The 54,984-nt window shown below is 70.0% G+C and carries 59 protein-coding genes, 2 tRNA genes and 1 riboswitch (1 of these 62 only partly in view); of the genes, 32 read left to right on the forward strand and 29 right to left on the reverse strand.

Annotated elements, in window-relative coordinates; all coding sequences use genetic code 11:
• Nucleotides 1-89 precede the first annotated feature (89 nt).
• The 3 genes from AB0I38_RS36135 to AB0I38_RS36145 form a co-directional block, all read right to left on the reverse strand.
• Entirely contained in the window at nt 90-407 is a 318-nt protein-coding gene (locus AB0I38_RS36135) for a hypothetical protein (RefSeq protein WP_358492273.1), read from the reverse strand.
• A gap of 188 nt (nt 408-595) precedes the next feature.
• Nucleotides 596-1,189 (reverse strand): hypothetical protein, encoded by a 594-nt coding sequence (locus tag AB0I38_RS36140; protein WP_358492277.1) that lies wholly within the window; start codon nt 1,187-1,189, stop codon nt 596-598.
• 54 nt (nt 1,190-1,243) lie between these two features.
• Nucleotides 1,244-1,786, reverse strand: coding sequence for a dihydrofolate reductase family protein (locus AB0I38_RS36145; protein ID WP_358492281.1), 543 nt, complete (start codon nt 1,784-1,786; stop codon nt 1,244-1,246).
• Between the two features lie 484 nt (nt 1,787-2,270).
• On the opposite strand from AB0I38_RS36145, the gene AB0I38_RS36150 reads away from it, so the two are divergent.
• From AB0I38_RS36150 to AB0I38_RS36170, 5 genes are all read left to right on the forward strand, one after another.
• Nucleotides 2,271-3,041, forward strand: a complete 771-nt coding sequence (locus AB0I38_RS36150) for a TNT domain-containing protein (protein ID WP_358492284.1) — start codon at nt 2,271-2,273, stop codon at nt 3,039-3,041.
• A gap of 148 nt (nt 3,042-3,189) precedes the next feature.
• Nucleotides 3,190-3,774, forward strand: coding sequence for a helix-turn-helix domain-containing protein (locus AB0I38_RS36155; protein ID WP_358492288.1), 585 nt, complete (start codon nt 3,190-3,192; stop codon nt 3,772-3,774).
• The gene (locus AB0I38_RS36160; RefSeq protein ID WP_358492292.1) at nt 3,761-4,111 is read left to right on the forward strand and encodes a hypothetical protein; all 351 of its coding nucleotides are present in this window, start codon (nt 3,761-3,763) and stop codon (nt 4,109-4,111) included. Before AB0I38_RS36155 ends, AB0I38_RS36160 begins: the two co-directional genes overlap by 14 nt.
• Complete coding sequence (locus AB0I38_RS36165; RefSeq protein ID WP_358492298.1) at nt 4,108-5,001, forward strand: ABC transporter ATP-binding protein; 894 nt, start codon at nt 4,108-4,110, stop codon at nt 4,999-5,001. The genes AB0I38_RS36160 and AB0I38_RS36165 overlap by 4 nt, the downstream gene beginning before the upstream one ends.
• Nucleotides 4,998-5,795: an ABC transporter permease gene (locus AB0I38_RS36170; RefSeq protein ID WP_358492302.1), complete on the forward strand. Its 798-nt coding sequence runs from the start codon at nt 4,998-5,000 to the stop codon at nt 5,793-5,795. Before AB0I38_RS36165 ends, AB0I38_RS36170 begins: the two co-directional genes overlap by 4 nt.
• A gap of 42 nt (nt 5,796-5,837) precedes the next feature.
• Here the strand turns inward: AB0I38_RS36170 and AB0I38_RS36175 are convergent, their stop codons facing one another.
• Nucleotides 5,838-6,335, reverse strand: coding sequence for a hypothetical protein (locus AB0I38_RS36175; protein WP_358492305.1), 498 nt, complete (start codon nt 6,333-6,335; stop codon nt 5,838-5,840).
• Nucleotides 6,336-6,527: 192 nt separating this feature from the next.
• Between AB0I38_RS36175 and AB0I38_RS36180 the strand changes: the two genes are divergently transcribed.
• From AB0I38_RS36180 to AB0I38_RS36210, 7 genes are all read left to right on the forward strand, one after another.
• A complete protein-coding gene (locus AB0I38_RS36180) occupies nt 6,528-7,421 on the forward strand; it encodes a hypothetical protein (protein WP_358492308.1) in 894 nt (297 codons plus the stop codon).
• A 136-nt stretch (nt 7,422-7,557) separates the two neighbouring features.
• On the forward strand, nt 7,558-8,154 hold the full coding sequence (locus AB0I38_RS36185) for an RNA polymerase sigma factor (RefSeq protein ID WP_358492312.1): 597 nt from the start codon (nt 7,558-7,560) through the stop codon (nt 8,152-8,154).
• Entirely contained in the window at nt 8,147-9,484 is a 1,338-nt protein-coding gene (locus AB0I38_RS36190; RefSeq protein WP_358492314.1) for a CU044_5270 family protein, read from the forward strand. Before AB0I38_RS36185 ends, AB0I38_RS36190 begins: the two co-directional genes overlap by 8 nt.
• 117 nt (nt 9,485-9,601) lie before the next feature.
• Complete coding sequence (locus tag AB0I38_RS36195; protein ID WP_358492316.1) at nt 9,602-9,736, forward strand: hypothetical protein; 135 nt, start codon at nt 9,602-9,604, stop codon at nt 9,734-9,736.
• Between the two features lie 7 nt (nt 9,737-9,743).
• Nucleotides 9,744-10,640, forward strand: a complete 897-nt coding sequence (locus AB0I38_RS36200; protein WP_358492318.1) for a CDP-alcohol phosphatidyltransferase family protein — start codon at nt 9,744-9,746, stop codon at nt 10,638-10,640.
• A 165-nt stretch (nt 10,641-10,805) separates the two neighbouring features.
• Nucleotides 10,806-11,651 (forward strand): NUDIX domain-containing protein, encoded by an 846-nt coding sequence (locus AB0I38_RS36205; protein WP_358492320.1) that lies wholly within the window; start codon nt 10,806-10,808, stop codon nt 11,649-11,651.
• A 98-nt stretch (nt 11,652-11,749) separates the two neighbouring features.
• Nucleotides 11,750-11,836, forward strand: a tRNA-Ser gene (locus tag AB0I38_RS36210).
• Nucleotide 11,837: 1 nt separating this feature from the next.
• Here AB0I38_RS36210 and AB0I38_RS36215 read toward each other — a convergent pair.
• Nucleotides 11,838-14,120, reverse strand: coding sequence for an AAA family ATPase (locus AB0I38_RS36215; protein ID WP_358492323.1), 2,283 nt, complete (start codon nt 14,118-14,120; stop codon nt 11,838-11,840).
• 113 nt (nt 14,121-14,233) lie between these two features.
• On the opposite strand from AB0I38_RS36215, the gene AB0I38_RS36220 reads away from it, so the two are divergent.
• Together AB0I38_RS36220 and AB0I38_RS36225 are read left to right on the forward strand one after the other, a co-directional pair.
• Complete coding sequence (locus AB0I38_RS36220; protein WP_358492326.1) at nt 14,234-15,190, forward strand: NAD(P)H-quinone oxidoreductase; 957 nt, start codon at nt 14,234-14,236, stop codon at nt 15,188-15,190.
• Between the two features lie 5 nt (nt 15,191-15,195).
• Entirely contained in the window at nt 15,196-15,702 is a 507-nt protein-coding gene (locus AB0I38_RS36225) for a bacterial proteasome activator family protein (RefSeq protein ID WP_358492328.1), read from the forward strand.
• Here AB0I38_RS36225 and AB0I38_RS36230 read toward each other — a convergent pair.
• The gene (locus tag AB0I38_RS36230) at nt 15,693-16,487 is read right to left on the reverse strand and encodes an HAD family hydrolase (RefSeq protein ID WP_358492331.1); all 795 of its coding nucleotides are present in this window, start codon (nt 16,485-16,487) and stop codon (nt 15,693-15,695) included. The genes AB0I38_RS36225 and AB0I38_RS36230 overlap by 10 nt on opposite strands.
• Before the next feature lie 248 nt (nt 16,488-16,735).
• Here AB0I38_RS36230 and AB0I38_RS36235 point away from each other — a divergent pair, with 248 nt between their 5' ends.
• Both AB0I38_RS36235 and AB0I38_RS36240 read left to right on the forward strand, forming a co-directional pair.
• Nucleotides 16,736-16,939, forward strand: a complete 204-nt coding sequence (locus AB0I38_RS36235; protein ID WP_043619750.1) for a cold-shock protein — start codon at nt 16,736-16,738, stop codon at nt 16,937-16,939.
• A gap of 163 nt (nt 16,940-17,102) precedes the next feature.
• Nucleotides 17,103-18,377 carry a hypothetical protein gene (locus tag AB0I38_RS36240; RefSeq protein ID WP_358492335.1) on the forward strand — a complete coding sequence of 425 codons (1,275 nt, stop codon included), beginning with the start codon at nt 17,103-17,105 and terminating at the stop codon, nt 18,375-18,377.
• Here the strand turns inward: AB0I38_RS36240 and serS are convergent.
• From serS to AB0I38_RS36255, 3 genes are all read right to left on the reverse strand, one after another.
• Nucleotides 18,341-19,603, reverse strand: a complete 1,263-nt coding sequence (gene serS, locus AB0I38_RS36245) for a serine--tRNA ligase (RefSeq protein WP_358492340.1) — start codon at nt 19,601-19,603, stop codon at nt 18,341-18,343. The genes AB0I38_RS36240 and serS overlap by 37 nt on opposite strands.
• A gap of 53 nt (nt 19,604-19,656) precedes the next feature.
• A complete protein-coding gene (gene pheA, locus AB0I38_RS36250) occupies nt 19,657-20,577 on the reverse strand; it encodes a prephenate dehydratase (protein ID WP_358492345.1) in 921 nt (306 codons plus the stop codon).
• Between the two features lie 78 nt (nt 20,578-20,655).
• Nucleotides 20,656-21,855, reverse strand: a complete 1,200-nt coding sequence (locus AB0I38_RS36255; protein WP_358492351.1) for a glycosyltransferase 87 family protein — start codon at nt 21,853-21,855, stop codon at nt 20,656-20,658.
• Nucleotides 21,856-21,932: 77 nt separating this feature from the next.
• On the opposite strand from AB0I38_RS36255, the gene AB0I38_RS36260 reads away from it, so the two are divergent.
• Nucleotides 21,933-24,302: a hypothetical protein gene (locus AB0I38_RS36260; protein WP_358492356.1), complete on the forward strand. Its 2,370-nt coding sequence runs from the start codon at nt 21,933-21,935 to the stop codon at nt 24,300-24,302.
• Here the strand turns inward: AB0I38_RS36260 and mptB are convergent.
• The 3 genes from mptB to AB0I38_RS36275 form a co-directional block, all read right to left on the reverse strand.
• Nucleotides 24,184-25,935 (reverse strand): polyprenol phosphomannose-dependent alpha 1,6 mannosyltransferase MptB, encoded by a 1,752-nt coding sequence (gene mptB / locus AB0I38_RS36265; RefSeq protein WP_358492360.1) that lies wholly within the window; start codon nt 25,933-25,935, stop codon nt 24,184-24,186. The genes AB0I38_RS36260 and mptB overlap by 119 nt on opposite strands.
• Nucleotides 25,936-26,058: 123 nt before the next feature.
• Nucleotides 26,059-26,784, reverse strand: coding sequence for a glycosyltransferase family 2 protein (locus AB0I38_RS36270; RefSeq protein WP_436838814.1), 726 nt, complete (start codon nt 26,782-26,784; stop codon nt 26,059-26,061).
• Nucleotides 26,785-26,842: 58 nt separating this feature from the next.
• Nucleotides 26,843-27,190, reverse strand: coding sequence for an STAS domain-containing protein (locus tag AB0I38_RS36275; protein WP_189127379.1), 348 nt, complete (start codon nt 27,188-27,190; stop codon nt 26,843-26,845).
• A 222-nt stretch (nt 27,191-27,412) separates the two neighbouring features.
• Here AB0I38_RS36275 and AB0I38_RS36280 point away from each other — a divergent pair, with 222 nt between their 5' ends.
• Complete coding sequence (locus tag AB0I38_RS36280) at nt 27,413-27,817, forward strand: hypothetical protein (RefSeq protein ID WP_358492371.1); 405 nt, start codon at nt 27,413-27,415, stop codon at nt 27,815-27,817.
• A 34-nt stretch (nt 27,818-27,851) separates the two neighbouring features.
• On the opposite strand, the gene AB0I38_RS36285 is transcribed toward AB0I38_RS36280, so the two are convergent.
• Complete coding sequence (locus tag AB0I38_RS36285) at nt 27,852-29,009, reverse strand: sensor histidine kinase (protein ID WP_358492376.1); 1,158 nt, start codon at nt 29,007-29,009, stop codon at nt 27,852-27,854.
• Entirely contained in the window at nt 28,990-29,703 is a 714-nt protein-coding gene (locus tag AB0I38_RS36290) for a response regulator transcription factor (RefSeq protein ID WP_358492381.1), read from the reverse strand. The genes AB0I38_RS36285 and AB0I38_RS36290 overlap by 20 nt, the downstream gene beginning before the upstream one ends.
• 94 nt (nt 29,704-29,797) lie before the next feature.
• On the opposite strand from AB0I38_RS36290, the gene AB0I38_RS36295 reads away from it, so the two are divergent.
• From AB0I38_RS36295 to AB0I38_RS36305, 3 genes are read left to right on the forward strand one after another with little or no spacing between them, the layout of a single operon-like run.
• Nucleotides 29,798-29,968, forward strand: coding sequence for a hypothetical protein (locus AB0I38_RS36295; protein WP_189127457.1), 171 nt, complete (start codon nt 29,798-29,800; stop codon nt 29,966-29,968).
• 1 nt (nt 29,969) lies between these two features.
• Nucleotides 29,970-30,191: a DUF6412 domain-containing protein gene (locus AB0I38_RS36300; RefSeq protein ID WP_358492387.1), complete on the forward strand. Its 222-nt coding sequence runs from the start codon at nt 29,970-29,972 to the stop codon at nt 30,189-30,191.
• A gap of 48 nt (nt 30,192-30,239) precedes the next feature.
• A complete protein-coding gene (locus AB0I38_RS36305; RefSeq protein ID WP_358492392.1) occupies nt 30,240-30,887 on the forward strand; it encodes a YidC/Oxa1 family membrane protein insertase in 648 nt (215 codons plus the stop codon).
• On the opposite strand, the gene AB0I38_RS36310 is transcribed toward AB0I38_RS36305, so the two are convergent.
• Nucleotides 30,871-31,302 (reverse strand): ATP-binding protein, encoded by a 432-nt coding sequence (locus AB0I38_RS36310; protein WP_358492396.1) that lies wholly within the window; start codon nt 31,300-31,302, stop codon nt 30,871-30,873. The genes AB0I38_RS36305 and AB0I38_RS36310 overlap by 17 nt on opposite strands.
• Before the next feature lie 143 nt (nt 31,303-31,445).
• Nucleotides 31,446-33,314, reverse strand: coding sequence for an ATP-binding protein (locus tag AB0I38_RS36315; protein WP_358492399.1), 1,869 nt, complete (start codon nt 33,312-33,314; stop codon nt 31,446-31,448).
• Nucleotides 33,315-33,407: 93 nt separating this feature from the next.
• Here AB0I38_RS36315 and AB0I38_RS36320 point away from each other — a divergent pair, with 93 nt between their 5' ends.
• Complete coding sequence (locus AB0I38_RS36320) at nt 33,408-33,968, forward strand: methylated-DNA--[protein]-cysteine S-methyltransferase (RefSeq protein WP_358492402.1); 561 nt, start codon at nt 33,408-33,410, stop codon at nt 33,966-33,968.
• Between the two features lie 23 nt (nt 33,969-33,991).
• Here the strand turns inward: AB0I38_RS36320 and AB0I38_RS36325 are convergent, their stop codons facing one another.
• From AB0I38_RS36325 to AB0I38_RS36335, 3 genes are all read right to left on the reverse strand, one after another.
• The gene (locus AB0I38_RS36325) at nt 33,992-35,326 is read right to left on the reverse strand and encodes a purine-cytosine permease family protein (protein ID WP_358492407.1); all 1,335 of its coding nucleotides are present in this window, start codon (nt 35,324-35,326) and stop codon (nt 33,992-33,994) included.
• Nucleotides 35,316-35,430: riboswitch (TPP riboswitch) on the reverse strand. It overlaps the preceding gene by 11 nt.
• A gap of 26 nt (nt 35,431-35,456) precedes the next feature.
• Nucleotides 35,457-35,780 carry a rhodanese-like domain-containing protein gene (locus AB0I38_RS36330; protein WP_358492412.1) on the reverse strand — a complete coding sequence of 108 codons (324 nt, stop codon included), beginning with the start codon at nt 35,778-35,780 and terminating at the stop codon, nt 35,457-35,459.
• Complete coding sequence (locus AB0I38_RS36335; RefSeq protein ID WP_358492416.1) at nt 35,777-36,208, reverse strand: winged helix-turn-helix transcriptional regulator; 432 nt, start codon at nt 36,206-36,208, stop codon at nt 35,777-35,779. The genes AB0I38_RS36330 and AB0I38_RS36335 overlap by 4 nt, the downstream gene beginning before the upstream one ends.
• A gap of 77 nt (nt 36,209-36,285) precedes the next feature.
• Here AB0I38_RS36335 and AB0I38_RS36340 point away from each other — a divergent pair, with 77 nt between their 5' ends.
• Complete coding sequence (locus AB0I38_RS36340; protein ID WP_358492420.1) at nt 36,286-37,707, forward strand: MFS transporter; 1,422 nt, start codon at nt 36,286-36,288, stop codon at nt 37,705-37,707.
• Here AB0I38_RS36340 and AB0I38_RS36345 read toward each other — a convergent pair whose 3' ends face one another.
• Together AB0I38_RS36345 and AB0I38_RS36350 are read right to left on the reverse strand one after the other, a co-directional pair.
• On the reverse strand, nt 37,708-38,586 hold the full coding sequence (locus tag AB0I38_RS36345; protein WP_358492425.1) for an Fpg/Nei family DNA glycosylase: 879 nt from the start codon (nt 38,584-38,586) through the stop codon (nt 37,708-37,710).
• A 51-nt stretch (nt 38,587-38,637) separates the two neighbouring features.
• Entirely contained in the window at nt 38,638-39,243 is a 606-nt protein-coding gene (locus tag AB0I38_RS36350; RefSeq protein ID WP_358492428.1) for a TenA family protein, read from the reverse strand.
• A gap of 23 nt (nt 39,244-39,266) precedes the next feature.
• Between AB0I38_RS36350 and AB0I38_RS36355 the strand changes: the two genes are divergently transcribed.
• Complete coding sequence (locus tag AB0I38_RS36355) at nt 39,267-39,914, forward strand: GOLPH3/VPS74 family protein (protein WP_358492431.1); 648 nt, start codon at nt 39,267-39,269, stop codon at nt 39,912-39,914.
• A 39-nt stretch (nt 39,915-39,953) separates the two neighbouring features.
• Here the strand turns inward: AB0I38_RS36355 and AB0I38_RS36360 are convergent, their stop codons facing one another.
• The gene (locus AB0I38_RS36360; RefSeq protein WP_358492436.1) at nt 39,954-41,183 is read right to left on the reverse strand and encodes an LCP family protein; all 1,230 of its coding nucleotides are present in this window, start codon (nt 41,181-41,183) and stop codon (nt 39,954-39,956) included.
• A gap of 244 nt (nt 41,184-41,427) precedes the next feature.
• Here AB0I38_RS36360 and AB0I38_RS36365 point away from each other — a divergent pair, with 244 nt between their 5' ends.
• Together AB0I38_RS36365 and AB0I38_RS36370 are read left to right on the forward strand one after the other, a co-directional pair.
• On the forward strand, nt 41,428-42,774 hold the full coding sequence (locus AB0I38_RS36365) for a hemolysin family protein (RefSeq protein ID WP_358492440.1): 1,347 nt from the start codon (nt 41,428-41,430) through the stop codon (nt 42,772-42,774).
• Nucleotides 42,771-43,787 carry a hemolysin family protein gene (locus AB0I38_RS36370; protein ID WP_358492444.1) on the forward strand — a complete coding sequence of 339 codons (1,017 nt, stop codon included), beginning with the start codon at nt 42,771-42,773 and terminating at the stop codon, nt 43,785-43,787. Before AB0I38_RS36365 ends, AB0I38_RS36370 begins: the two co-directional genes overlap by 4 nt.
• Before the next feature lie 170 nt (nt 43,788-43,957).
• On the opposite strand, the gene AB0I38_RS36375 is transcribed toward AB0I38_RS36370, so the two are convergent.
• The 7 genes from AB0I38_RS36375 to AB0I38_RS36405 form a co-directional block, all read right to left on the reverse strand.
• The gene (locus tag AB0I38_RS36375) at nt 43,958-44,587 is read right to left on the reverse strand and encodes a hypothetical protein (protein ID WP_358492448.1); all 630 of its coding nucleotides are present in this window, start codon (nt 44,585-44,587) and stop codon (nt 43,958-43,960) included.
• Between the two features lie 3 nt (nt 44,588-44,590).
• Nucleotides 44,591-45,031: an RNA polymerase sigma factor gene (locus tag AB0I38_RS36380; protein ID WP_358492453.1), complete on the reverse strand. Its 441-nt coding sequence runs from the start codon at nt 45,029-45,031 to the stop codon at nt 44,591-44,593.
• A gap of 58 nt (nt 45,032-45,089) precedes the next feature.
• Nucleotides 45,090-46,286: an ABC transporter permease gene (locus AB0I38_RS36385; RefSeq protein WP_358492458.1), complete on the reverse strand. Its 1,197-nt coding sequence runs from the start codon at nt 46,284-46,286 to the stop codon at nt 45,090-45,092.
• Complete coding sequence (locus AB0I38_RS36390; RefSeq protein WP_358492464.1) at nt 46,286-47,014, reverse strand: ABC transporter ATP-binding protein; 729 nt, start codon at nt 47,012-47,014, stop codon at nt 46,286-46,288. Before AB0I38_RS36390 ends, AB0I38_RS36385 begins: the two co-directional genes overlap by 1 nt.
• On the reverse strand, nt 47,011-48,075 hold the full coding sequence (locus tag AB0I38_RS36395; protein WP_358492469.1) for a peptidoglycan-binding protein: 1,065 nt from the start codon (nt 48,073-48,075) through the stop codon (nt 47,011-47,013). Before AB0I38_RS36395 ends, AB0I38_RS36390 begins: the two co-directional genes overlap by 4 nt.
• On the reverse strand, nt 48,072-48,527 hold the full coding sequence (locus AB0I38_RS36400) for a hypothetical protein (RefSeq protein WP_358492472.1): 456 nt from the start codon (nt 48,525-48,527) through the stop codon (nt 48,072-48,074). Before AB0I38_RS36400 ends, AB0I38_RS36395 begins: the two co-directional genes overlap by 4 nt.
• A gap of 453 nt (nt 48,528-48,980) precedes the next feature.
• Nucleotides 48,981-49,063: transfer RNA gene (locus AB0I38_RS36405), tRNA-Leu, on the reverse strand.
• 199 nt (nt 49,064-49,262) lie between these two features.
• On the opposite strand from AB0I38_RS36405, the gene AB0I38_RS36410 reads away from it, so the two are divergent.
• The 6 genes in view from AB0I38_RS36410 to AB0I38_RS36435 are tightly spaced (at most 21 nt apart) and all read left to right on the forward strand, a layout consistent with a single transcriptional unit that may run on beyond the window.
• Complete coding sequence (locus AB0I38_RS36410) at nt 49,263-50,003, forward strand: DUF3662 and FHA domain-containing protein (protein WP_358492477.1); 741 nt, start codon at nt 49,263-49,265, stop codon at nt 50,001-50,003.
• A 17-nt stretch (nt 50,004-50,020) separates the two neighbouring features.
• Entirely contained in the window at nt 50,021-50,491 is a 471-nt protein-coding gene (locus AB0I38_RS36415) for an FHA domain-containing protein FhaB/FipA (RefSeq protein ID WP_189127354.1), read from the forward strand.
• A complete protein-coding gene (locus tag AB0I38_RS36420) occupies nt 50,488-51,765 on the forward strand; it encodes a Stp1/IreP family PP2C-type Ser/Thr phosphatase (protein ID WP_358492486.1) in 1,278 nt (425 codons plus the stop codon). Before AB0I38_RS36415 ends, AB0I38_RS36420 begins: the two co-directional genes overlap by 4 nt.
• Nucleotides 51,766-53,160: an FtsW/RodA/SpoVE family cell cycle protein gene (locus AB0I38_RS36425; protein WP_358492489.1), complete on the forward strand. Its 1,395-nt coding sequence runs from the start codon at nt 51,766-51,768 to the stop codon at nt 53,158-53,160.
• A complete protein-coding gene (locus tag AB0I38_RS36430; protein WP_358492495.1) occupies nt 53,157-54,617 on the forward strand; it encodes a peptidoglycan D,D-transpeptidase FtsI family protein in 1,461 nt (486 codons plus the stop codon). The genes AB0I38_RS36425 and AB0I38_RS36430 overlap by 4 nt, the downstream gene beginning before the upstream one ends.
• A 21-nt stretch (nt 54,618-54,638) precedes the next feature.
• Nucleotides 54,639-54,984: the 5' portion of a serine/threonine-protein kinase gene (locus AB0I38_RS36435; protein ID WP_358492501.1), read on the forward strand. 1,028 nt of this gene lie beyond the right edge of the window; only the first 346 of its 1,374 coding nucleotides appear in the window; it begins with the start codon at nt 54,639-54,641; the stop codon falls past the right edge of the window.

Below are 54,984 nucleotides of genomic sequence, written 5' to 3' on the forward strand. Positions count from 1 at the left end.
CGCCGACGTCACCAAGCCCGCGCCCGCTGGTTCCACCAACGAACCCGCCTCACTCGCCAATGACCAGATCACGATCTACGACTGCCGTACTAGGAAGGCGATCCTTCCACAATCTTGTCCGGTAGCGAATCACCTTGCCGAAGCGCCTCTATTATGTCGAGTGCGGAATCAAGCGGAAGATTCGTCGCCCGGCGGATTTCTCTTATCGCTTCGACCCGCTTGCCCGCCATCACGAGCTCACGAGCCCGCTCCTGTGCTTCTACGGGGACAGAGAAGGTGCCGGCACGAGAGGGATCGGGACGCGAAAGACCTCCCTTCACATAGGTCAGGCGACCGGTAAGTATCAACCACAGGCTGATGGCGACAACGATGTAGGGCATCACCGTATTGACGAGGCTCAAGGTCATCGTTCGCTCCACACGCTGCCAGGAATAAAACACCAGAACTCATCAATGATCGCCCATAAGCATCATCCCCACAAGATTTCCGCATTGCCGACGCCTGCAACACGGTGAGTGCGGGCCGTTTCCTGAGTCAGCTTGGCCAGATCCGGGCGTTGCACCTGTAGTGGACTCTTCGCGACCGGCTCCAGACATCATCCGGACGGCGGATCGCCGGATGGCCCGCGCTCCGCCCGGCGAACCGCGGGTCGGACTCTGCCCGCGTGATCTCCTGCTTCCGCAAGGGCCTGCGACGGGTCCTGTCGAGGGCTCCCCTCCCAACCACAGTCACAGACCGCCACGTATCCCGCACCGCCTCCGGTTCCGGTCCGTTCCTCCGCCCAGCCGACGTGTTCCGTACCTGCCTCGCGCAGGAGAAGGACAGCCGTCGCCACCAGCACCATCCCTCCCCCCGCCATCAGTCCTCCGAGCGTTCCGAGGAAGGCCGCGTCCGAAGGCTCCTCCATGAGAGACGAACCCGAACCGAGCAGGTGCGCCAGGAGTGTGAAGGTCATCAGCACCCCGCCGCCGCCCACGGCCGCCAAGCCGAACGTCATCCGGAAGCTCCGTGAAACGCGCCCCAGGACGGCGGGGATGATGACAATGTCCGCTCCGATGACGCCGCCCCCGAGAACATGGGGTGTGTGCGTCGCGTGCCAGAGGGGCCGGGCGACGAGAGCCACCGCGACGCCGGCGAGGATCACACCGCCTCCAGCGAGGGCGAGTGCGGGGCGCCTGTCGAGGATCACCGTTCCTCCCTGCCCGGGACAACGGATCTCGCGAGAGATTGGTGCCCGTTCGCGTCAACCGGTGACGCGGTACCAAAGGCTGGTGGTGTGGGGCATCTCGTCGAGCCTGACGCGTTCGAGCTTGACGTTGGTCCCGCCCGGGTGGTCGAAGAGGCGGACGCCGTCGCCGAGCAGGACGGGCGTCACGAACGTCAGGATCTCGTCCAGTACGCCCGCCTCAAGGCACTGCCGGGCCACGTCGGCGCCGAGCACGTTGACGTACTTGCCGCCCGCGGCGGTCTTGGCCGCGGCGACGGCCTCGTCCAGGGCGTTGACGAAGGTGACGCCTGGCACCTGCGCATCGGGGGCGTGGTGGGTCAGCACGAACTGCGGGCCCTCCCACCCGCCGCCGAATGCCTTGCCCTCACTCTCCGTGTCCTTGTGCGGGTCGTCGCCACGAAAGGTGCGGTTGCCGACGAGCAGCGCGCCGATCTGGCCGATGAGCTCGTCGACCAGCGGGTTGGGGCCGAGGTGCTCGGACAGCCAGGACATGTCGCCTCCCGGTCCGGCGATGAAGCCGTCCGCCGACATGGTGACCGAGTACAGCAGTTTGCTCATGATCCGCCTCCAAAGAGATCAGCGCGTTGACGCATGTTAGAACAACGAAAGGCGGACGAACTCATCGGTACGACTCCGCGTACGGCGGAGACAGGGTCTTTCCCGGACACAGCAGAGGAGACCGGTTGACGTCCGGCGTCTCGCCGCGAGGTTCGCGGCCATCCCTGCTGAAATGACGCTTATCTCCTGGCCACCCCCATATTCCGGATAAAGTACGCGCTTTCTTCGCCATTCGTGAGTCGAATTCTAAATGTCGCGACATACTGCCCTTCACGCGTCTTTCGACCGGCTGCTGGGAGCACCTTTTTGACGCTCTGGCGAATTCCTTGCGATGCGCCTGAAGAATGGCCGGGTACGCACGGATCCAGCGCATCCAGAGCATTCATACGAAGGGTCAGCAGTTATTGTTCGACATCTTCTATGAATTGCGAATTGATGCGGATATGTCCGATCGCACTCCGTGTGAGTTCTTTCAGGAGAGTCCGTGCATCCCTTTTCTCGACGAGCGCCACTGGTCGCCGCCTTCGCCATCGCCGCCACGTCCTTCGCGGGCGGCTCGGCCCAGGCCACCACGTACGCCCCCACCCCCGAGCCGCCCGCGCTCACCACGCACGACGCGAAAGCGCGCCCCAGCAAGGCCCACCCCGCGAACGTCCGCCACACGAGGACGACGCGGGATCCCGCCATCGCGGTCTGCGGCCCGCCGTACGTGTTCGGCGACCCGAACCTCGGCCCGAAGTATCTCCCGCGCACCAGCTGGCTCGGCTCGATCCTGCGTGGCTATGTCCGGTACGGAGGCCTCCCTCCGGCGACCTTCCTCGACCGCTACCGGACCATCGACGGGTGGCGTTACCCGCAGGACTTCGGCTTCGCCCACGCCGGGGGATATTCCAACGCCAAGCCGCTCATCACCACCGTGACGCTTCCGCAGGGGCTGAAGCTCGACCGGTTCGGCGGTGAGAGCGGCGCGTTCCTCGCCCCGTACGGGACACCGTTCGTGAAGCGGGCTCTGCCGCCGAGCAGTCTCAACACGTTCGGCGGCGATCCCCAGCACCTCTGCAACTACCACGCCTACCAGGTGGAGAAGCCGTTCCAGGCCGACGCCGGCCCGGCGGCCTCGGCATTCCAGCAGCAGGGCGTGGGGCGGCAGTACCACACCCTCGTCAAGTACATCCCTGGGTCGGTGGGGAATGACAAGGGCGAGCTGCCGATCAGCTGGCTCATCGACCACGGCTACCTCAAGCGCCTGAACTGAGCGGGCCCGACCCGGATCAGTCCTGATCGCCCTCCTGGCCGCCTCAGCGGCCGGGAGGGCGTTCGGTCGACTCCGACGAGGCCCGCGAGGGCGATCCCGACCGCTCCCGCATGGCGTTCTCATTATCGATAATGATAACGTTGGGTCTGTGAGAGCTTCGACAGAGCGCTGGGCCGAACTGGCGCTGCACCCCGTGCGCATCCGGATCCTGGGCGCCGTCGCCGGCGCTCGGCGCACGCCATCCGACCTGGCCGGCCTGCTGCCCGACGTGCCGCAGGCCACGCTCTACCGGCAGATCGCCACTCTCGCCAAGGCCGGCCTGCTGGTCGTGGTGGAGGAGCGCAAGGTCGGAGGCGCGACGGAGCGGGTGTACGCGCTGCCGGAGGGCGGGGTGACACCGACCGCCGAATCGCTGGCCTCCGCGTCCCCAGAGGAACACACGCGGTATTTCACCGCGTTCGTGTCCAGCCTGCTGTCGGAGTTCTCGCGCTACCTGGCCAGAGAGCACATCGACCTGGTAGCCGACGGCGTCGGCTACCAGCAGTTGGTGCTTCACCTGGATGACGAGGAGTTCGTCCGCTTCGCGCAGGGTTTCGCCGAACTCGTACGACCCCTGCTCGCGAACGAGCCGGGAGAAAACCGGTCACCCCGTCTGCTGGCCACGATTCTCCTCCCCCTGTCTCCGCCCCCTGACGAAAGGCTGACCCATGGCAACGGTCATGATCACCGGTGATTCGGTCACTGTCGAGTTCGGCTCCTGGGAGCGGATCTTCACCGGGCGAGCCCGGCACACGATCCCCCTGCCGGCGGTACGGCAGGCCGTCATCACGGATCAGCCGCTGCGCGTTCCGCGCGGCGCGCGAAAGGGACTGACGGTGTCCGGTCACACCAAGATCGGCGTTTGGGGCATCTACGGCGGCCCGCGCCAACTGGTGTCGGCCAACCGCAACCTGCCCGGGGTGCACCTGCTGCTGGACCGCGCGAGGTCCGGCGACGAGTTCGACGAGGTCGTCCTCTCGGTCCCCGACGCCGACCGGCTCGTCGAGGCCATCCGGGAGGCCGCCAGGTGACCGGCATCGAGGTACGAAACCTGACCAAGAGGTACGGCCCGATCACCGCCGTCGACACCCTCAGCTTCACCGTCAGGCCGGGAGCCGTGACCGCGTTCCTCGGTCCCAACGGAGCCGGCAAGACCACCACGATGCGCATGATGATCGACCACGTCGCACCCACCTCCGGCAGCGTGACCATCGGCGGACTGCGCTACCGGGACATCCCGCGTCCGACCACCGTGGTGGGCGCCGTCTTCGACGCCTCCGCCTTCCACCCCCACCACTCGGCCAGCGACCACCTGAGGATCTACGCCGCGATGGGCGGCTATCCCGACGGCCGGGTCCAGGAACTCCTCAACCTGCTTGACCTGGCCGACGCCGCCGAACGCAGGACGGGCGGCTTCTCCACCGGCATGCGACAACGGCTCAACCTGGCCACCGCCCTGCTCGGCGATCCCCGCGTCCTGCTGCTCGACGAGCCGAGCAACGGCCTGGACCCCGAGGGCACGGCCTGGCTGCGCTCGTTCCTGCGCGACCTGGCCGACGACGGCCGGACCATTCTGATCTCCAGTCACGTGCTCAGCGAGGTGCAGCAGATCGCCGACGACGTGGTGGTCATCCGGCAGGGGCGGCTGCTGACCGCCGGCCCGCTGCACGAGCTCACCGGCACGGCGCAGGCCGTACTCGTGCGAAGTCCCGACAGCGCCGAGCTGAGCCGGATCCTGACGCGGCACGCCCAGGCGGTGCGGGCCGACGGCCCGGACGAGCTACGGGTGCGCGGGCTCGACGCCGCCCGCATCGCCGACCTGGCAGCCGGGCAGGGGCTGCGCATCCATGGTCTGACCAGCGAACATCCCAGCCTCGAACAGATCTTCCTCGACCTGGCCGGCGAACGGACGAAGGCATGAGACCCCTGATCCACGCGGAGCTCCGCAGGCTGCTGGCGACCCGGATGTGGCTGGGCACCCTGCTCGTGGCCGCCCTTCTCGGCGGCGGCCTGATCGGCCTGCTGGCCGTCATCGGCCCCGAGAACTTCGATCCCCCGATGCCGGGGCTGCACACCGAAGCCGGAGTGCGAGCGGTCCTCGGCTTCCTCGGCTTCACCGCCTTCATCCCCGCGGCGATCGGCACCCTGGCCGTGACCTCGGAGTACCGGCACCGGACCGTCAACTTCACGTTCCTGTTCGCGCCGGACCGCTGGCGGGTGCTGGCCGCCAAACTGAGCACGTACGGCTTCGCGGGCCTGATCTACGGGCTCGTTCTGTCGAGCACGGCGGCCCTGGCGTTGTTCGGCGCGGCCGCGCTCCGTGGCGTGAGCCTGGGCCTGCCCACCGCGACCGTCATCGAGCTGCTGGCTCGTCTGGCGGTCGCGATGGGCGCCTACACGGTGCTCGGCGTGGGCATGGGCGCGCTGATCCGCCATCAGGTCGCCGCCCTGTGCGTGGTGATCGGCTACCTGTACGGAGCGGAGCTGCTGCTCATGATGATCCCGGGCGTCCGGCACCTGTACCCGTGGCTGCCCGGCGGCGCGACCTCGGCCCTGACCGACTTCACCGCCGTGGCCGACGCCCTGTCCCAGCAACTGTCCACCGAACCCGTACGACTGCTGTCTCCCCTGGCCGGCGGGCTGCTCCTGGTCGGATACACGGTGCTGGCGAGCACGGCGGCGCTGCTCAAGCCGATGCGCCGCGACGTGATCTGACCCGAGCGCTCCGGGACGTCCCCCGCCTGCGGATCAGGGCGGTCACGCCCCGGCCGTGTTGCCGACGCACACCGTGGACCGGGTGGAGGTCAGGCCGTAGTTCTTGCCCCACCAGATCCGGGCCGTCGCCATCAGGCAGCCACGGCCGACCCTCAGCCGCGCCGTGTCGCTGCGCCCGGGGTACCAGCCGCGGACGGTCGTCGACTGGAGCTGTCCGATGCACTGCCCATAACGGTCGCTACGCCGAGCGCAGTGCTTCAAGGTGATCGTCATGTGCTTGTTCGTGCCCCAGGTGGCGTTCGTGGAGTTGAGGTAGGCGCAGGCCGTCGAGGTGCGAGAGTCGTAGAAGACGTGGATGTAGGCCGCCTTGAGCATCTCCCGCGTGTAGAAGGGGAAGCGCAAAACCCGCGTGCCCGAACAGTTCGGCAACTGGGCGGCGGCCGAGACCGCCGAGACCGCCTGTCCCGCCGAGACCGTGGCGGCGGCCGAGGTTGCGGGCAGCCCGGCCAGCGCGGCGACGGCGGCGAGTCCGATGATCATCGATCGCATGGTGCCTCCCTATCTGTCTCGCATCGTGCGAGCATTGATCGTTTGCTTGTCGCCAGGCTCGCCGAGCCACGGCGGTGGGCACCAGATATGAGCATCCGTGCGATCTCGCACCGCCTGTTTCACCGGGCTTGACGTGCGGTTTCACCGTGTGCCGAACAATTGCGCAGAAGGGGCGGCACAGCGATGGGGACCTTCGAGGAGCTCGCGGACCGGCTCATCGCGGCTTTGGACGAAGCCGCCGAAGGCATCCGCGAGGCGTTGCGGTCGCAGGGGCGGCCGCAGAAGTACCTCATCAACCGGGTCCGCGACGCCAGCGCCACGCTCGTGTCCCGGTGGCTGTCCGGAGCCCGGCAGCTGGCGGAGCGCAACCGGCTGCCGGGTGCCGAGGTGATGCGCGAGATCGCCACCGGGCTGGAGCTGCCCGCCGATCAGGCGCGGAAGCTGGTCGCCCTCGGGGCCACCATCGACGACCTGCGCAGGCAGTTGGAGGGAGAGGAGCGCGGCTGGCGGGCCAGGGCGGCCGAGCGTCTCTCGCGTGAGGAGACCGGTGAGAGGGCCGGTGAGGGCGAAGCGGCGGAGCGGCCTTCGCGGAGGTCGGTGCCGCTCCTGACCGCCGTGCTGGCCGCCGCGGGTCTGGTGCTGGTCTCGTTCCTGGCCGGTACGTTCGTCGGAAGGTCCTCGTCCACGGCCGCCCAGCCGTCCAGCGAGCCGGAGGAGCACCCTCCGGCCGACGGCGAGCAGTGCAGCCCGTGGACCAACGCGGGCCAGGGCGTGCTCCTGCAGGCGTGCATCCGGGTCCGCGAGGGCCGCATGCTCATCAGGAACCAGTTACGCGGCCCGGTCGGCATCAGGAGCGACCTGGTGATCCGGGCCTACGACTCGTTCCAGGAGCGGGCGGTCACGCGCGAGCTGAAGTGCCACAAGATGTTCGTCACGGTCGAGGACCAGACGCAGACGTGCGGCTGGTACGAGGTCCGCCCTCCGTACGGGTCGAAGTACGCGGCGCAGGCGGGCTGGCGGCTGCCGGGCACCAGCGTTTTCGCCGGTTTTGTGGTGAGCCCGTCCGTAACCTGGTGAGCCCGTCCATGACCTGGTGAGCCGCCGTCAATGCGGCCGGCGGCCGGGCCGCGGAGTCGGGGGACGGGGGCGGGCGTGAAGGCGGATCGGGGCTGCGGCGGAACAAGGGTGTAGCCCACAGAAGGGACCCGTACGGATGCCCGCTCCCCCGGAGGCGCCGGCGACGGTCGATGACGCCACGCTCATCGAGCAGTCGTGGCGACGCCCGGACGCGTTCGCGTCGCTGTACGACCGCTACTTCGGTGAGATCCACCGCTACGCGGCCGGGCGGCTCGGCACGCAAGTCGCCGACGACCTGGCCGCGGAGACCTTCCTGGTGGCGTTCCATAAGCGCCGCAGCTTCGACCCGGCCCGCGGCGCCGTACGCCCATGGCTCTACGGGATCGCCACCAACCTCGTCGCGCAACATCGCCGGAGCGAGATCCGCAGGCTGCGCGCGTTCCAGCGAAGGCCGCTGGACGACGGCGCGGACGAGGGGCACGAGGACAGGGTGGCGGCGCGGGTCACCGCGGCGAGCGCGCAGGAGCGGCTCACGACGGCGCTCGAGAACCTCCCGGATGGTGATCGCGATGTGCTGCTCCTCGTCGCGCTGGCCGATCTCAGTTACGAGGAGGTCGCGCAGACCCTGAACATCCCCTTCGGCACCGTCGGCTCCCGGCTCAACCGGGTGCGCAGGAAGCTCCGCTCCGCCTTGGGAGGCGTCAACCCCGTGATCGGAGGAACCGATGGATGACCTGAACGGCCGGGCGGATTCCCCCCTTCCCGATGATCTCAGCGACCTGACCAGGGTGCGCGACCTCCTCGCCGTCCCCCCGCCCTCGCCCGACGCGGTCATGGCGGGCCGCGCGCGGCTCCTGGCGGCACTCTCCCAGGAGCCGGACCAGACCAGCGAGCACGACCGCACCGGCGAACACGAACGAGCACGTGAGCACCAACGAGCAGGTGAGCACGAACGAGCAGGTGAGCACGAACGGACAGGTGAGCGGCGCCGGGGCGGTGCGCGCGGGCGGGCGGCGCCACGGCGGGCGGCCCGACGGCGGGCGGCCCGGCGGTGGGCGGCCCGGCGGTGGGCGGCGGTCGGGACCGTTCTGGCCGGAGCGGCCGCCGCCGCGCTCCTGGTCGTGGTCGCGGTCGTCCCGTCGGACGCCCCGATCTCCATCTCCCACAACCCGGTCGAATCCGCCGACCGGCCGCAGGACACCCGGCCGACCGCCCGGCAGATCCTGCTCGCCGCGGCGAGCGCCGTGACCGAGTCTCCGGCGGAGGGCGCCTACTGGCGGGTCCGGACCGCCGACGGGCAGTTGACGCTCTCGCCGGATCGTCGCTACGTCATCCGCCGTCTCTCCTCCACCGAAGTGTGGCTGGCGCACCGGCCGGGTGGGCAGAGCTGGAAGATCAACCGATACCTCGGCGCGAAACCCGCGACTCCGGAGGACGAGACGGCCTGGCGCGCGGCGGGCTCACCGGCCGCCTGGACGTACCCGAAGAACGTCACGAGCATGGACGGCGACGCGGACCCGGGGCCGACCGTGACGGACTCCCCTCGCGAGCCGGAGGCGTTCCGGCTGCGCGGTGGATGGAACGGGGCAGGAGGGCACCTGACGAAACAGCGGATGACCTGGGCCGAGTTGCGGGCGATCCCGGACACCCCGGAAGAGCTCCGGACCTATCTCGAGGCCCGCATCACGAGCCAGGCCCAGCGCCATGGGGTCGATCCGGAAAGACAGATCTCATGGCTCCAGGGAAGCTGCATGGACATCCTCCAGGGCCTGGCGGTCTCGCCCAAGGTACGGGCCTCCGCCTACCAGATCTTGGCCGGGCTGCCCGGGATGACCGCCGAGGGCGAGGTGACCGACCCGCTCGGGCGCACCGGGCAGGCGATCGGCTACGAGTCGGACCTGGCCGACGAAGTGCGTCTCGTGGTCGATCCAGGTAGCGGGCAGCTCCTTTCCGTGGAGTCGATGAGGTCCGGCACGCTCGCGGGCGGCCGAAAGGTCCAGATCGGCTCCTTCACCGCGTACGAAGAGATCGGCTGGACGGACGAGAGGCCCGACGTGAAATAGGCCGTGCCCCGCACGGCCCGCCACGAAGGCCCGCCACGAAGGACGCGACAGCGCGGACGCCCCCGGAGACGACCGGACGGCAAGTCCGGTGTATCCGCATGCCAGAAACCGGACCAGATGCTGAGAACAATCATCGAACAGCTCGCGACGCTGTTCGGCGCCTATGACGAACCACACCTCGGAGATGACACGCATGCGCTCGACCCGGACGAGGACGTTGACGAGCTCGAAGACCTGGACGACGACCTCTGACAGGCCCGTGACGTTCACGCTGGAAGAGGTACGGACCAGGACCTACAAGGCGCGGGACGCCTGGTGGACGGTGTTCCTGGTGGATCCGCTGGCCGGACGGCTGGTGGTCGGCACCGCGAACCGCACCTCGATCACGCCCAACCAGATCACCTGGGGCGCCTTCGTGCTGGGCCTGGGATCGGCCGGCTGCTTCCTGATGGCCGACTGGTCATGGCTGGTGGCCGGGGCGGTCCCCTATCACCTGAGCTTCGTGCTCGACTGCGTGGACGGCAAGATCGCGCGGCTCAAGGGCACTGGCACCGTGCTGGGTGGCTGGCTCGACTACGTCTTCGACCGGCTTCGCGTGTTCTCCTGCGCCCTCGCGCTGGCCTGGGGCCAGTACCAGGCGACCGGTCAGGAGCTCTACCCGGTCCTCGCCGCGGTGATCGTCTTTCTCGACATGCTCAGGTACGTCGACGCCCTCCAGGTGGCGAAGGTACGTCGTCAGATGCGCCGCACGCTGAGAAGGGCGATCGTGGAGTCGGGAACCGGCTCACCGGCCCTTTCCGTGGTCCCGGCGGACGGACTGCCGGCGGCCGAGGACACGTTTCCCGAGGACACCGGCTCCGACGAGATCCGGATCCGGACGGCCGAGGCATCGGACTTCCAGCGGGAGTTCCGGACCCGGTTCACCTGGTACATGCGGGTCCGCGACTGGCTGCGCGACCACCGGGTGCGCACCCACCTGGTCAGCGGGATCGAGTTCCAGATGGCGGTGTTCGTCGTCGGCCCGCTGACCGGCCAGATCGTCCCGGTCACCGTCGGCGCCGCCGCGCTGCTGCTCGTCTTCGAGGCCGCGATCATGTACAAGCTCTGGCTGTCGTCTCGCGACTTCGCCCGCGCCCTGGCCACCCTCGCTCCGTAGAACAGACCGTTGGCAAGCCAGTGCCCGGCCCGCTCGTCGGTCTGCTCAGGTCCGAGGACATGGCGTCGCTCGTGAGGGTCCGTCCCTCCTCTTCCACGCCCCGGGCTCCGCGGTTTCGCCACCCGCATGAGGCGCATCGCGGGCCGAGGCTGAGAGAATCCGGTCATGGCTGCCAAGGACGGCGACGGTTGGGCCGAATGCGGGCGAGGGCACCGGCACTGGGGGCTGCACGGAGCCTCGGGGCTGCTGGCCGTTCACCATGACCCGTCCGGCGTTCCGCACGTACTCATGCAGAAACGATCCTGGTGGAGTCACCACGGCGGCACCTGGGGGCTGCCCGGTGGCGCGCGCGACAGCCACGAGGACGCCGTGGCGAGCGCCCTGCGCGAGGCCCGCGAGGAGGCCGCGCTGGGCGGCGACGGGCTGCGGGTGCAGGGCGTCTTCCTCGACGACCACGGCGGGTGGACGTTCGAGACGGTGATCGCCGAGTCGTCGGAGCTGCTGGCCGCCGTGCCCGCCAACGGCGAGAGCGTCGAGTTGCGCTGGCTGCCGCTGCCCGAGATCGGCGCCCGGAAGCTGCATCCGGGGTTCGCCGAGACCTGGGACCGGATCCAGATCGAGCTTCAGCCCGAGACCCTGGTGCTCGACATGGCCAACATCGTCGGCGCGCGGGCTGAGCACGGCTGGTGGAACGATCGGCTGGGCGCCGCGACGCGGCTGCTCAACGAGGTCTCGGTGCTCAGGCTCGCGCATCCGGTGCTCGCGCAGTGGTATCCGCGGATCGTGGCCGTCGTGGAGGGCGCCGCCAAGGGGGCGTCGGCCGTCGCCGGGGTGCAGGTCGTGGCCGCGACGGGCAGCGGCGACGACGCGATCGTCGAGGTGGTGCGCCAGGCACGACCGTGGGAGCGGGTGCTGGTCGTCACGGCCGACCGAGGGCTGAAGGAGCGCGTCACCGAACTGGGAGCGCGCACCGTCGGGCCGAAGTGGCTGCTGTCACAGCTCGGCGGCTGACCGGAGGCCGTCCACGGGCCTCCGGCTCGATGCCGGGATCCACCGCTGCCCGAACGTAACACCCCTGCCGCGACAGCCGCTATGGTGGTGTGCGCACTGGAGGGTTCGCATAGTGGACGAGTGCAGCCGCCTTGAAAGCGGCCAGGTCAGCGATGGCCTCGTGGGTTCGAATCCCACACCCTCCGCTTACCCCTGGCTTCCCGCGAAGCCGTCGCCGACGCTGGCCGCCAGCTGCAGATAGGCCTCGCGCGTGGCCTCCTGCAGGCGCTCAAGGTCGATCTCGGCGCCCTCCTCCAGATGCGGGTCGTACGGCACGCGGATCACCGCCCGGCACCTGGCGGCGAAATGGGCCTCCAGCTTCTTGATGTCCACCGCCGACTTCGACCGCGGCCTGACGCTGCACAGCACCACGGTCGCGTCGCTGACCAGGTCGCCGTAGTGGTGAGCCTCCAGCCAGTCGAGCGTCGCCGAGGCCGCTCGGGCGCCGTCGACCGACGGCGAGCTGACCAGCACGATCTGGTCGGCCAGGCCGAGCACGCCGCCCATGGCCGAGTGGAGCAGCCCGGTGCCGCAGTCGGTGATGCAGATCGAGTAGAAGTTCTCCAGCACCTGGGAGATCGACTGGTAGTCGGCGCCGCTGAACGCCTCCGACACCGACGGGTCCCGGTCTGAGGCGAGCACCTCCAGCCGCGAGGGCGCCTGCGAGGTGAACGCCCGGATGTCGACGTACCTCTTGACCTGGTCGCGCTCGTTCAGCAGGTCACGTACGGTCGCCGAGGTCTCCAGGACGAGCTTGTCGGAGAGCGTGCCGCGGTCGGGGTTGGCGTCGATCGCGATGACCCGGTCGCCACGCACCTGGGCGAGCGTCGCGCCCAGCCCGACCGTGGTCGTGGTCTTGCCCACGCCGCCCTTCAGGCTCAGCACGGCGACGCGGTGGTGTCCGGTGGCGACCGGGGTGCGGGCCCTGGTCAGCAGCTCGCGGCGGCGACGGACCTCCGGCGCCTCGCCGGGCTTGATCCAGCCGCCCGACGCCTTGTAGATCACCCGGCGCCAGCCCTTGGCCGGGGCGTTGCGGCGGCCGCGCAGCAGCGTCTCGGGGTCGAGGCTCTCGGCCGTCGGCCTGCCCGTCACGGGCGGGCGCGGCGGCGCGCTGAACACGGGCACCGGGGCGGGGCGCCGGCTCCGGGCGGGCATTGTCGGCTCAGGCCGTGGCTGGCCGTAGGTACGCGGCTCGTCGAAGCCGGCCGACTCCTCGTCGACGGGCCGCCCCCGCCGCGACACCCTCGGAGGCTTCGCCTGGTCAGCGGTGGCCTGGGACGACTCGGCTGTCGGACCGAAAGCCCGCGGCCGATCGAAGGACAGCTCGCCGGGCCGGTCGCCAGGCAGATCGGCCGAGCGATCACCGGACCGATCGAAGGATCGGTCGGAAGGCCGGTCGAGGGACTGATCGGAAGGCCGGTCGGACGGCCGATCGAAGGACCGGTCGCTAGAGCGATCGAGAGACTGATCGAAGGACCGGTCGGACGGCCGATCGAGAGACTGATCGGTGGGCCGGTCGCTGGAGCGATCGAAGGACTGACCGGCCGACCGGCCGGGAGACCGGTCGGCGGAAGGCTGATCGGCGAACGGGTCACCGGGGCGGTCGAGGGGGTGCTGCTGCGGCGGTGGCGAGAGGTCGAACGAGCGGGACCGGCCGAACGCCGGAGGCTGGTCCAGGGGCAGCGGCCCGGCCGGCGAGCCCGGCTCGTCCGTTGCCGGGTCGGCGGCCCGTGAGGAGCCGGTGGCCCGCGCGCCGCCGTAGCCGCCGGACTCGTCGAAGGAACGCGGCCGGTCGGAGGCGTCCTCGGACGAGGCCCCCTCGGCGGGCTCGGACGGGTGCACCTCGAAGGCGGTGCGCCGTGGTTCGTCGGCCGGGCGCTGGTCGTCGAACGCCTTCGGCGACTGCGGCCAATCGGGCGGCTCGGGCCACTTCGTCGGATCTGTCGTACCGGGCCCGGAGCCCGAGCCTGGAGCGGGCTCGGCGAAGGAGATCGTGTAGGTGTCGGTGTCGTCGGGCCGGGGCAGCGGCTTGAGCGGGGCAAGGAACGCGTCGTCCGGCTTGCCCAGGCTCAGTGTCGGGCCTCCTGGCGCGGTGTCGTCCGCCGAGGAGGCCGTCTCCAGCCACTCGGCGGCCTCGCTCTCCCCCTCGGGCAGGGCCTCGGCGGCCTGCGCGCCGTACACGGAGTCGACCGCGGCGCGGAACAGCGGCGGAGTCGGTGTGTCCGGCTGGGAGGGCACCGACAGCCACGGATCCTGGGGGTACGGCGAAGCGGCGGGCTCGTCGGGCGACGCGTTCGAGCCGGTCGAGGCGCCCGCCTGGGACGCCGGAGCCGGAGTGCTGACCTTGACAGGTGCTTCTTCGGTCTCCTTGATTGCGTCCAGCCAGGCCAGCTGTTCCTCGAGCGATTCTTCGCGATCGTGTCTTGCCACCGTGTTCCCCCTCGGGTGGGTCTAAAGGGGCAGCAAATACCTTGCAGGGTAACGCCATGTGTTCCCATGAACGCAGCCAACCCACAACTTCCTTGCCCGGCTACATTTGGTCCATGCGAGCCATCGAGATCGCCCAGGCAGGCGGGCCAGAGGTCCTGGAGTGGCGCGAGGTGCCCGATCCACGACCTGAGCAGGGCGAAGTCATCATCGACGTGACAGCCGCGGGGGTCAACAGGGCCGATATTCATCAGCGCAACGGGTTCTACGATCCGCCGCCGGGCGCCTCCCCCTATCCGGGGCTGGAAGTCTCCGGCGTGGTGTCCGAGATCGGCGCCGGCGTTGAGGGCTTCGCTCCGGGCGACGAGGTGTGCGCGCTGCTGAGCGGTGGCGGCTATGCCGAGCGGGTGGCCGTGCCGTGGCAGCAGGTGATGCCGGTGCCCGAGGGCGTCTCGCTGGTGCGGGCGGCGGCGCTGCCCGAGGTGGCGTGCACGGTCTGGTCCAACGTGTTCATGCTCGCGCGGCTGCGCCGGGGCGAGACGCTGCTGGTGCACGGCGGGGCGAGCGGCATCGGCACGTTCGCGGTGCAGCTGGCCAAGGCGCTCGGCTCGCGGGTGATCACGACGGTCGGCTCGGCGGCCAAGGCGGAGCGCGTCATGGAGTTGGGCGCCGACGAGGTCATCAACTACCGCGAGGAGGACTTCGCCGACAAGGCGCGCGCCGATGTGATTCTCGACATCATGGGCGCCAAATACCTGTCCGGCAACATTCGGGCACTCACCAACGGCGGGCGGCTGGTGATCATCGGGCTGCAGGGCGGCCGCAAGGCCGAGATCGACCTCGGCGCCCTTCTCGCCAAGCGAGCCACCGTCCACGCCACCACCCTGCGCGCCCGGCCTGCCGACGAGAAGGGCGCGATCGCCCGCAGCGTCGTCGACAACGTATGGCCGCTGGTCAGCGCGGGTGCGGTGCGTCCGGTGGTCTATGCCGAAGTGCCCATGTCCGAGGCTGCCGAGGCCCACCGTATGTTGGATTCCGGCGACCACATCGGCAAGATCCTGCTAGTACGGTGAGAGATATGAATGCAGAGGACAACAACACCCCTCATATCGTGGTGGTCGGTCCTGACTTCCAAGGCAAGGGTGAGGACGACGAGCGATCGGTGGCCAACCTGGTCGAGCAGCCTGCCAAGGTGATGCGCATCGGCAGCATGATCAGGCAGCTCCTCGAGGAGGTCCGCGCGGCTCCCCTCGACGAGGCCAGCCGCAAGCGCCTGAAGGAGATCCACGAGTCCTCCATCAAGGAGCTCGAGGACGGCCTGGCCCCCGAACTGGTCGACGAGCTGGAGCGTCTGTCGCTGCCGTTCACCGACGAAAACGGCACTCCGCCCAGCGAGGCCGAATTGCGCATCGCCCACGCCCAGTTGGTCGGATGGCTCGAAGGTCTGTTCCACGGCATCCAGACCACGCTGTTCGCGCAGCAGATGGCGGCCCGTGCCCAGCTTGAGCAGATGCGCAGGGCGCTGCCCGGTGTGCCCCATGACGACCAGCCCCGCCCGCACGGCGGCACCGGCCCCTACCTGTAGAGCTTTTCGAGCACCAGGGCGACACCGTCGTCGTTGTTCGCCGCCGTCACGTGGTCGACGGCGGCGAGCACTTTCGGATGCGCGTTGGCGACGGCGTACGACGTCCCTGCCCAAGCCAGCATGGGCAGGTCGTTCGGCATGTCCCCGAATGCCACCACCTGTGATGGGTTGATCTCGTGCCGGTCCGCCAGCACCGCGAGGGCGGTGGCCTTGGTCACGCCGTGCGCGCTCATCTCGATCAGGCTCCGGCCGCTGGAGTGCGTGCTGGTCACCAGATGCCCCACGAGGTCGTCCACGGTCGCCTGGAGGCGGTCGGGATCCATGTGCGGATGCAGCGCCAGCAGCTTGGCGCACGGTCGAGAGATCAGCGTCTGAGAGGTCGGCGTCGTCATGCCCACGTTCAGGCCGCCGACGGCCTTGCTGTCCCAGCCGCCGAGCGGGAAATCCGACTCATGCGCAAATCCACCTTCGTACTCGACCGAAAAGGCGAGTTCGGGCACGTTCGCTCTTAGCTGAGCGACGACTTCCTCGAGCACCTCCGCCGAGATGAGGTGAGATTCAACTATCTCCTCTGTATGGAGGTCATAGATCAGCGCTCCGTTAGCGCAGATCGCCAGGCCGTGATGGCGCACGGCGCCGGCCACGCCGCTCATCCACCTGGGCGGGCGTCCGGTGACGAAGACGAGCGTGGCACCGGACGCCTCGACCTTGGTGAACGCCGCAACCGTACGGGGAGAGACGGTTCCGTCCGTGCGCAGGGCGGTGCCGTCCAGGTCGGTGGCCACCAGACGTGGCGCGGGAGAGCTCTGCATAACACGTTCCAGTTTGCCGGGTGATGCCGCCGACCAGAAATCTTCCTGGGGAGGGGAACACCAACCCTCCAGAATGGTGTTAGATGAATGGCGTTGTATTAGCTGATCCCGTAGTGAAAACCAGCATGAGTTGTCTGAGCCACCCCGGGTGCTTGCTGTACGACACACCGGGATTCGCGAGGTGCGGGTCCCATAGATTCACATCCTGAGGGAGAGCTTTTATGGCTCAGGGAACCGTCAAGTGGTTCAACGCCGAGAAGGGCTTCGGCTTCATCGCCCCGGACGGCGGTGCGCCGGACGTGTTCGTGCACTTCTCCGAGATCGTCGGCAACGGCTACCGCAGCCTTGAAGACGGCCAGCGGGTCGAGTTCGAGATCACGCAGGGCCAGAAGGGGCCGCAGGCCTCCCAGGTCCGTGCCATCTGACCTGTAGCAGCGAGACAGACCGGGGTTCGCTTCCAGCGGACCCCGGTCTTTCGCGTTGAGATGACGGATCGGTCACAGGTATGGCTCGACTCACCCCGGGCCGAACCTGGAGCTTCTCCCGGTCATCGACACCTGCATGAGGCACGCGTGGTTATGTCACCCCGTGACGATGGTCGCGGTGATCGTCCTGCTGCTCAACGACCACCTGCTCAAGCAGGCCCATCCAGGGTTCATCACCGGCAAGCTCAGTGACGTCGCCGGCCTGGTCGTCGCACCTCCCCTTCTCGCGCTGCTGCTGTGGCGCCGGGCCGACCTCACGGCCACCCTGCTGACAGGAGTGCTCTTCACGCTCGTCAAGACGACGGAGACGGGCGCGGAGACCGCCTCCCACCTCTGGACCCTGGTGGCCGGCCCATCGCGCGTCCTGGCCGATCCCACGGACCTGCTGGCGCTGCCCGCGCTCGGACTGGCCTGGTGGATACGCGGGCGCAGCCTGCGGGCCGGCTCAGGGCGGTGGCGGCTGCTGGTCGCGATGCCACCGGCGCTGCTCGCCGTGGTGGCCACGTCCGCCGCCCCGCCGCCTCCGAACGCCGACTCCGTCCTGGTGGACGGCCCGCGCGTCATCGTCCACATGTACGACGAGTTCGAGGATCCCAACGGGGTCACCGGCCTGGTCTCCGAGGACGGCGGCGTCACCTGGTCCGAGTGGCACCTGAGGCCGGACCGGCCACCACAGAGCGCGGCCTGCGTGCCCGGACAGCCCCAGCGCTGCTACCAGGTTCTCGACGGGATGATCGTGACCGAGTCCGACGACGGCGGCGCGACGTGGCACGAGTCGTGGAAACCCGGGGACGACCCCGGCGCCCCCCAGCACCCTCGTGCGCTCGCCGTACAGGCCAGGCCCGGAGGACACGTGGTGGTGGTCGCGGACGGCCTCGACGGGATCCTCGTACGGGACGTCTCGGGCGCCTGGCGGCAGGCGGGGTGGCCCTTCTTCGCGCCGTCGCCGGCCGAACCGGCCGATTCGGTGCGCGAGGAGCGCGGGATCGCGTTCTTCCTCGCGGTCACCGTGCTGCTGGGCGCTCTGGGGATCGGGCTGAGGCAGTTGCGGACAGCTTATGTGATCTTCGCCGTGGTCGGCCTCGGCGGGTTGCTCTACACGACGTCCCAGGCGGTGCGCGCATCGGGGATCGACCCCGGCGGCCTGGTCCTCGGCGGCTCACTGACGCTGATCGGCATCCTCATGTGCCTCGTCCTGGCCGCGGCGGGACGCATCCGGCCCACCGCGGCGCTCGTCGGCCTGGGCTCCGCCCCGCTCGTCTACGCCACCGTCTACGGGCCCTTCTACGGCTGGACGCAGGGCGTGCCCGGATCGTACGGCGTGCTCCTCAGGCGCGACGCCTACTTGACCGGCTCCAGGACGTCGAGCCCCACATAGGGGCGCAGCGCCTCGGGCAGCACGACCGAGCCGTCGGCCTGCTGGTGGTTCTCCAGGATCGCGACGATCCACCGGCTGGTCGCCAGCGTGCCGTTGAGCGTGGCCAGGTGCTGGGGCCGGCCGTCCTTGTCGCGGTAGCGGATGCCCAGCCTGCGCGCCTGGAACTCCGTGCAGTTGGAGGTCGAGGTCAGCTCGCGGTAGCGGCCCTGCGTCGGGAGCCACGCCTCGCAGTCGAACTTGCGGGCCGCCGACATGCCGAGGTCGCCCGCCGCCGTGTCGATGACCCGGTAGGGCACCTCGATCTTGGCCAGCATCTCCCTCTCCCAGGCCAGCAGCCGCTGGTGCTCCTCGTGCGCCTGCTCGGGGCGTACGTAGGAGAACATCTCCACCTTGTCGAACTGGTGGACGCGGATGATGCCCCGCGTGTCCTTGCCGTAGGAGCCGGCCTCACGCCGGAAGCAGGACGACCAGCCCGCGTAGCGCAGCGGCAGCTCGTCGCCGCCGAGAATCTCCCCGGCGTGGTAGCCCGCCAGCGACACCTCGGAGGTGCCGACCAGGTAGAGGTCGTCATCGGGCAGGCGGTAGATCTCCTTGTCATGGGCCACGTGGAAGCCCGTGCCCTGCATGGTCTCCGGCTTGACCAGCACCGGCACGACCATCGGCGTGAACCCGGTGCCGATCGCCTGCTGCATGGCCATGTTGAGCAGGCCGAGCTGCAGGCGAGCGCCGACGCCCTTGAGGAAGAAGAACCGCGAGCCGGACACCTTGGCGCCCCGCTCCATGTCGATGGCGTCGAGCCGCTCACCGATCTCCAGGTGGTCTCTCGGCTCGAAGTCGAACACGCGCGGCTCGCCATGGGTCTCGAGCACCACGTAGTCGTCCTCGCCGCCGGGAGGCGCGCCCTCCTCGACGATGTTGGGCACCGTTTGCAGGACCTCGTCGAGCTCGGCGGCCAGTTTCTCGGCCTCCGTCTCGGCGCCCTTGACCTGGCCGGCGAGCTCCTTGGCGCGCTGCAGCAGCGCCGCCTTCTCCTCGCCCTGCGCCCGGGAGACCGACTTGCCGAGGCTCTTCTGCTCGGCGCGCTGCGACTCGAAACTGGTCAGCGCGGCGCGACGGCGCTCGTCGAGGTCGAGCAGCGTGTCGACGACGGAGTCGTCCTCACCGCGGGCACGCTGCGACGCCCGTAGCCGGTCGGGATCCTCACGAAGGGTACGCAGGTCAATCACAAGGAAAGGCTACCGGCGCACGACGACCGCGCGCTCCTCAATTGGCCCCCGGCTCAGACCTGGCCGGCGCGGACCCGGGCGAGCCATTCGCCGGCCTCGGCGAACTCGCCGTCGGCGGTGCCCCGCTTGATCTGCGGCGCCACCCCGTCGGCACGCGGATAGCTGCCCAGGAAGCGCACCTCACCGCAGATGCGGTGGAGCCCGGCGATGGCCTCGCCCACGCGCGCGTCGGCGACGTGACCCTCGAAGTCGAAGTGGAAGAAATAGCGGCCGATGCCGTCGCCGGTGGGCCGCGACTCGATGCGGCTCAGGTTGACGCCCCGCACCGAGAACTCGGTCAGCATCTCCAGCAGCGCGCCCGGATGGTCGTCGGCCAGGAACACCACGAGCGTGGTGCGGTCGGAGCCGGTCGGCTCGGGCAGCGGGCCAGGGCGGCTCACCCTGACGAACCTGGTCACGGTGTCGGACCGGTCGCCGATGTCGCCGGCGAGCTCCACCAGCCCGTAGTGCTCTCCCGCGATGGGTGCCGCTATCGCCGCGTCGTACGGCGAGCCCGGCAGCGCGACCTCCTGGGCCGCGGCCGCCGTGGAGGGAGCCGACACCACGACCGCGTCAGGCAGCTCACGGGCGACGTAGGCGCGGCACTGGGTGATGGCCGCGGGATGGGTGTAGACCCGCTTGATGTGCGGAAGCTCCGTGCCGGGCCTGGCCAGCAGCGAGAAACGCACCGGCAGCAGCAGCTCGGCCGTGATGATCAAGGGCTCGCCCCAGGCGAACTCGTCGAGGGTGGTGGTGATCGCGCCCTCAAGGGAGTTTTCCAGCGGGACGACCGCGCCGTCGGCCTCGCCACCGCGCGCGGCGTTGAGCGCCGCGGTGACGTTGGCGCAGGGCAGACGCTCGGCGTCGGGCTCCAGGAGCCTGAGGGCCTCTTCGGTGAAGGTGCCCTCTGGTCCGAGATAGGCGAGTCTGGGCATGGCTACAGAGTATCCGCAGGTTGGCGAGCTACGCGCGACTTCGGAATGACCGTAATCGGCACGACACAGAGGTAATGGTCAGACCGGGACGGGTGACGCCGTTTCCGCACGTCGGGCGGGCAGCCACGACGCCAGCAGCCAGACCAGCGCCACGGCGCCCAGCCCGTAGGCGTTCTGCACGATCTTGCCCAGGATCGGGCTGACGAGCGGGATCTCCGCCGCCTTCAACGCCACCCCCCACCACGGGATCGGCAGCACGTAGTAGAGCCACACCCCGGTGGCCACCCGCAGCCTGACCGGATCACGGCCGTCTCCCACGATCGCCCCGAGCACCACGACCACCCAGGCCAGGTGGTGGATCCAGGCGACCGGCGACAGCAGCACCGCCATCAGCCCGACCAGTCCGACGGCGGCGACCGGGTCCTTCGCCCGGACTGCGCCGCGGAAGCCGTACCAGCCGACGAGCGCCACCAGCGCCAGCCAGAGCACGGTCGTCAGCGCGTCGGGAAGGTAGAGGCGGATCAGCATGCCGCGGATGGACTGGTTGGTGGTGGCGGCGTTGGCGCCCAGCCGTTCGGGGTCGAGCAGGGCCGAGAACCAGAAGTCGGCGGCGTCCTGCGGGATCACCGCGAACGGCAGCAGCGTGAGCAGCGCCGTCGTGAACGCCGCCATGAAGAACGTCCGCCACTGCCGCGTCACCATCAGATAGATGAGGAAGACACCCGGTGTGAGTTTCACCGCGGTCGCCAGCCCGATCAGGAACCCGCGCGGCCACCACGGCCGCCTCGCCACGCAATCGGCCAGGCACAGCGCCACGAGCAGGATGTCGACCTGGCCGAACCGCACCTGGTCGCGAATCGGCATCAGATAGGCGCACGCCACCATCAGGAACGCGAACACCCACGGCGCGTGCCTGCCCAGCACCTTGCGGAAGGAGTAGGCCACGGCGACGCCGAGCGCCACGTAGACGCCGGCGGTCCACACCCACTGGGCGCTCTCCCACGACAGTTTCGCGAGCAGCGCGGCCAGCAGCGCCGCGATCGGCGGGTAGGTGAACGGGAGCAACTGCGGCGCGGGCGTGAAGAACTCGTAGACAGAGCGGCCCTCGAGGATCATCTGCCCGCCGGTGCGGTAGACGTCGAGGTCGACCAGGCGCTGGTCGCCGGGGTTGGTCAGCCAGTGCCGCACCAGGGGCGCCACGGCCAGCACGATGACCAGCACCGCGATTGCCCACGCCCACCATTGCCGCCGGATCGACGGCTCGTCGCCACCTGTCACGGTGTGGCACGTTACCGTGGCTCTGCCCGCTCGAAGCACGACGGTTGATCCAAGCACCACACTGGGGGTTCTCGCACATGCCGCACGTCACCTTCCGTGCGCTCGCCGGTCTCGTACGGCCGGCGGCGGCGTGGAGTGCGGCCCCCGATCCCGTACGGCCGGCGGGGGCCTGGAGAGCGGCGGCCCCCGATTTCGTACGGCCGGCGGCGTGGAGTGCGGCCAATCGGGCCTGGCGAGCCCTCACCGCCCTTCTGGGCATCGTCCTGGCCGTCCTCCTGCTGCCCGCCGCCGCCCACGCCGGCTCGTTGACCGCTCCCCAGGGGCGGGTGGCGCTCATCGGGGTGCCCGGCCTTGAGTGGAGCGACCTCGACCAGACGCGCACGCCGCACCTGTGGAAGCTCGTCGCCGAGGGCGCGTCGGCCTCGCTGTCGACGCGGGCCGTGCCGCCCCCGGATCGCGGCATCACCTGCCCGGTGTCCGGCTGGCTCACCGTCTCGGCGGGCCAGCGGGCGGGCACGCCGGGCAAGGGGTGTCCGGCGGTCCCGGCTCCTCGGCCCGACGGAGAGGGCGCCACGGTGCCGGGGTGGGCGGAGTTGGCCGCTCACCAGTCGGAGACGGGCTACGACGCCCGGGTGGGCGCTCTCGGGCAGCTGGTCGCCGACGCCGGTGGGCAGGTGGCCGCCATCGGGCCGGGCGCGGCACTCGCTGCTGCCGATAAGGCCGGAAATATCGCCAAATACGTCGACAATCCCGAGTCCCTGCCCGACGACCTCACCCCTTACCACCTGATCGTCCTCGACGCCCCCGAGCTGGCCACCGCCTGGGCCGGGCGGCCACTGGACGAGTACGGTGTGCCGGCCTCGATGCCGGCGGCGACCAGGATGGCGGCCGTGGCCGAGGCGGACCACCGGATCGGCACCCTGCTCACCCGCCTGCCGGCCGGCACCACCGTGCTGGTGGCGGGCGTCTCCGACGTGACCCCGAACGCCCATCTGCACGTCGCCCTGGCCACCGGCCCCTCCCCGGATGGCGGGACGTACCGGCACGGGCACCTCACCGCGATGTCCACCCGGCAGGACGCCCTGGTCACGATCACCGACCTGACCGCGACCGCGATCACGGCGCTCGGCCTCGACGTGCCGCGCGAGGTCGTCGGGCGGCCCTGGCGGAGCGACGGCCCCGCGCCGGCGACGCCCGCCGAGACGGTCGAGGAGCTGGCCGACGGCGATCTGGCCAGCCAGGTGCTGCGGGAGGTGCGCGGGCCGTTCTTCGCCGTCTTCGTCACGGTGCAGCTGATCTTCTACGTCTTCGCCGCGCTGGCCCTGCGCCGTCGCCGCGACCCGGCGTCGTCGCCCGTCCAGGAGGCCGCGAGCACCTCCCGGCTGCTGGGCACGGTCCAGGTCGTGGCCGTGGTCAGCGGGTCGATCGCCGTCTCGACGTTCCTCGCCCAACTGGTGCCCTGGTGGAGTCTGCCCGCTCCGATGCTCGCGCTCATCGTGACGATCCTCGTGATCGCCGGGCTGATCAGCGCGCTGGCGTTCGCCGGCCCCTGGCGCGGGCATGTGCTCGGCCCCCTCACCGTGGTCGCGGGCGTGACGTCGGTGGCGTTGCTGCTCGACGTGATGACCGGCTCGACGCTGCAGGTGAACGCCGTGACCGGCTACGAGCCCGTCACCGGTGGCAGGTTCTACGGCTTCAGCAACATCGCCTTCGCCGTCTACGCGACCGGGACCATCCTCGGCCTGGCCGGCGTGGCCCAGTGGCTGCTCGGCCGAGGCGTCCGCCGGCTCGCCGTGGTGCTGAGCTGCGGGGCCTACGGCGCGCTGGCGATCTTCGCCGACGGCTGGCCGTCATGGGGCGCGGACTTCGGTGGCGTGCCCGCCTTCGTGATCGGGCTGGCCGGCTTCCTGATCATGCTCTACGGCGGCCGGGTCTCCCTGGTCAAGCTGCTGCTGGTCGCTCTCGCGGGCACCGTGCTCATCGGCGGGATCGCCGTCTTCGACTGGCTGCGCCCGGCCATCCAGCGGACCCACCTGGGCAACTTCGTCCAGCAGATCATCGACGGCCAGGCCTGGACCGTCATCACGCGTAAGTTCGGCGCCATGATCGGCGTGACCGTGGGGAACTGGTCACTGACCCTCCTCTCGCTCGTCGCCATCGCCTTCCTCTTCCTGGTGCTCGACCGCCCGTCGCGCTGGGGCGCCTCGGCGCTCGGCCAGGCCTACGCCGCCGCGCCGACGCTCCGCGCCGGCCTGCTGGGCGCCCTCACCTGCGCCTTCGTCGGCTTCCTCATCAACGACTCGGGCATCGCCATCCCGGCCATGGCCCTCACCGTGGCGGTGCCGCTGGCTCTGGCCGCCTCCGTACGCGCCCTGCGGCTCGCCAAGCCCACCACACCAGGCCAATCGTCAGCCCCAACAGCACCCACGGAACGACCTGAGCCCTGACGACGGTCCTCAACCACTCAAGGTCGGGCGGCTGCCCCACCACCCGCGCCGGCAGGTAGGCGAGCGACAGCACGAGTAAGTGCAGCACGAGGAACCCGTCCAGCGCCGAGGCGGTCACCAGCGCGAGCATCGCGAACGCCAACCCGTCATACCAGGGCAGCACGTACGGCGTCGCGAACACGTAGGCGCAGGCCAGCACGGCCGCCACCACCTCGGCCGACAACTCCACCCGCCCCCCACCGGCCGACGACGGCAACCCTCCCCGCCTCGCGTCGGCGGACGGCGGCAGCTCACTCCGCGCGTCATCGGCGGACGGCGGCAGCCCGCCCCGCACGTTGGCAGCAGATGGCGGCAGCCCACCTTGCGCAGGGCCGACGGAAAGGATCGGCGAGCCCTTGCCTGGGGCGCGCGACGCCAGGCGGAACAGCGACCAGGCCACCAGCGCGAGCACGACCAGCGAGCCGATCTGGATCTCGCCGCGGTAGGCGTGACCCACCCCCACGATCTCCTGCAACCACCCCTGGACCAGCTTCCAGAACGAGGCGTGCGAGATGGCCTTGCTGGTGCGGGTCACCGGGGCCACGGCGTCGATCCCCACGACGGCGTAGCCGGCCACCACCACCGCCACGGCGGCCCCCGCCATCAGCGCCAGGCGGCCCGGCCGGCGGCGCAGCTCCCAGGCCAACCCGAGGGCGACCAAGCCCGCGTTGAGCTTGATGGCCACGCCGGCGCCGAGAAGCAGCCCTGAGCCGACCGGACGACCGCGGGCGAGCAGCGCCGCCACCATGCACGCGATGGCCAGCGTGTCGACGTGCATGCCGGCGACCAGTTGGTAGAGCAGGAGCGGATTGGCCGTCCACAGCAGGGCCGCGCGCAGCCGCCTGGCGGGGTCGTCCCGGGTGAAGCGGTCGATCAGCAGGCCGGTCGCGATGAACGCCCCGGCGTTGAACAGGGCCAGCACGAAGATGGTGAGCCTGACCGAGTCGCCGCCGGCCCAGCTCGCCAGGGCCTGCACGGCGGTCGCGATGGGACCGTAGACGCTCGGCTCCTCACGCCACGGCGCCTCGACGGCGTCGGCGACCGGGTCGCCGCTGAGATCGACCGCGCCATGGGTGTAGGGGTCAACGCCGAGGACCACCATGCGCCCGTACGCGGCGTAGTTGAGATGATCGCCCGACCCTGACGGCGGCAGGAACGCGAGCACGCCGGCGGCGACGCAGCCGACGAGCACGAGGACCCGTGCGGACGGCATCCCCCGCCATCGGCCCCACCTGACGGCCATTCCCCGCGAACCAGGCCCGCCCGGCGTCTCCCCGCTGCCGCCACGAGGACCGGAAGTGCCGCCCGGCCTCCCTGCGGTGGGTGGAATGGCCCGAACGGCGAAGAGCGCCCCGAGCAGGCCCAGGCCGCCGAGGAGGATGGCCGCCGCAGCCAGGGAGACCACGAGATGGGGGCCGGGCTGGAGCGCCAAGGAGTAGGGCGGGTGCCAGGCGGGACCGCCGAGCGCGGGGACGACGGCGGACGGCCCGAGCAGGCCGAGCCCGATCGTCAGCAGGATCGAGCCACCGATCGCCGCCATGGCCAGCCTCGGGAGCAGGCAGGACGACCGGCCGCTCCGCGTCTCCGAAGTCACCCGCAAATTCCAGCACACTCACCACAGCGCTCACGCCCGTCATCCCCAGCCTGTGGATAACTCCGGGGTAGACGCCGCACTTGACCGATCAGTACGGCGTTTGCCTGGTTTGCCGGGGAAGGATCAGCGCTTGGGGCGAAGTTTGTTGAGGTTTTGGGTGATTACCGGCTCTCGGGTAGCAAGAGCGAGCGCCACATCACGCAGTTGACGGGCACGGTGAAGCTGGGCATGCCAGTCGGTGCCCGTCGCCCGATGGCCCATCTCCACCTCGACCTCCGTCACGCGATAGCCCTTGCGCAGGAGGTCGATGGTCAGGCCGGTCTCCACACCGAAGCCGTGGGCCAGCGGGCGGGCCGCCTCGAAGGCGTCGCGGGTCAGGCAGCGCTGGCCGTTGAGCGGCTGCGTCGCCTCGAACCCGGTGGCACGGCGGATGCCGTCGCGCGAGAGCCTGACGACCATGCCGTGACCACCGAGCTTGACCCGGGTGGCGAACACGGCGATGGTCATGTCGGCCCTGCCCTCGCGCACCGGCTCGATCAGGGCGGCCGCGGCCTGGGCGGTCTCCCCGAGATCGGCGTCGAGGAAGACTAAGTGGCGCGGGACCTCACCGTCGAGCAGGCGCACGGCCTCCGCGCCCGACTCCATGGCGGCCGCCTTGCCGCGGTTGCGGCTGTGGCGGATCACCCGTGCCCCGGCAGCCCGTGCCACCCTGCCCGTCTGGTCGGTCGAACCGTCGTCGACCACCACGACGAGGTCGACGCCCGGCAGCGTGAGGGCTGCCGTGACGGTGGCGCCGATGCGGTCGGCTTCGTCCTTGGCCGGGACGATCACCGCTGTGTCGCTCACCACACCTCGCTTCTCGGGTGGGCCGCCCGGCCGCCCGGGGGCCCGCCGCGCCGGGTCGCCGTCATGATCCCTCGGCGATGAGGAACTCCTGCGGCACCTCGTCGTGCACGGTGAAGACCGAGTCGAGGCCGGTGACCTGCAGGATCTTACGCACGGCGGGGCGAGGGGCGGCGACGTCCAGCGCGCCTCCCTGCTCCTTCATGCGTTTGAGCGCGGACAGCAGGACGTTCATCCCCGTGGAATCGCAGAAATCCACGGCGGACATGTCGATGACCACGCGGCTGGGCCCCTCCTGCAGCAGCCGAGTGAACTCGGACTGCAGGTGGGGTGCCGTATAGAGGTCGATTTCGCCGGTGATCGCAACGAGTGCATGGCCGGCATGTGATCGAGTCGAGACCTTGAGCTCCACAGGGGCAGGCTAGCGGCGACGAGCCTTCCGGTCACGTTGTCACGCCGATAGGTGAACCCCCGCTTTTTGTCATCCGTTTAGGCTTCGCGGCAACGCAGAGTACGCGAAGCTTGACGTTGTGACACCGGTACGGCCGGAAGGGGCGCCCCGGCGCCCCCCGCATCCGGTCACCACCTCACCGCGAAGGAGGGGCTGGGGCCGAGACCCATGGCCCGCGTATCAATGAACACAGAAAATCAACCGGAAGATCCTCAGCGCCAACGACTCCGCGAACATCTGGAGACCATCTTCATCCGCACCGACAAGGCCGCCTCCTGGCACGACGAGGCAAGCCGCCTTCGTGACCTCGTCAACCACGAGGGCTACGTACCCGTCAGCACCAGGCTCGCGGTCGAGGACCTCGACTTCCTCTCGGGCGCCCGCGAGAATCTGCTCGCGTTCTCGGAGCTGGGGCTGCGCCTGCTCGACCTGCACCAGCCGCGCGACGCGGGGGGCATCACCAGTGACGCCGCCCATCCGATCCTGCGGTGCCGGAGCTGCATGTGGCGCTGGCCCTGCCCGACGTACCGGGCGATGTCCGAGTCGTTCGGCTCGATGCCCGACACGATCCTGCCGGAGTCCGCCTGAAGAACCGGCACCCGCCGCGAAGAGCGGCCGAGGGTCAGCCGACCGGTCCGCCGACCAGGGGGAGGCGGATCTCGAACCGGCAGCCGGGGCCTTCGTTGACCACGCCGATCATCCCGTCGTGGGCCTCGACGATGCCCTGGGCGATCGCCAGCCCGAGCCCGGCCCCGCCGTCCCTGGTCGGGGTCCGCGCGGCCTCTCCCCGGAAGGCGACGTCGAACACCCGGGGCAGGTCGTCATCCGGTATCCCCCCGCAACAGTCCGAAACCGACAGGCAGGCCATCCCGGAGTCGACCGCCGCCCGCAGCACGACCGCGCGTTCCGACGGGGTGTGCCGGATGGCGTTGACCACGAGGTTGCCCAGCGCCCGGCCCAGCGCTCCCGCGTCGGCCTCCACGGGCACCGACTCGGCGGCGGCTACGGTCAGGCGCACCCCCTTGACCCTGGCCAGCGGCTCGGCCCCGGCGAGCGTGTCGGCCACCAGGTCGGCCAGCCCGATCCGGGTCCGGGAGAGCCGGAGCGCCCCGGCGTGGATCCGCGACAGCTCGAACAGGTCGTCCACCATCGCCGACAGGCGTTCCACCTCCAGCTTGATCTGCGTGTGGTAGCGGCCGACCGTCTCGGAATCGGCCACCACCCCGTCCTCCAGCGCCTCGGCCATGGCGCGCATGCCGGCCAGCGGGGTGCGCAGGTCGTGGCTCACCCAGGCCACCAGCTCGCGGCGGGCGCCTTCCAGCGCGCTTTCGCGGGCGTACGCCTCCTGCAGGGTGTTGGCGATGGTCTGCAGCTCGGCTGGGAGGCCGCGCGGCGCGGTGAAGGGCAGGTCTCGGACGGCGGCGACCAGCCGCCTGCTCTCGCCCACGACCCGCCTGGCCAGCACGAACGCGACCCCGAAACCCACCAGCCCGCCGACCGCGACGACGCTGAGCACGATGTCCCTGACCGAGCCGTCGATGATCATCTTCAGCGTGATCGCCACGACGCCCGCCAGGGTGGCCACGATCGAGACCACCATCACGACGCCGAGCATCATCGCGATCGAGCGGGTGCGCAGCCACCACATCACCCACACCCCGAGCAGGGCCACCGCCAGCCCCAGCCCGGCGGTGACCGCCACGATCAGGCTCAGGTCGTGCACCGCCGTGGCGCCCACCGTCAGGCCGTGGACGCCCGGGTCAATGATCGGCCCGTTCATCGCCCGTCTCCAGAGGTTCGTACCGATAGCCCACGCCCCATACCGTGACGATCCTGCGCGGCTCGGTCGGGTCCGGCTCGATCTTCTCCCGCAGCCGCCTGACGTGCACGGTCACGGTGGACGAGTCGCCGAACGACCAGCCCCATACCTGGTCGAGCAGCGCCGACCGGCTGAACGCCTGGCGCGGATTGCGCATCAGGTAGGCCAGCAGGTCGAACTCGCGCGCCGTCAGCAGCACCTCGTCGCCGCGCAGCCGTACCTCGTGGGCTCCCACGTCGACCACCAGATCGCCGTCACGCAGCACGCCCGTGCCCCCCGTGACGGACGCGCCGCGCGCGCGGCGCAGCACCGACTGGACCCGGAGAGCCAGCTCGCGCGGGCTGAACGGCTTGATCACGTAGTCGTCGGCGCCGGTCTCCAGGCCGACCACCCGGTCGATCTCCTCCCCCAGGGCGGTCAGCATGATCACCGGGACCGGCCAGCGTTCCCTGAGCTTCCTGCAGACCTGCAGGCCGTCGATCTTGGGCAGCATGAGGTCGAGCACCATGAGGTCGGGTGGCCGGGCCAGCGCGCGCCGCAGCGCCTCCGCGCCGTCGCCCACGCACTCGACCTCGTGCCCGTCGCGCTCCAGGTATCGCGCCACCACCTCCGACACGGTCGGATCGTCGTCGACCACCAGGATGCGCGTGTTCACAACCTCAAGGTACGGCGGGACGAGGCCGAACCGACACCCACGTCATCGGTTCGTAAGCCTCGCGGATCATGGCCGCAGCACATACGGTGGACTCATGAGTCGAGTCATCATGCTCGTGTTGGGCGCCCTGTTGGCGCTCTTCGTGCTGTTCAACTTCATCCTGCCCATGGTGGTGGGTCTGCTGAAGATCGCGCTGATCATCGGAGTGGTCGGCCTGCTGGTCTTCATCGCGGTCACGATGGTCGGCAAGTCCTCGTCGCGCTGACATGACGCTGTTCCTGTTCGACCCGTGGCTGATCGCCGTCACCATGATGGCGATCATGCTGCTGGCCGTCTGGGCGGCCAGGATGCTGCCCGTGGCCCGGCGCGCGACGCCGGGCTTTCCGCTGGTCTACGCGCGGCGCACCGCCTTCCAGCGCCAGCGCGATCCCGACGCGGCCGGACGCCCGCGTCCACGAGCACCCTCACCGAGCCCCGCTTCCGGCTGAGCGGGGCTCGTAGCCGAGCCCCGATCCATCTTCCTGATCGAGGGGCTCATGATCGATTCTCTTGTCGCGTTCGTCATCGGCGTCGCCGGAGGCGACGCCGCGCTCGCCATCGTGCTGTTCACTCTGGCCGTACGGCTTCTCCTGCTCCCGCTGGGCGTCAGACAGGCGCGCAGCGCCCGAGTGAGGGAACGGCTGGCGCCGAAACTACGCGAGCTGCACAAGCGGTTCGCGCGGAATCCGCGGCGGCTGAGCGAGGAGACCGCCGCGCTCTACGCGAAGGAGGGCACCTCGCCTTTCGCCGGGATTCTTCCTGGGTTGGCGCAGTTGCCGTTCATGTGGTTGATATACCGGGTCGCCACGCATCCCACCGCGCTGGCCGGGCACGATCTGCTGGGCGCCCCCCTGGGACAACAGGTCGCCGGGATGATCGCCAATTACGGTCTGATCAGTTGGCCGGTTTCGGTCTTTACGGCGGTCATCGTGCTGATAGCGCTGGTGGCCTGGCTGTCCGCGCGTTCGATCCGGGCCTCGATGCCCGAGGAGCAGCCGGAGGCGCTACGCAGGGTCATGCCGCTGCTGCCGTTCGGCTCAGTGCTGGCCGCCGCGGTGCTGCCGCTGGCCGCGGGGCTCTACCTGCTCATCTCCACGGCGTGGACCGCGGGCGAGCGGGCCGTGCTGGCTAGCCGGCCTCTCTGAGGGCGTGGACCTGCCCGTTCAGCGTGCCGTCGGGAGCGGGCAGGATCGCCCACACCGTCGTCGTGTCACCCTCGTGGCGAACCCCCCAGCTCTCCGCGACGTATTCGACGATGCCCAGCCCTCTGCCCCCCAGCGAGGACAACGTGGGGCGGCCCGCACGCGGCTCCGTGGCCGCGCCCCCATCGCTCACCGCTACCTCGATGTGATCCTCGTTACGCAGCCAGGCGACCTTGACCATGCCTGACGGCAGCGGATGCGCGTGTCGCAGCGCGTTGCTGAGAAGCTCGCTGACCACCAGCACGGCGTCGTCGATGGCGGAACTGAAAACCCCGCAATCCCGCAGGTCAGTGCTTAGACGCTGGCGGGCAACGGCGACACTGGACGGCGCGTACGGCAGCAACACCACGCTTGACACACCCACCTCCCCGTCTCCCAGTGCCCCCCGCGGGAACACTCCCCGGTACGACCGAAATGCCCCGTTACTCGGCCCCAGAAACCGCATCCCGATCACAGCTTGTACACATCGGACGATAGATGAGCTCAACCGTGACCACCTCGTTACCGCATCGGTGTGTCGGTTCCGATAGTGGGAGCGGCGGCCAGGACGAGTCGCATCCGGGTGCCTCCTCCGACGCGCGAATGCGCGCTCACGTCGCCGCCCTGGGCCCTGGCGAGGCTGCGCACGATGTAGAGGCCGAGACCCACGCCGCCGAACCTCCGGCGGTCGCCGCTGTCGACCTGGACGAAGCGTTCGAAGACCCGATCGCGGTCGTCCGGGGCGATGCCGACCCCCTCGTCGTCGACGACCACGACCACCGAGTCGTCCTCGGGCCAGGCCTCGACACTGATCAGCCCGCCCTTGGGTGAGTACTTGAACGCGTTCTCCAGCAGCTGGCCGAGCACGATGTCGGTGGCCAGCGCGTCGCCCATCACGGGTGGCAGCCCGTCGGGGATGACCACCTCCACCCGGTGCTTGTCGGACAGCACGGGCAGGCCCAGCGTGGCGGCGTGGATGCGTTCGGCCAGGTCGAAGGACTCGATCCGGACCGGCACCTCGTCGGCGCCCGCCCTGGCGCCGAGCAGCAGGTGATCCATCAGCTGCCCCAGCGAGCGGGACCGCTCGGCGATCGTGTGCACGGCTGAACGGCGCTCGTCGTCGCTCAGTTTGTCCCAGCGCGAGTCGAGCGTGCTGGCGAAGCCGCGCACGATCGTGATCGGGGTGCGCAGCTCGTGGCTGGTCGTGGCCAGGAAGAGGTCCTTGGCCTCCTCCAGCTCCTTGGCCCTGGTCACGTCGCGGAAGTCGATGACGACCTCGCCGGTCTCCTCGATCTCGGCGCTGACCACGTCGAGCCAGTGCCCGTTCGCCAGCTGGAAGGTCATCTTCTCGCCCGGCTCGGGCAACGGGAACGGCAGCGGGCCGCCCACCACGGCGTCGCCGGGCAGCGCGGTGAGCTCGGCCGCGGCGGGATTCCACCGGGTCACCAGGCCCGCGCTGTCGAGCACGGCGATGCCGTCGGCGCTCGCGTCGAACACCGCCCGCTCCTGGGCTCGCTGGCGGACCGCGTCCTGGTAGGCCATGGCGTTGCCCGCGGCGATGCCGGCATGCCCGGCGAGCAGCTCCAGCAGCTCCAGCTCCAGGTGACCGGGCTTGCGCTTGGCGAACAGGGCGTAGAGCGCGCCATAGGGCCGGCCGCCGACGGCGGCGAGACCGAGGGCGATCGTGTGCAGCCCGTCGAGCTGGGCCCACACCAGGTCGTCGAGCCCGTCCGACTCGAGCAGGACCGTCTTGCCGGTGCGCAGCAGCCGGTCGACGAGGCTCGTGCGGAGATCGGCGGTCGCGCCCCTGAGCGAGTCGGGCAGGTGGTGCGCGCTCATCAGGCGCAGCCGCTCGCCGTCGATGAGCACGAACCCACCGGCGTCGGCGCCGGTCAGCTCGGTCAGGCTGGCCGCGATCCGGTCGAGCACGGCCGGCAGCTCCAGCTCGGCGTTGATGTCGCCGACCACGTCGGTGAGCCGGCGTACCAGCCTGACCCGGCGCTCCATGCGGTGGCGAGCCGCCTCGTCGGCCTCGGTCAGGTGGTGGACGCACACGTAACCCGCCACCGTGTTGCCCATGAGCAGCGCACTGGCGTCGACCCGGAGATCGACCACGCTGCCGTCGCGGCGTAACCGCTTGGTGCGGAGGGTCACCTGGCCGCCCGTGCGGACGTGTTCGAGCATCGCGTTGTGCTCTGCGGTCAGCTCCCCCGGCACGATCGGCGCCCGGCGGCCCAGCATCTCGCCGGCCGTCCAGCCGAAGAGCCGCTCCGCCGCCGGATTCCAGACCAGCACGGTCTGGTCACGGTCAAGCGAGATGATCGCGTTGGGCGAGCTGTCGAGCGCCGCGCGCGCAATCTCGTCGTCACTCCCGGCCCAATCGTCACCCACACCTCCATAGTGCCTGCGGTGCGGTGCTTCCGTCGGGCGATCCGTCCGATACGCTGCGGTCACGGCCTCTCCGGGCGGGAAGTGGGTGAGGGAATGCCGAGCGGCGACATCGACGCACTGCTCAGGGTCACCTCCACCACCTACCGCGGGGAGGCGCCGCCCGACATCGCGTTCGGCACCTACGACGGGGCCGTGGGCCGGCTGGTCCTCGCGGTGTCCGGCAAGGGCACCGTGGCCTGCAGCTTCGACGACGAGAACATCGTGTTCGAGCGGGTGGTCAAGCACGTCGGCTCGTTCATCGGGCCCAATCCCGGGCGGCTCGACCCGGTGCGCAGAGAGCTCGACGCCTACTTCTCGGGCCGCCTCCGGGCCTTCGCCACGCCGGTCGACCTGGCCCTCACCACGCCGTTCGCCCGTACGGTGCTGCAGAAGACGATGGCGGTGCCCTACGGCGCGACCACGACACTGGCCGAGATCGGCGAGCTCATCGGCCGGCCCCGGGCACTACGAGCGGTCGGCAACGCGGTGGTGTCCAACCCCGTGTGCGTGATCGTGCCGTGCCACCGGGTGGTGGCCGGCGAGGCCGTGCTCGGCGACTATCCCGGGGGCGCGGCCGCCAAGCGCCACCTACTCACCATCGAGTCCCGCGCCTGATCACCGTCGAGCCACGCGCCTGATCACCGTCGAGTCGCGCGCCTGATCGCGCCGATCGCCAGCGTCACCAGCGCCGCCACCAGTGCCGCGCCCAGCGCGCCGTTCATCCACGGCTCCCGGGTGAAGCCGATCGCCTCGCGCGCCACCGCCCAGAAGCCGTCCCACTGCTCGACCGTCGGGGTCGAGGTGGTCAGCCAGTAGGCGGCGAAGCCCAGCGCCCAGGGCACCAGCATGGACCAGCGGGCGGGGGCGTCCTCCTCGGTGTTCCACCGCCGGGCGCCGCCGAGCAGGAAGTAGTCGACCGCGAGCACCGCGAACATCGGCACGAACACCGCGCCGATCACGCCCAGGAACGCGCCGTACGACGCCACGTTGACGACCAGCGCGATGGCAGTGGTCAGCACGCCGATGGCGACCGAGATGATCCGCCGGTCGACGCGCGGCATCAGGTTCTGCAGCGACATCGTGGTGGAGTAGACGTTCGCGAACGACTGGTCGGCCTCGCGCAGCACGAGGATCGCGAAGAACAGCGCCCCCAGCGGCGCCGCGACGAACGGGCCGAACACCGCGGTGCTGTCGGCGGTCACCGCGGCCGTCCCGGCGACGGCCACCGCGTAGACGCCGAGCCCGAGGCAGGCCACCTGGGCCAGGGTGTAGCCGCCGACCACGCCGGTGAACGCGGCCCGGCTCGACCTGGAGTGCCGGGCGAAGTCGGCGGCGATCGGCACCCAGGAGACCGACAGCGCGATCACGTAGTCGACGGCCGGCGCGAACGCCGTCCAGGAGCCGCCGTCCTGCGGGGTGGCCTCGCCCAGGAACTCCACCGCGAACCAGATCAGCGAGATGATCACGGCGACCGTGACGTACCGGCGCAGCAGCCGGATCGAGCCGAGCGGCCAGATGCTCAGTGCGGTCGTCAGGATGCCGGCCACGACCACCCACACCGCGTACGGCACGGCGTCGCCGAAGATGGCCATCGCGCCCATGGAGATCACCCAGAGCTCGAAGGCGCCCCAGCCGATCATCTGCACGATGTTGAGCACGGTCGGGATGTAGGACAGCTTCGCCCCGAACAGGCCGCGCAGCAGCACCATCGACGGCCGTCCGGTCTGCGTGCCGGGGATGGCGGCCAGGCCCACCATCGCGGTGCCGATCAGGCTGCCGACGAGCGCGGCCACCAGCGCGGCGGTCACGGTCAGCGGTGCGTCGCCGAGGGGGTTGAGCAGGAACAACGCTCCGGAGAAGCCCAGCAGGCTGACCGCCAGGTTGGCCCACAGGGCACCCTGGTCGAGGACTCCGAGGGTCTTGGGGGGCTCTCCGTCGAGGGTCAGCGGAACTTCGTCGACGACAGAGGACATCGCACTCTCCCTACGCCGGCATTACCCGGACAGGTTCATGCGGTCGGCGACGGCCTCGGTCACCCTCTCAGCCCGGTACGCCCCGAGCTCCCGCGGTATGTGTAATTTTCAACCGGCATTATGCCATCGATCACGCCACGAAGGGAGAGCCCCCCGTCTCGCTGACCATCGGCCGCCGGGCGAACTCCCATGACCGCATGCCGCCGCCGACGTTGACGGCCTCGCGGCCGAGCTGGTTGAGCCACGCCGCCACCTGCAGCGACCGGGCGCCGGACCGGCAGATGACGTAGACCTTCCGGTCTTCGGGCACCTCGGCGACCCGGATCTGGATCTCGGTCATCGGGATGTGGACGGCTTCGGGCGCGTGGCCGGCCACCCACTCGTCGTGCTCGCGCACGTCGAGCAGGAAGACGTCGGCGGGCAGGTCACGTGCGTCGATCTCAGGAACCGTCATACGTCCATCATCTCGCGCCTGGTGTCGTAGTCGGCACGGGCTTGGGCTATCTCCTGTTGGTGCTCCTCGGTCCAGGTGACCAGGGCTTTGATGGTCTGGTGCAGGGTGCGGCCGAGGGGCGTGAGGGCGTAGTCGACGCGGGGCGGCACGACGGGGTGGACGGTGCGGGTGACCAGGCCGTCGCGTTCGAGGTGACGCAGGGTGACACTGAGCATGCGCTGACTGACGCCGTCGATCTCGCGGCGGAGCTCGGTGAAGCGCAGGCTCTGGCAGTCGAGCAGGGCGATGACCAGCAGCGACCACTTGTCGGCGACGCGATCGAGGATCTGCCTGACCTCGCAGTCTTCCCTGGTGTCCCACTGCCTGACGTCGTAGTCGTCCACGGTGCCCTCGCAGTAACCGGGTGACTTGAAAGTGCCGTCTTCCATGGGACCTCATGGTGCCGCAGGATGCTCCTGGTTACAAGAAATAACCGACCGAACTACAAGTAACCGGGGGTTGAACCATGCCTGCGACCGACCGACTGTCCGGGCGCGCGCTGGGCGCGCTGCTGGTCCTGTGCGGGGCCATCTTTCTCGAAGGCATCGACGTCGCGATGCTGAACGTGGCACTGCCGTCGATCCGGGCCGATCTGGGGCTTTCCACCGGCATGCTGAGCGGGGTGGTCAGCGCGTACGTGCTCGGCTACGGCGGTTTCCTGCTGCTCGGCGGCCGGGCGGCCGATCTGCTGGGGCGGCGCCGGATGTTCCTGCTCTGGCTCGGCGTCTTCCTGGTCTTCTCCGGGCTGGGCGGGTTCGCGACGGAGGGGTGGGTGCTGCTGGTCGCCAGGTTCGTGACCGGGGTGGCCGCCGGTTTCATGACGCCCGCCGGGCTCTCACTGATCACCACGACGTTCGCCGAAGGCAGGCAGCGCAACCGGGCGCTGCTCGTCTACGCGGGCACCGCCTCCGCCGGGTTCGCGCTCGGCCTGGTGATCGGCGGGCTGCTGACGGCGATCGGCTGGCGCTGGGTGTTCTTCGCGCCGGTCGTCCTGTCGCTGGTGCTCCTGCTCGTCGCCATCCCGGTGCTGAAGGAGCCCGCGGTCGACCGCCGTCCCGTGGGCGGCTTCGACCTCGCGGGCGCCGGGTGCGTGACCGGCGCGATGATGCTGCTGGCGTACGGCGTCGTACGCCTGGAACACCCAGGTGAGGGCCTGGCGCTGACCGCCGGCGTCTTCGCGGGCGGGCTGGCGCTGCTGGCGGCGTTCGTGGTGATCGAGCGACGGTCGGCCGCGCCGCTGGTGCGCCTCGGGCTGCTCAGGTCGGGCCCGCTGGTACGGGCCAATCTGGCGGCACTGCTGCTCACGAGCTCGTTCTTCGGCTTCCAGTTCCTCATCACGCTGTACCTGCAGGAACTGCGCGGCTGGTCCGCGCTCCAGACCGGCCTCGCGCTGATCGCCGCGGCCGCCGACGTGATGCTGGCGCCCCTGCTCACCCCCTGGCTGGTCAACAGGTACGGCAACGCCCGGGTGGTCCTGGGTGGGCTGCTCATCGGGCTGGTGGGCTACGGGTTGTTCCTGGGAGTCGGCCTCGACTGGACGTACGCGGCCATGCTGCCCTCGATGCTGCTGATCGGCACCATGTTCGCGTTCGTCTACGGCCCGCTCACCATCGCCGCCACGGACGGCGTCGCCGAGCACGAGCAGGGCCTGGCCGGTGGCCTGATCAACACGTCCTTCCAGTTCGGCGCCGCGCTCGGTCTGTCGGCGGTCACGGCGGTCAGCGTGGCGGTGCTGGGCGCCGGCGACTCTCCTCAGGCCGGGCTGGACGCCATCCGGACGGCTCTGGCCGTGCCGGTGGCCGCCACGCTGCTCGCCGTGGTCGTCGTCGCCTTCGGGGTGCGCGAGCGGGTCGCTCCGCCCTCGGAGCGGCTGGCCGTCAAGGCCTGACTACTTCAGCAGGCGGGACAGGCGGCGGTCGGCGAGCGGCTTGCCGCCCGTCTGGCAGGTGGGGCAGTACTGCAGCGAGGAGTCGGCGAAGGAGACCTCGCGGATGGTGTCACCGCAGACGTCGCAGGACTGGCCGGCGCGGTTGTGCACGCGCAGGCCGGACTTCTTCTCCGCCTTGAGGTCTTTGGCCGCCAGCCCGTGCGCGCGCTCGACCGCGTCGCGCAGGGTGGTGACGATGGCCTCGTGCAGGTCGGCGATCTGCGCGTCGGTGAGGGTGGCCGCGATCTTGTACGGCGACATCCTCGCCGCGTGCAGGACCTCGTCGGAGTAGGCGTTGCCGATACCGGCGATGATCTTCTGGTCGCGCAGCAGGCCCTTGATCTGGGTGCGGTTGCCGTCCACGATGCCCTTCAGGGCCGCCACGGTGAAGGACTCGTCGAGTGGGTCGGGGCCGAGGGCCGCCACGCCGGGCACTTCATCCGGATTTTTCGTGACGTAGACGGCGAGGCGCTTCTGCGTCCCGGCTTCGGTCAGCTCGAAGCCGGGCGCCAGCCCCTCGTCGTCGGGCGCGAGCCGTACGCGTACCGCCAGCGGGCTCTTGCCGGGACGGACCGGCTTGGCGCCCGAGAGGTCGTCACGCCAGCGCAGCCACCCGGCGCGGGCCAGATGGAAGACCAGGTGGAGACCGTCGCAGTCGAGGTCGAGGAACTTGCCGTGCCTCGACACGCCCGTGACGGTCAGCCCGCCGAGCGCGCTGACCGGCGGGTCGAACGTCTTGAGAGCCTGGAACGCGACCACGTCGACGCCCAGGATGGTGCGGCCCACCGCCTGCTCGCGCAGGAACCCGGCCAGTGACTCGACTTCGGGAAGCTCCGGCATGCCACCAGGGTACGGCGCGCACCACACTGTCCACAGCCTGTGGAAATCTTTCTAGGGCACGTCCCAGAACGCCAGCTCGTGCGCCATCCCCTCGACGAAGAGGGCCTCGGCCCGCGCCGGATCCGGAGCGGCCTCGTCGATCATCTCGCCGATCCGCCCGGCCAGGGCCGCGAAGCCGGGATCGGCGTAGGTGTCCACCCAGGCCCGATATCGCGGCTCGGCGGGCGGATTCTCCGCCAATATCCGGCCAAGCGTCGAATATCCCCACATACAGGGATAAAGCGCCGCAAGCCCTCCGGCATAGTCCGCCGCCGACTCCAGCAGGAACGACGTGTACGCCGCGCACGCCGGCCCCTTGCGAGCCCCCTCCAGATCGGCCCCGAACCCCGCCGACAACGACCGGTGCAGGTCCAGCTCGTCATGGAAGGTGGCGTGGGCCAGGTCCACGAGATCCCCCAGGTGCGCGGCGGGGGCCTGCCAGGCCAGCCGCGCGAAGACCCGTACGTAGTCGTGCAGGAACAGGTAGTCCTGCTCCAGCCACGAGCGGAACACCGGCTCGGGCAGATCACCACGGCCGATGCCCACCACCGTGGGATGCGCCAGCTGGGCTTCCAGGAGCGGCCGTCCGACTGCGTGCAACTTCTCCGCAATGCTCATGAACCGCACGTTAGTGTCAAAGCATGAAAGCCACGATCGCGGAGGAACTCCTGCTGCTCGCCTTCAGCGAGGACGAGGGCAAGCAGCTGATCAGCGCCCTGCAGCTCGACGCCGCGCTCGGGGGCGCCGTCCTGGCCGAGCTGGCCGTCAACGAGCGGATCAGCCTGTCGGACACGAAGGTGGCGGTCCTGGACCCCACGCCCCTCGGCGACGAGGAGCTCGACACGGCGCTGGCCCGGATCGCGGCCGAGAACAAGGAGCGCAAGCCCGCCTGGTGGGTCCAGAAGCTCTATTCCGCCAAGCTGCGCAGGCGCCTGCTGACCAGGCTGGCCGAGGCGGGCGTGCTGACCGAGGAGCGGGGCAAGGTGCTCGGCGTCTTCCCCACCACGCGCTGGCCGGAGGCCGACGGCTCGGTGGAGGCCGAGGTCAGGGAGCGCGTGGCCGGCGCGCTCGGCGGCACCGACCCCGACGCCCGCACCGCCGTCCTCATCGCCGTGATGCACGCGGCCAAGCTCGACCGCAAGGCGTTCCCGGGAGCCGACAAGGAACGCGTCAAGGAGATCGCCGAAGGCGCGTGGGCGGGCGACGCCGTCGCCAAGACCATCGCGGCGATCAACTCGGTCATCATGATCACCGCGACCACCGCGGCCGTCACCGCCACGATCAGCTAGCGATTGATCGGGAGGTGCGGCGACAGCCCGCGCCGGACCTCAGCCCGCGTCGATGATCTCCTTCGGCACCGGCTTGTCCTCGGCCAGCGCGTTGAAGAGGTCGAGTGCCTTCTCTCGGTCCCACTTGACCGCCGTGCCGCCGTCGACGCTCTCGTTGCCGCCGAACGGCACGACCGTGGTCACCGGGCTGTCGCCCATGGCCAGGCCCAGCGAGAGCATGTCGAACGCCCCCGTGCCCTCGTCGACCAGGACCGCCTCGGTGGCGCTCATGGCCAGCGGGATCGAGGTGAAGGGGTTGATCAGGACACCGGGACTGGCCGCCTTCTTCACCACGGCCGACAGGAACTGACGCTGGCGCTTGGTGCGCTCGAAGTCGGGCAGCGCGCCGCCCTTGCGGGTGCGTACGTAGCCGAGGGCCTGGTCGCCGGTCAGGACCTGCTTGCCCTTCTTCAGCTTGAGCCCCGCCTTGGGGTCGTTGACCGCCGCGCGGACGTCGATCTCGACCCCGCCGACCGCGTCGACGATGTCCACGAAGCCCGCGAAGCCGATCTCCATGTAGTGGTCGACCCGCACGCCCGTGACGGTCTCGACGGTCTTGACCAGCAGGCTCGGCCCGCCGATGGCGTAGGCGGCGTTGAGCTTGTGGCGGCCCTTGCCCGGGACGGTGACCGCCGAGTCGCGCGGCAGGCTGACCAGTGTGGGCTTGTCGCCGGCGTCGGAGACGTGCAGCAGCATCATCGAGTCGGTGCGCTGGCCGGCCGCGCGGCCGGTGGCGAGCTTGCGGCGCTGGGCGGCCGACAGGCCCTCGCGGCTGTCGGAGCCGACGAGCAGCCAGTTGGTGCCCGGGGTGTCGGCCACCCGGCCCTCGTAGTCGTCGAGCGCTTTGTCGATGCCGCCCAACCGCGAGTCGATCCAGAAGAACAGGCCGATGGCCACGACCAGAAGCAGCGCCACCAGGACGGCGATGATCCGCAGGATCACACGGCCCGACGGCCGCCGCCGCGGTGGCCGGGGACCGGAGGGAGCGTGCTCCTTGGAACGCCCCAACGGCTTCACGGGGCCGCCGCCCGAGCGTTGCCGGCCGTACACGCGCCCGCCGGACCGAGGAGGGTCGCCGGCGGGCGGCCCCATGGGCGAGCCCCCGGGCGGAGCGGACGGGCGCTGGTGCGCGGGCGCACCGCCGGACCGCAGACCGCCGTCCTGCCTAGGGGGCAGCGGGCGGCCGTCACCAGGCGAGCGCATGGCTCGCGTCCGCTCGTCCTCAGACACTTCGCTCTTCTTCCCCTCGGTTGCCATAGACGCTACGTCGATCCATCGGCCAGTGAAGACCCGTCCTCAAGCTTTTCCCACGGAAAAGTACGCACAGCTTGCAAGTAGCCACTCCGGAAACATAGACGCGATTCCGGTCGTTACGTTTGTGGACGACTTCTAGCGAAAGGATGATCGTGTCCGCCTCGGACCCATGGAGTAGTCGCCCGTGCACGAGCACGGGTTCCCCTGAGAGCTCACTGCGGTGAGCGCTTATCTGGGCCTCATTGCCCTCTTCCTTCTCACCGCGGCGACCGGCTACTTCGTCGCCCAGGAGTTCGCCTACGTGGCCGCCGACCGGGCCGTCCTGCGTGAGCAGGCCGCCGCCGGCGACAAGGCCGCGGCCAAGGCCCTCCAGGTCACCTCCCGCCTCTCGTTCATGCTCTCGGGCGCGCAGCTGGGCATCACGGTCACGGCGCTGATCGTCGGCTTCCTGGCCGAGCCCGCCATCGCCACCCTGGTACGGCCCTGGCTGGTCGAGGCCGGGCTGTCCGAGGGGGTCATCGCCGGACTGTCGGTGACCATCGGCGTCTTCGTCGCGACCGTGGTCCAGATGGTCCTGGGCGAGCTGGCGCCCAAGAACCTCGGCATCGCCCGGCCTGAGGCCGTCGCCAAGTTCCTGGCCTCCTCGACCCTGGTCTACCTCGCCGTCGTCGGTCCCGTGGTCCGCCTGTTCGACTCGGCGGCCACCGGGCTGCTCAGGCGCGTCGGCATCGATCCCGTCGAGGAGGTGGAGCACGGCGCGACCCCCGAGGAGCTCTCGCGGATCATCGCCGAGTCCACCCAGGCGGGCGAGCTGCCACCGCGGCTGTCGGAGCTGCTGGAGCGGGCGCTGGAGTTCGGCGACCGCATCGCCGAGGAGATCATGGTGCCCCGCCCCCGCGTCGTGGCGCTGCGCGACTCCCAGCCGATCTCCGAGCTCATCGACGCCATGCGCGAGTGCGGCCACTCCCGCTACCCCGTGCTCCGCGACGACGGCGACGTCGTGGGCGTGACCGGCGTCCGCGAGCTGCTGGCGTCCGGCCTGGAGGAGGGCCGGATCAGCGACGTCACCCGGCCCGCCCCCATGGTGCCCGACTCGCTGCCGCTGCCCGCGGTGCTCGGGCAGATGCGCACGGCCAAGGACGACATCGTCTGCGTCATCGACGAGTACGGCGGCCTGGCCGGCGTCATCACCATCGAGGACCTGGCCGAGGAACTGGTCGGCGAGCTCGTCGACGAGAACGACCCCGAGCCGCTCGGCGCGGTCGAGCGGCCCGACGGCGTCTGGGACGTGCCCGGCCGGCTCCGGCTGGACGAGGTCGAGCGCGCCACCGGCATCGCGCTGCCCGAGAGCGACGACTACGACACCCTCGCCGGTCTGGTGCTGGCCAAGCTCGGCCGGCTGCCCGACGCGGGTGACACCGTGATCGTGCGCACCACGCCCGAGACCGACCCGTTCGCCGAGGACGGCGACGAGCACCTGGCCGAGCTGACCGTGCTCTCCCTCAACCGACGGGTGCCCGACTGGGTGCGGCTGGCCCCGGTGCGACACGCGGAGGCCGCCCGATGACGCTGATCCTGCTCAGTATCGCGCTACTGATCTTCAACGCGGTGTTCGTGGCCGCCGAGTTCGCCTTCGTCTCCTCCCGGCGCCACCGCCTGGAGGAGATGGCGAGCGGCGGCAACCGCCTGGTCAGGATCACCGCGAAGTCGGCGGTGGGCGGCGGCCGGCGGCTGTCGCTCATGCTGGCCGGCGCGCAGCTCGGCATCACGCTCTGCACGCTGGGCCTCGGCTTCGTCACCGAGCCCGCGATCGAGCACTTCCTGGAGCCGGTCTTCGGCGCGATCGGGGTGCCGGAGCCGCTGCAGGTGCCGATCTCGCTGACCATCGCGTTGGCGCTGGTGACGTTCCTGCACATGGTGATCGGCGAGATGGCGCCCAAGTCGTGGGCCCTGACGCATCCCGAGCAGGCGGCCCTGGTGCTGACGCTGCCCTTCCGCGCCTTCGTATGGGTCATGACCCCGCTGCTGTCGACGCTGAACGGCCTGACCAACCTGATCCTGCGGGTCTTCGGCGTCCAGCCGCGTAACGAGCTGGCCACCACCAGGACCCCGCGGCAGCTGGCCATGCTGGTCGGCGAGTCGGGCCGGATGGGCCTGCTCGACCGGGAGGAGCACGACCTGCTCACCCGGGCGCTGCGGCTGCAGGCCGAGGGCATCGAGCGGCTGATGGTGCCGATCGACCGGGCCGTCATGGTCCCGGCGTCGGCCGACACGATCCGCATCAAGAAGGCCGCCCGGGACAGCGGCCACCTGCGGCTGCTCGTCGGGTCCCCCGGTGACGTCCAAGGGGTCCTGCACGTCCGCGACGCGCTGCTCCAGCCCGACCGTACGGCCGGCGAGCTCGTCCGGCCCGTGCCCGGGCTGGGCGGCGCCACGCAGGTGCCAGAGGCCGTCACAGCGCTCCAGGAGGCGCGGGCGCACCTGGCTCTGGTCACCGGGCAGGACGGCGCGGTCGTGGGCATGGTGACGCTCACCGATCTGCTCGGCGAGCTGCTCGACACGCGCGCGATGGCGGCCTGACCAAGTCGGCGCGCGATAGCGGGCTGAACCGAGGACTGTCAGAAACAACCCGCCCGGCCGATGGCGATCCGAAAGTGACTGCCACCGGCCGGGCCCACATTCCGCACGCGAGCCTGAGCAGGCGGTAGAAGGAGCGAGCTGGACGAGGTCGGCGACGGCGGTGATATCGGTCAGGACGGCCCGATGGAGCCCTCCTCGTTGTCCACCAGCTCGCATGCCGCCACGGGGCCGTTGGAGATACGGGCCCAGATGCTGGCGATGCGATCGTCGTCGGAGACGTTGAGCTCGATCACCGCTGTCTGCCCGCGCCCGACCACGCGGGGGTCGATGGTGAAGCCGTTCTCCTCCTGGCTCTGCGGTGCGGGCGGAACGGCCAAGGGCGCCTCCTGCGCGGACAGCAGGCTCGTGCTGCGCGGTTGCGGGCTGCACCGCTTGCCTGACGGGACGAAGTCCACGACCGCGTTCACTCCCATGCGGCTCAGATCCTCTCGCAGGCCCTCGGGATCTCTGGCTTCGGTGAACGTGACGTGGATCGTGCCGTCGCCCAGCTTGGTGATGGCGTAGGCGGGCGTGCCACCGATGATCTGGGTGGCGGCGACCACCAGCGCGGCGGCCGCCGTCATCACCGGGATCAGGATCGCCGGGCGGGGCAGCCGGAACCTGGGCCTGGCCGGGCGGACCGTGTGATGGATCTCCGCCATGACGAACTCCTTGAGCTCCTGGCGCCGCCGCTCCGACAGCACGGGGTCCACTTCGGGTAGCACGTTCTCGCCCCACTCGGCGCGCTCGTTCGCGTCCATATGTCAGACCTCCCTCATGACCCGGGTCACGGTCACCTGCTGTGCCGGCCGCTCCGCACGCCGCAGCAGGGCGTAGGCCCGCCGTAGCGCGGCCACCCGCTCGGCGTCGTCCAGCCGTCCCGCCACCTCCTCGGCGAAGTCGGCGACTTGGTCGTTTCTCGGCATCCGGGCCAGGGCGTTGTCGTACCGCCGGGACGCGCGCCTGGTGTTGCGCGCCACGTTGGTGGCGATGCCCAGGAGCCAGGGCCGCAGGCTGCCGCCGTCGGCGTCGATGCGCCCACGCAGCCGCCATGCTTCCAAGAAGGTCAGGGACATCACGTCCTCGGCGGTCGACCAGTCGCCGGTCAGCCGGAAGGCGTGGTTGTACACCGTCCGGGCGAACTCGTCGTACAGCTGTCCGAACGCGTCCGCGTCCCCGTCCCGGATCCGGGCTCGTGTCGCCATGTCCATACTCAAGACCTGTTCGCAGCCTGCTCGGGGTTCCGAGATTTTCCGGACGAATTCAGATCATCGCCAGAGCGACGCTGGGGGGAACACGGGAGGCCCGTACCGCCGGGTAAATGCCGGCGATCAGGCTGACGGTGAGCGTGGCGGCCAGGGTGCCGCCGATCACCCAGGGCGGCACCACCGCGGGCCACCCCTGCATAAGCGCGTACGCCATGGTGACGAGCACCCCGATGACCAGTCCGCCGCCTCCGCCGATCACCGACAAGATGAGGGATTCGGTGAGGAACTGCATGCGGATCTGGCCCCGCGTGGCGCCGAGCGAGCGGCGCAGGCCGATCTCCCGCCGCCGTTCGAGCACCGAGATCACCATGGTGTTGGCCACCCCCACACCGCCGACCAGGAGCGCGACCGCACCCAGGCCGAGCAGCAGGCCGGTGAACGTGCCCGCGGCGGCCGCCCGGGCCGCGAGCGCGTCCGACGGCCGGGAGACCGCGACGTGTTCGGGGTTCTCCGGGTTCACGGTGCGTGCCAGCAGGGCCCGTACGGCCTCCACCGACTCCTCCGCCGACCGTTCGTAGATGGTCGTCGGGTGCCCGTCGAACTGGAAGTACTTCTGTGCGGCGGCGAAACCGATCAGCGCGGAGCGTTCGATCTCGGGAGCCAGCGGCATCGGGCCGAGGATACCGATCACCGTGAACCACCGGTCGCCGATCCAGACCCGCATCCCCGTACCGGTGACGCCGAGCCGTTCCGCGGCCACCGAGCCGAGCACCACCGCGGGATAGCGTGCGGTGGCCTCGTTGAGCCAGGAGCCCGCCCGCACCTGACCGTCGAGGGTGGACAACAGGTCGAAGGTGGCGGCCTGCACCGTGATCCCGCCGGTCAGTTCCTTGGGGATCCGGTCGGTGCGCCGGATCGCCACCGCGATGGTTCCAGTGGCGCCGGCATGGCGCACCGCTTCCACCTCACGCACCATCGCGACCGCGCGGGCGGGCAGTCGCGCCTCCTCGCCCGAGAAGGTGCTGCCCGCCTCCACCCGTAGCAGGCCGGTGCCGAGCCGATCGAGCTGCCGCATGAGCTGTTCCTGTCCGGAGGCCGAGATGCCGATGACCGCGATCATGGTGGCGATGCCGATGGCGATGCCCAGTGCCGACAGGAACACGCGGCCTGGCCGGGTCCGCAGCCCCGCGCCGCCGACCCTGAGGACATCGCGCAAGCGCAGCCGCGACGGCGCGGGGACAGTCGTGCTCATCACGCCTCCCCCGGGCCGCTCTTGATCAGCGCCGCCACCTGCCGACGCCCGGCGCCCGGCCCGTCATCGGAGACGATGCGCCCGTCACGCACGCGCACCCGGCGCGGAGCCCAGGCGGCGATCTCCGGGTCGTGGGTGATGACGACCACCGTCGTGCCGTCGGCGTGCAGATCGCGCAGCAGGCTGAGCACCTCGGTCCCGGCGGACGAGTCGAGGTTGCCGGTCGGCTCGTCGGCCAGCAGGAGCGGCGGGTCGCCGACCACAGCGCGGGCGATGGCGACGCGCTGCTGCTCTCCGCCGGACATCTGCTGGGGATGGTGGCCGAGCCGGTGGCCCAGACCCACGCGCCGCAGCGCCTCTTCGGCCCGGCTCCGGCGCTCACGCAGCGGGCGTCCGGAGTACAACAGCCCGTCCGCCACGTTGTCCAGTGCCGACGTGCCGACGGCCAGGTGGAACTGCTGGAAGACGAACCCGATGCGGGAGGAGCGCAGCCCGGACAGTTGCCGGTCCGACAGCTCGGCGACAGAGAAGCCGTCGATTCTCACGGTGCCCGAAGTCGGCCGGTCCAGGGTGCCGATCAGTTGCAGCAGCGTGGACTTGCCTGAGCCGGACGGGCCGACGATGGCCACCAGCTCGCCTTCCTCGACGATGAGGTCCGCGCCGCGCAGGGCGTCCACGGAGCCGTTGTAGCGCTTGGTGAGGCCATGTGCCTCGATGACCCTTCTCACGACGCGGGCACCCTGACCTTCGTCCCGGCTCGCAGCCCTGGTGCCGAGACCTCCACACGGCCGCCGCCATAGGCTCCGGTCTGCACGCTCACGGTCCGCCGGGCCTCGCCCGGCTCGACCACCTCGACGCCGAACCCGCCGTCGCGCAGCGCCAGCAGAGCCTCGATCGGCACGCTGAGGACGTCCTCGCGGCGCTCGCTCTCCAGCGTCACCGTGACCGGCGCCTGGTCCTTGTCGAATGCCTTGCCCTTCTTCCCGCCGCTCAAGGCGATCTCCACGTCCACGGTGCTCTCCTCGCCCTGCTGAGAAGCGGACGCCTTCCGTACGACGGGGCCTACGCGGATCACCTTTCCCTTGACGGTCTTGCCGCCCGGCAACTCGGCCGAGACCTGGGCACCCTGGCGCACCAGGTCCTGTCTGTCGACGTCGAGGTCGAGATGCACGACCTGCCGCGTACTGGACGCGGTGAGCACCTCCGCGTTCGGCCCCATGAGGTCGCCGACGGCGGCCGTCACCCTCGTGACCCGCACTGTGCCGGGCAGGAACACCACCTGGGAGGCGTCCACCACGCCGGTCCTGTTCCACCCCCGGTCCTTCTGCCAGGCCCGTACGGCCTGTGCCGTCGCATAGGAGAAATGCCGGTCGACCGTCATGTCGTCGCCGTATCCGAGCGCCTTGAGGCCTCTTTCCAGTTGCAACACGTCCGGCCCATCGGTGACCCCCTGCCGGAGCGCGCGGTAAAGCGGCACGTCGCCGCGCATGAGCACGGTCCAGCGCCGGTCGGCGGCGAACAGGGCGCCACCCTGCCTGACCGTGGCCTCCGGCCGGGGCACCCAGGTGATCATGCCGGCGGCCCCGGTCCTGATCCGGCGTTCTCCGGTGAAGGTCAACGTGCCCTCCACCGACACGGTGTCGACGAGATCACCTCGTATGACCTCGGCGGTGGCCACGGGCACGGCCTGGGCCACGGGCGTCTCCCGCCCACCGGTGAAGGCCGTCGCCGCCCCCGCTGCTGCGGCGAGAACCGCCACGACGGCGGCCACCACGACGGAGCGCTTCACTGGCCACCGGCCTCGGCGGAGCATTCCTTCATCGCCGCGTCGAACTTCGTCTGATCGCCGCCGTTGAAATCGGGGCCGGGCATCTTGCCGTCGGGGCCCGGATCGGGGAAGTCGATGCCGTGTCCGCGCATGCACTTCGCAAGCCGGGTCATGCGGTCGAGATAGGCCGGGTCTTTTCCGTCGATCGTTTTGGCCACGCCCTGCATCTCCTTCTCGCACGCCTTGCCCGCCTCTTCGGGGATCTGCGTTCCGCCCGCGGGAAGCTGCTTGGGGTCATCGGGGAAGTTCTTGACACCGTGCTCGCGCAGACACTTGGCGTACTTGAGGTAGGAGTCGTTCGCGGCCGAGGTCGTGGGGGCCCCGACGGCGTCACCGCCGGCGGGCTGGGCGCTGCCGCAGGCCGTGGCCAACGCCAGCAGGGGAACCGTCAGCAGGAGTGCGACTCGTCGCATGGGGTGCGCTCATTTCCAGGCCAGGGAGCGGCTTTCGCTCCTTCACCCCATGTCCTGTCCGCTGCCTCCGCCGGGTTCCCGACATTCTCGGCGCCGGACCCCATGCGGTCACTTGTGCGGACACGCGTGTGGACGAGGACGCCTGGAGGGAGGCTGGAAGGTCACCGGGGGGGCGGCGCGGGCGTGGTGACGCTCGCCGACCTGCTCGACACGCGCGATGGCGGCCTGACCAAGTCGGCGCGCAATAGCGGCCCCAACCCCAGGAATGTGGTCAAAAACACACCGCCCGGCCGATAGCCATCCGAAAGTGGACTGCAACCGGCCGGGCCTACATTCCGCCCGAGGGCGTGAGCAGTACACAGGTTCTTGGAAAAGAAGAAGCCCCGGCTCTTGCGAACCGGGGCTGTCTTTCGTCAGTGTGGGTCTGCCGAATTCTTCGGCTGAACCGCGAGGTGGGCGAGGAGGGATTTGAACCCTCACGTCCTTTCGGACACACGGACCTGAACCGTGCGCGTCTGCCGTTCCGCCACCCGCCCTGAGTGGGTGCTGAGAAACAGTAGCACGGAACAGCCGCTGGTACTGAACCCGGATACGATCGCATAAGACACGGGAGCGGAGGAGCTGGGCGCGACAGCCGACGAGCGCCGGGATCACCGCGACGGTGGGACGAGCGGGCACCAGGCGTGAGAGCGTCTGTAGGCCGCGATCATATGCACGGAGGAAGGGAGGTACCCGGTGGGAGTCCTTCAGCGCTTCGAGCGAAGGCTCGAAGGCTTGGTTGAGGGGGCCTTTGCGCGGGCGTTCAAATCTGACCTTCAGCCGGTCGAGGTCGCCAGCGCGGTTCAGCGGGAGATGGATGAGCGTGCGGCGATCGTCGCACAGGGTCGCACGCTCGTGCCCAACGACTTCGTGGTCGAGCTTTCCACGACCGACAGCGAACGGCTTGAGGTCTACGCCGACAGCATCAGCCACGAGCTGGCCAACCTCGCCAGGGAGTACGCCAAGGAGCAGGGCTACTCCTTCGTGGGACCGGTCCGGGTCCGTTTCGAGACCGCCGCCGACCTGGCTGTGGGATTGTTCCGCATCAGGTCAGGCGTCATCCGCGGCGCGACGGTGGAGCAGGACGAGATTCGCCAGCCGGCGAGCGATCTGCCTCCGTCGAGGCCCAACGCGTTCGGCGGGCGGCCCAGGCTGCTCGTCTCCACCCAGGACGACCCTCAGGGCGATCGCTCCTACGAGCTCACCACTCCGGTGACCTTGCTCGGAAGGGGCACCGACTGCGATCTTCGTCTGGTAGATCCTGGGGTCTCACGTCATCACGCGGAGCTGCGCGTCGAGGGGCAGCAGGTCCACCTGGTCGATCTCGGATCGACCAACGGCACATTCGTCAACGGCCAGCCGGTACGCAGGATCGAGCTCCAGAACGGCACGCGAGTGACTCTGGGGCGTACGACACTGGTGTTCCGGCGCGATTGAGGGTAGACAGACGGTCCATGTCCGAGCTCACGCTGCTGCTGATCCGGCTCGCCTTCCTGGCGGTGCTGTGGTTCTTCGTCATTGCCGCAGTCGGCGTGATCCGGACTGACTTGTTCGGATCACGCACGGCCCCCGCCGGCCCGCGTAAGAGCGCGAAACCATCCAAACCAGTGGCAAAGCCGAAGAACAAGAAAGGCGAGCCACGCCAGCTTGTCGTGACAGGTGGCCCGCTCCAAGGCACCACCATTAACCTCACGGAGACGCCCATCACCATTGGCCGGGCGAACGACGCCACGCTCGTAGTCAGCGATGACTACGCTTCCAGCCGACATGCCCGGCTCTTTCCCCAGGACGGTCAGTGGATCGTGGAAGATCTCGGTTCGACCAACGGCACGTATCTCGACCGCTCGAAAGTCACCCGCCCGACCCCGGTGCCGCTCGGTGTTCCGATCCGTGTCGGCAAGACAGTCATTGAATTGCGCAAATGACCATCGCACTCCGCTACGCCGCCCGCTCGGACGTCGGCCTCCTCCGCGAAGGAAACGAGGACTCGGCGTACGCTAGCGGCCGCCTGCTCGCCGTCGCCGACGGCATGGGCGGGCACGCACACGGCGAGGTGGCGAGCTCCGTCGCCATCGCCGCAATGGCCACCCTTGAGGAGGCCCAGCAGGGCGGTGACCTGCTCAACGCCATCGAGGCAGCCGTACGCGACGCCAATCGCAAGCTGCACGAGATGGTGGGCCGGGACCCGAGCCTCAAAGGCATGGGCACCACACTCACCGCCATGCTCTGGAACGGCACCCAGGTGGCCCTGGTGCACGTCGGCGACTCGCGCGCCTACCTGCTCAGGCGCGGGGAGCTCTACCAGATCACCCATGACCACACACTGGTGCAGCAACTGGTCGACGACGGGCGCATCACGCCCGAGGAGGCCGCGACGCATCCGCAGCGCTCGATCCTGTTGCGGGCGCTCGACGGCAGCGGCGAGGTCGATCCCGACCTCACGCTGCGCGAGGCGCAGGTGGGCGACCGCTACCTCCTCTGCTCCGACGGGCTGTCGGGTGTGGTGAGCGCGGAGACGCTGCACGCCACGCTGACCAACATCGACGACCCCGAAGAGGTGGTACGCCAGCTCATCGACCTGGCCAACCGGGGCGGCGGGCCCGACAACATCACCTGCGTGCTGGCCGACGTGCTGGAGATCACCGACGGGCAGCAACCGCCCACCGACGCGGCCGTCGTCGGCGCGGCGGGCATGAACCGCCTGCGGTCGAGCCCCCAGGACACCTCCCCGGGGCGCGACGGCACGGTGACCGCGCCCCAGCCGGTGATCACTGACGACGACTACGAGCCGGGCGCCCAGGCGTCCCGGCGGCCGGTCAAGCGTCGTCGGGTGTGGCCCGTGCTGGTCTCCGTGCTGGGCTTCGGGGCCGCCGTGGTGGGCGTCGGAGGTTACTTCGGCTGGCAGTGGACCCAGGAGCAGTTCTTCGTCGGAGCCAGGGGCGACGAGGTCGTCGTGTTCCAGGGGATCCAGCAGGAGGTGGGCCCGTTCCAGTTCTTCTCGGTCGCACAGCACACCGGCAAGCCCTTGTCCAAGCTCTCTCCCCCCGACCAGGCGCTGATCAAGGACGGCATCGAGGTCACGAGCGTCGCTGAAGGCATGACGAGGATCAATGGTTTGAAGTTCACGACAGAGCAGAAGGCGACGACGCCGCCCGCGAGCGCGTCGCCGTCCCCCACCGCGACGAAGACGCAGCAGTAGATGAGCGAAGTCGCCGCCTCCCCCATCCCCATGCCCGCCAAGCGGCGTGGGGCCCAGTTGGCGATGCTCGCGTTCGCGGTGGCCATCGTCATGGGGGCCTATGCCAACGTGGGTCTGGCCATCGACGGCCAGATCCCCTCGGGCATGCTGACCTACGGCTTGAGCCTGGGCGGCCTGATGCTGGCCGCGTACCTGGTGCTCGCCAAGTTCGCCCCCTGGGCCGATCCGCTGATCCTGCCGCTGGTGACGCTCATCAACGGGCTGGGCCTGGTGATGATCTTCCGGCTCTCCGAGTCCGATTCGACCCTGCCGTCCGCCAAGCTCGCCTCACCCAGCTCCCAGCTGCTGTGGACGTTCATCGGCGTCCTGCTGTTCAGCCTCACCCTGATCTTCCTGCGCGATCACCGCGCGTTGCAGCGGCTCACCTACACCGCCGGCGCGCTGGGCCTGTTCCTGCTGGTCTCGCCGCTGATCCCGTTCCTCGGGCAGGAGATCAACGGCGCCCGCATCTGGATCGGCATCCCCGGCCTCGGCCAACTCCAGCCCGCCGAGTTCGCCAAGCTCGCGCTGGTCGTCTTCTTCGCCGGCTATCTGGTGGCCAAGCGCGACGTGCTCGCCCTCGCCGGGCGCCGGCTGCTGTTCATCGACCTGCCGCGCGCCCGCGACCTCGGCCCCGTGCTCATCACCTGGGGCGTCAGCCTGGGCGTCCTGGTCATGCAGAAGGACCTGGGGTCCTCGCTGCTGTTGTTCGGCACGTTCGTCGCGATGCTCTACATCGCCACCCAGCGCAGTTCCTGGGTCATCATCGGCATCCTGCTCTTCGCGGGCGGCGCCATTCTGGCGGGCAGTGTCTTCAACCACGTCCAGCAGCGCTTCGAGGTCTTCCTCAACCCCGGCGATCCCGCGCTCTTCGACGCGGTCGGCGGCAGCGGGCAGCTCATGCAGGGCCTGTTCGCCATGGGGTCCGGCGGGATCCTCGGGACCGGGCTCGGCCAGGGCCACCCTGAGATCATCCCGCTGGCCTTCTCCGACTTCATCTTCGCCGCCACCGGCGAGGAGCTGGGCCTCACCGGGCTGATGGCACTGCTCATGCTCTACGCGCTGCTCGTCGAACGCGGCCTGCGCACCTCGATCGCGGCTCGCGACCCGTTCTCCAAGCTGCTGGCGGCCGGCCTGTCGTTCCTGCTGGCCTGGCAGATCTTCATCATCGTCGGCGGCGTCACCAACCTCATCCCCCTGACCGGCCTGGTCACCCCGTTCATGTCCCAGGGTGGTTCGGCACTGCTGTCCAACTGGATCCTTATCGCGCTCTTGGTACGCATGTCAGATGCGGCGCGGCGGCCCCCGCCCCAGGCGATCCAGAACGAAGGAATGACGCAGGTGTTCCAGCGATGAACGGTCCGATCAAGCGTGCGGCCGTGGCCTGCCTGGCCATGTTCGCGCTACTGATGATCAACGTGAACTACCTCCAGGCGGTTCGCGCCGAAGGCCTGTCCGAGGACGCCCGCAACACCCGCAACTACTTCGAGCGCTACGCGGTGCAGCGGGGGCGCATCACGGCGGGCGGCAAGGTGATCCTCGCCCAGTCCAAAGAAGCCTCGGGCGACTTCAAGTTCCTCAGGGAATATCCCGACGGCAAGCTCTACGCCCACATCACCGGCTTCTTCTCGCCCGAGAGCGCTTCGGGCATCGAGTCGGCCCGCAACAGCCTGCTCGACGGCTCCAGCCCCGACCTGCTGCTGCGGCGCAGCATCGACCTGTTCACCGGCGAGCCCACCAGGGGCGCCAACGTCGACCTCACGATCAATCCGAAGGCGCAGAAGACCGCCTACGACGCGCTACGGCAGAGCGGCAAGCGGGGCGCCGTGGTCGCGCTCAACCCCAAGACGGGCGCGATCCTGGCGATGGTCTCGCTGCCCACCTACGACCCCGCCGAGCTGTCGGGCACCGACAAGGGCAAGGTGTTCAGCCGCTACGACGAGCTGGCCAAGGAGAAGTCCCAGCCGCTGCTCAACCGCAACATCGACCGCACCTACCCGCCCGGCTCCACCTTCAAGGTGGTCACCGCCGCGGCGTTCCTGGAGGACGACTCCAGCCGCGGCCCCGACACGGTGGTCGACGCCCCGCAGTCGCTGGCGCTGCCCGGCACCTCCGTCAGACTGCCCAACTACGGTGGAGCGGCCTGCGGCGGCGGCCAGGTGCCGCTGGTCTTCGCGCTCGAGAAGTCCTGCAACACGCCGTTCGGCAGCATGGGCATGGACCTCGGCTACGACAAGATGCGGGAGCAGACCGAGAAGTTCGGCATGGGCCAGCAGCTCGGCATCCCGATGTCGGTGGCCAGGAGCGACTTCGGCAAGAAGGAGGACCAGGCGGCGGTCGCCATGGCCTCCATCGGCCAGCGCAGCAACCAGATGACGCCGCTGCAGATGGCCATGATCGCCGCGGGCATCGCCAACGACGGCACGGTGATGAAGCCGTACCTCGTGCACAAGATCACTGACGCCAAGGGTGACTCGGTCGACGAGGCCGAGCCCGAGGAGCTGACCGAGGCGGTCAGCTCCGAGACCGCCGGCAAGCTGCGCGAGATGATGGTGAGCGTGGTCGCCAACGGCACCGCCAACCAGGCGCAGGTCTCCGGCGTGCAGGTGGCCGGCAAGACCGGCACCGCGGAGACCTCCGACGGCCAGCCGCCACACGCGTGGTTCATCTCGTTCGCGCCGGCCGACGACCCGCAGATCGCGCTCGCCGTGCTGGTCGAGTCGGGAGCCGCCAACGTCGGCGCCGAGGCGACGGGCGGCGGCACCGCCGCGCCGATCGCCAGGGCCGTGCTGGAGGCGGTGCTGAACAAGTGATCAACGGTAACGTGCTCAATCATGCGGCTCGGTAACCGCTACCAACTGCTCTCCCGCATCGCCATGGGCGGTATGGGAGAGGTCTGGCGTGCCCGCGACGAGCTCCTCGGCCGCGAGGTGGCCGTCAAGGTGCTGCGCAGCCACATCTACGCCGACCCGGCGTTCCGCGAGAGATTCCGCAACGAGGCGCGCATCACCGCGGCGCTGGCCGACCCCGGCATCGCACAGATCTTCGACTACGGCGAGCAGGACAACGTCGCCTACCTCGTGATGGAGCTGGTGCACGGCGAGCCGCTTTCGGCCATCCTGGCGCGCAACGGCTCGCTGGGGCCCGAGGTGGCGCTCGACGTCCTCCATCAGACGGCCA

Origin of the sequence: Nonomuraea cavernae (assembly GCF_040655715.1) — a bacterium.
GTDB lineage: Bacteria > Actinomycetota > Actinomycetes > Streptosporangiales > Streptosporangiaceae > Nonomuraea > Nonomuraea cavernae_A.

What these genes read in the sequence shown, in the direction of transcription:
- AB0I38_RS36220 (WP_358492326.1), top strand. Translation starts at nt 14,234, where the DNA reads ATGCGAGCCATCGAGATCGCCCAGGCAGGCGGGCCAGAGGTCCTGGAG.
- AB0I38_RS36325 (WP_358492407.1), bottom strand. Translation starts at nt 35,326, where the DNA reads ATGTCCTCTGTCGTCGACGAAGTTCCGCTGACCCTCGACGGAGAGCCC.
- AB0I38_RS36420 (WP_358492486.1), top strand. Translation starts at nt 50,488, where the DNA reads ATGACCATCGCACTCCGCTACGCCGCCCGCTCGGACGTCGGCCTCCTC.
- AB0I38_RS36295 (WP_189127457.1), top strand. Translation starts at nt 29,798, where the DNA reads ATGAGTCGAGTCATCATGCTCGTGTTGGGCGCCCTGTTGGCGCTCTTC.
- AB0I38_RS36235 (WP_043619750.1), top strand. Translation starts at nt 16,736, where the DNA reads ATGGCTCAGGGAACCGTCAAGTGGTTCAACGCCGAGAAGGGCTTCGGC.
- AB0I38_RS36380 (WP_358492453.1), bottom strand. Translation starts at nt 45,031, where the DNA reads ATGGCGACACGAGCCCGGATCCGGGACGGGGACGCGGACGCGTTCGGA.
- AB0I38_RS36345 (WP_358492425.1), bottom strand. Translation starts at nt 38,586, where the DNA reads ATGCCGGAGCTTCCCGAAGTCGAGTCACTGGCCGGGTTCCTGCGCGAG.
- pheA (WP_358492345.1), bottom strand. Translation starts at nt 20,577, where the DNA reads ATGCCCAGACTCGCCTATCTCGGACCAGAGGGCACCTTCACCGAAGAG.
- AB0I38_RS36205 (WP_358492320.1), top strand. Translation starts at nt 10,806, where the DNA reads ATGGCTGCCAAGGACGGCGACGGTTGGGCCGAATGCGGGCGAGGGCAC.
- AB0I38_RS36320 (WP_358492402.1), top strand. Translation starts at nt 33,408, where the DNA reads ATGCCGAGCGGCGACATCGACGCACTGCTCAGGGTCACCTCCACCACC.
- AB0I38_RS36430 (WP_358492495.1), top strand. Translation starts at nt 53,157, where the DNA reads ATGAACGGTCCGATCAAGCGTGCGGCCGTGGCCTGCCTGGCCATGTTC.
- AB0I38_RS36225 (WP_358492328.1), top strand. Translation starts at nt 15,196, where the DNA reads ATGAATGCAGAGGACAACAACACCCCTCATATCGTGGTGGTCGGTCCT.
- AB0I38_RS36415 (WP_189127354.1), top strand. Translation starts at nt 50,021, where the DNA reads ATGTCCGAGCTCACGCTGCTGCTGATCCGGCTCGCCTTCCTGGCGGTG.
- AB0I38_RS36385 (WP_358492458.1), bottom strand. Translation starts at nt 46,286, where the DNA reads ATGAGCACGACTGTCCCCGCGCCGTCGCGGCTGCGCTTGCGCGATGTC.
- AB0I38_RS36160 (WP_358492292.1), top strand. Translation starts at nt 3,761, where the DNA reads ATGATCACCGGTGATTCGGTCACTGTCGAGTTCGGCTCCTGGGAGCGG.
- AB0I38_RS36350 (WP_358492428.1), bottom strand. Translation starts at nt 39,243, where the DNA reads ATGAGCATTGCGGAGAAGTTGCACGCAGTCGGACGGCCGCTCCTGGAA.
- AB0I38_RS36260 (WP_358492356.1), top strand. Translation starts at nt 21,933, where the DNA reads ATGCCGCACGTCACCTTCCGTGCGCTCGCCGGTCTCGTACGGCCGGCG.
- AB0I38_RS36190 (WP_358492314.1), top strand. Translation starts at nt 8,147, where the DNA reads ATGGATGACCTGAACGGCCGGGCGGATTCCCCCCTTCCCGATGATCTC.
- AB0I38_RS36180 (WP_358492308.1), top strand. Translation starts at nt 6,528, where the DNA reads ATGGGGACCTTCGAGGAGCTCGCGGACCGGCTCATCGCGGCTTTGGAC.
- AB0I38_RS36370 (WP_358492444.1), top strand. Translation starts at nt 42,771, where the DNA reads ATGACGCTGATCCTGCTCAGTATCGCGCTACTGATCTTCAACGCGGTG.
- AB0I38_RS36400 (WP_358492472.1), bottom strand. Translation starts at nt 48,527, where the DNA reads ATGCGACGAGTCGCACTCCTGCTGACGGTTCCCCTGCTGGCGTTGGCC.
- AB0I38_RS36340 (WP_358492420.1), top strand. Translation starts at nt 36,286, where the DNA reads ATGCCTGCGACCGACCGACTGTCCGGGCGCGCGCTGGGCGCGCTGCTG.
- AB0I38_RS36170 (WP_358492302.1), top strand. Translation starts at nt 4,998, where the DNA reads ATGAGACCCCTGATCCACGCGGAGCTCCGCAGGCTGCTGGCGACCCGG.
- AB0I38_RS36330 (WP_358492412.1), bottom strand. Translation starts at nt 35,780, where the DNA reads ATGACGGTTCCTGAGATCGACGCACGTGACCTGCCCGCCGACGTCTTC.
- AB0I38_RS36280 (WP_358492371.1), top strand. Translation starts at nt 27,413, where the DNA reads ATGAACACAGAAAATCAACCGGAAGATCCTCAGCGCCAACGACTCCGC.
- AB0I38_RS36195 (WP_358492316.1), top strand. Translation starts at nt 9,602, where the DNA reads ATGCTGAGAACAATCATCGAACAGCTCGCGACGCTGTTCGGCGCCTAT.
- AB0I38_RS36300 (WP_358492387.1), top strand. Translation starts at nt 29,970, where the DNA reads ATGACGCTGTTCCTGTTCGACCCGTGGCTGATCGCCGTCACCATGATG.
- AB0I38_RS36285 (WP_358492376.1), bottom strand. Translation starts at nt 29,009, where the DNA reads ATGAACGGGCCGATCATTGACCCGGGCGTCCACGGCCTGACGGTGGGC.
- AB0I38_RS36425 (WP_358492489.1), top strand. Translation starts at nt 51,766, where the DNA reads ATGAGCGAAGTCGCCGCCTCCCCCATCCCCATGCCCGCCAAGCGGCGT.
- AB0I38_RS36135 (WP_358492273.1), bottom strand. Translation starts at nt 407, where the DNA reads ATGACCTTGAGCCTCGTCAATACGGTGATGCCCTACATCGTTGTCGCC.
- AB0I38_RS36175 (WP_358492305.1), bottom strand. Translation starts at nt 6,335, where the DNA reads ATGATCATCGGACTCGCCGCCGTCGCCGCGCTGGCCGGGCTGCCCGCA.
- AB0I38_RS36375 (WP_358492448.1), bottom strand. Translation starts at nt 44,587, where the DNA reads ATGGACGCGAACGAGCGCGCCGAGTGGGGCGAGAACGTGCTACCCGAA.
- AB0I38_RS36305 (WP_358492392.1), top strand. Translation starts at nt 30,240, where the DNA reads ATGATCGATTCTCTTGTCGCGTTCGTCATCGGCGTCGCCGGAGGCGAC.
- AB0I38_RS36145 (WP_358492281.1), bottom strand. Translation starts at nt 1,786, where the DNA reads ATGAGCAAACTGCTGTACTCGGTCACCATGTCGGCGGACGGCTTCATC.
- AB0I38_RS36335 (WP_358492416.1), bottom strand. Translation starts at nt 36,208, where the DNA reads ATGGAAGACGGCACTTTCAAGTCACCCGGTTACTGCGAGGGCACCGTG.
- AB0I38_RS36355 (WP_358492431.1), top strand. Translation starts at nt 39,267, where the DNA reads ATGAAAGCCACGATCGCGGAGGAACTCCTGCTGCTCGCCTTCAGCGAG.
- AB0I38_RS36185 (WP_358492312.1), top strand. Translation starts at nt 7,558, where the DNA reads ATGCCCGCTCCCCCGGAGGCGCCGGCGACGGTCGATGACGCCACGCTC.